This is a genomic window from Lysobacter sp. FW306-1B-D06B (genome assembly GCF_038446665.1).
Taxonomy (GTDB): domain Bacteria; phylum Pseudomonadota; class Gammaproteobacteria; order Xanthomonadales; family Xanthomonadaceae; genus Lysobacter_J.
In genome coordinates this window covers 3,399,500-3,455,350 of record NZ_CP151802.1, presented here as the reverse complement: position 1 = coordinate 3,455,350, position 55,851 = coordinate 3,399,500, and the positions used below count along the sequence as shown (strand labels likewise).

General features: G+C 68.0%; 52 protein-coding genes and 2 tRNA genes (2 of these 54 only partly in view). 32 read left to right on the top strand and 22 right to left on the bottom strand.

What is annotated here, in order from left to right; genetic code table 11:
* From AAFF32_RS16035 to AAFF32_RS16005, 7 genes are all read right to left on the bottom strand, one after another.
* Nucleotides 1-463, bottom strand: the 5' portion of a protein-coding gene (locus tag AAFF32_RS16035) for a helix-turn-helix domain-containing protein (RefSeq protein ID WP_342315735.1). 302 nt of this gene lie to the left of the window's left edge; 463 of the gene's 765 nt are visible here — the first part of the coding sequence; the start codon lies at nt 461-463; the stop codon falls past the left edge of the window.
* A 16-nt stretch (nt 464-479) separates the two neighbouring features.
* Nucleotides 480-758 (bottom strand): hypothetical protein, encoded by a 279-nt coding sequence (locus AAFF32_RS16030; protein WP_342315734.1) that lies wholly within the window; start codon nt 756-758, stop codon nt 480-482.
* A complete protein-coding gene (locus AAFF32_RS16025) occupies nt 758-1,075 on the bottom strand; it encodes a hypothetical protein (RefSeq protein WP_342315733.1) in 318 nt (105 codons plus the stop codon). Before AAFF32_RS16025 ends, AAFF32_RS16030 begins: the two co-directional genes overlap by 1 nt.
* Complete coding sequence (locus AAFF32_RS16020; protein WP_342315732.1) at nt 1,075-1,275, bottom strand: hypothetical protein; 201 nt, start codon at nt 1,273-1,275, stop codon at nt 1,075-1,077. Before AAFF32_RS16020 ends, AAFF32_RS16025 begins: the two co-directional genes overlap by 1 nt.
* An 800-nt stretch (nt 1,276-2,075) precedes the next feature.
* Nucleotides 2,076-2,282: an AlpA family phage regulatory protein gene (locus AAFF32_RS16015; protein WP_342315731.1), complete on the bottom strand. Its 207-nt coding sequence runs from the start codon at nt 2,280-2,282 to the stop codon at nt 2,076-2,078.
* A 151-nt stretch (nt 2,283-2,433) separates the two neighbouring features.
* A complete protein-coding gene (locus tag AAFF32_RS16010) occupies nt 2,434-3,639 on the bottom strand; it encodes an integrase arm-type DNA-binding domain-containing protein (RefSeq protein ID WP_342315730.1) in 1,206 nt (401 codons plus the stop codon).
* A gap of 185 nt (nt 3,640-3,824) precedes the next feature.
* A tRNA-Ala gene (locus AAFF32_RS16005) sits at nt 3,825-3,900 on the bottom strand.
* A gap of 158 nt (nt 3,901-4,058) precedes the next feature.
* On the opposite strand from AAFF32_RS16005, the gene ppk2 reads away from it, so the two are divergent.
* Entirely contained in the window at nt 4,059-4,964 is a 906-nt protein-coding gene (gene ppk2, locus AAFF32_RS16000; protein ID WP_216962246.1) for a polyphosphate kinase 2, read from the top strand.
* A 4-nt stretch (nt 4,965-4,968) separates the two neighbouring features.
* Here ppk2 and rnd read toward each other — a convergent pair whose 3' ends face one another.
* Nucleotides 4,969-6,072 (bottom strand): ribonuclease D, encoded by a 1,104-nt coding sequence (rnd, locus tag AAFF32_RS15995; RefSeq protein ID WP_342315729.1) that lies wholly within the window; start codon nt 6,070-6,072, stop codon nt 4,969-4,971.
* A 168-nt stretch (nt 6,073-6,240) separates the two neighbouring features.
* Between rnd and AAFF32_RS15990 the strand changes: the two genes are divergently transcribed.
* Nucleotides 6,241-8,043: an SUMF1/EgtB/PvdO family nonheme iron enzyme gene (locus AAFF32_RS15990; protein WP_342317291.1), complete on the top strand. Its 1,803-nt coding sequence runs from the start codon at nt 6,241-6,243 to the stop codon at nt 8,041-8,043.
* A 60-nt stretch (nt 8,044-8,103) separates the two neighbouring features.
* Nucleotides 8,104-9,048 carry a M48 family metallopeptidase gene (locus AAFF32_RS15985; protein WP_342315728.1) on the top strand — a complete coding sequence of 315 codons (945 nt, stop codon included), beginning with the start codon at nt 8,104-8,106 and terminating at the stop codon, nt 9,046-9,048.
* A 309-nt stretch (nt 9,049-9,357) separates the two neighbouring features.
* On the opposite strand, the gene phaR is transcribed toward AAFF32_RS15985, so the two are convergent.
* From phaR to gluQRS, 3 genes are all read right to left on the bottom strand, one after another.
* Entirely contained in the window at nt 9,358-9,861 is a 504-nt protein-coding gene (phaR, locus tag AAFF32_RS15980; RefSeq protein WP_216962238.1) for a polyhydroxyalkanoate synthesis repressor PhaR, read from the bottom strand.
* A 159-nt stretch (nt 9,862-10,020) separates the two neighbouring features.
* Complete coding sequence (gene phbB / locus AAFF32_RS15975; RefSeq protein ID WP_216962235.1) at nt 10,021-10,761, bottom strand: acetoacetyl-CoA reductase; 741 nt, start codon at nt 10,759-10,761, stop codon at nt 10,021-10,023.
* 93 nt (nt 10,762-10,854) lie between these two features.
* Nucleotides 10,855-11,748 carry a tRNA glutamyl-Q(34) synthetase GluQRS gene (gene gluQRS / locus AAFF32_RS15970; RefSeq protein ID WP_342315727.1) on the bottom strand — a complete coding sequence of 298 codons (894 nt, stop codon included), beginning with the start codon at nt 11,746-11,748 and terminating at the stop codon, nt 10,855-10,857.
* Between the two features lie 107 nt (nt 11,749-11,855).
* On the opposite strand from gluQRS, the gene htpX reads away from it, so the two are divergent.
* On the top strand, nt 11,856-12,764 hold the full coding sequence (gene htpX, locus AAFF32_RS15965) for a protease HtpX (RefSeq protein WP_216962232.1): 909 nt from the start codon (nt 11,856-11,858) through the stop codon (nt 12,762-12,764).
* A gap of 76 nt (nt 12,765-12,840) precedes the next feature.
* On the opposite strand, the gene AAFF32_RS15960 is transcribed toward htpX, so the two are convergent.
* On the bottom strand, nt 12,841-14,913 hold the full coding sequence (locus tag AAFF32_RS15960; protein ID WP_216962229.1) for an EAL domain-containing protein: 2,073 nt from the start codon (nt 14,911-14,913) through the stop codon (nt 12,841-12,843).
* A 161-nt stretch (nt 14,914-15,074) separates the two neighbouring features.
* A complete protein-coding gene (gene epmB / locus AAFF32_RS15955; protein WP_342315726.1) occupies nt 15,075-16,100 on the bottom strand; it encodes an EF-P beta-lysylation protein EpmB in 1,026 nt (341 codons plus the stop codon).
* Nucleotides 16,101-16,231: 131 nt separating this feature from the next.
* On the opposite strand from epmB, the gene efp reads away from it, so the two are divergent.
* The 7 genes from efp to AAFF32_RS15920 all read left to right on the top strand — a co-directional run bounded on the left by efp (nt 16,232) and on the right by AAFF32_RS15920 (nt 23,476).
* Nucleotides 16,232-16,798, top strand: a complete 567-nt coding sequence (gene efp, locus AAFF32_RS15950) for an elongation factor P (protein ID WP_216962224.1) — start codon at nt 16,232-16,234, stop codon at nt 16,796-16,798.
* 224 nt (nt 16,799-17,022) lie between these two features.
* On the top strand, nt 17,023-18,366 hold the full coding sequence (locus tag AAFF32_RS15945) for a TRZ/ATZ family hydrolase (RefSeq protein ID WP_342315725.1): 1,344 nt from the start codon (nt 17,023-17,025) through the stop codon (nt 18,364-18,366).
* Between the two features lie 58 nt (nt 18,367-18,424).
* Nucleotides 18,425-19,150 (top strand): bifunctional 2-polyprenyl-6-hydroxyphenol methylase/3-demethylubiquinol 3-O-methyltransferase UbiG, encoded by a 726-nt coding sequence (gene ubiG / locus AAFF32_RS15940; RefSeq protein ID WP_216962218.1) that lies wholly within the window; start codon nt 18,425-18,427, stop codon nt 19,148-19,150.
* Entirely contained in the window at nt 19,150-19,836 is a 687-nt protein-coding gene (locus tag AAFF32_RS15935) for a phosphoglycolate phosphatase (RefSeq protein WP_342315724.1), read from the top strand. Before ubiG ends, AAFF32_RS15935 begins: the two co-directional genes overlap by 1 nt.
* Entirely contained in the window at nt 19,833-20,537 is a 705-nt protein-coding gene (locus tag AAFF32_RS15930; RefSeq protein ID WP_342315723.1) for a phytoene/squalene synthase family protein, read from the top strand. Before AAFF32_RS15935 ends, AAFF32_RS15930 begins: the two co-directional genes overlap by 4 nt.
* 184 nt (nt 20,538-20,721) lie before the next feature.
* A complete protein-coding gene (gene folE2, locus AAFF32_RS15925; RefSeq protein WP_216962209.1) occupies nt 20,722-21,654 on the top strand; it encodes a GTP cyclohydrolase FolE2 in 933 nt (310 codons plus the stop codon).
* Nucleotides 21,655-21,763: 109 nt separating this feature from the next.
* A complete protein-coding gene (locus tag AAFF32_RS15920; RefSeq protein WP_342315722.1) occupies nt 21,764-23,476 on the top strand; it encodes a diguanylate cyclase in 1,713 nt (570 codons plus the stop codon).
* A gap of 201 nt (nt 23,477-23,677) precedes the next feature.
* On the opposite strand, the gene AAFF32_RS15915 is transcribed toward AAFF32_RS15920, so the two are convergent.
* From AAFF32_RS15915 to yidD, 3 genes are all read right to left on the bottom strand, one after another.
* The gene (locus tag AAFF32_RS15915; RefSeq protein ID WP_342317290.1) at nt 23,678-24,457 is read right to left on the bottom strand and encodes a M23 family metallopeptidase; all 780 of its coding nucleotides are present in this window, start codon (nt 24,455-24,457) and stop codon (nt 23,678-23,680) included.
* Nucleotides 24,458-24,555: 98 nt separating this feature from the next.
* Nucleotides 24,556-25,911, bottom strand: a complete 1,356-nt coding sequence (locus AAFF32_RS15910) for a dihydroorotase (RefSeq protein WP_342315721.1) — start codon at nt 25,909-25,911, stop codon at nt 24,556-24,558.
* On the bottom strand, nt 25,887-26,144 hold the full coding sequence (yidD, locus tag AAFF32_RS15905) for a membrane protein insertion efficiency factor YidD (RefSeq protein ID WP_216962197.1): 258 nt from the start codon (nt 26,142-26,144) through the stop codon (nt 25,887-25,889). The genes AAFF32_RS15910 and yidD overlap by 25 nt, the downstream gene beginning before the upstream one ends.
* A 265-nt stretch (nt 26,145-26,409) precedes the next feature.
* Here yidD and dksA point away from each other — a divergent pair, with 265 nt between their 5' ends.
* The 3 genes from dksA (at nt 26,410) to AAFF32_RS15890 (ending at nt 28,686) form a co-directional block, all read left to right on the top strand.
* The gene (gene dksA, locus AAFF32_RS15900) at nt 26,410-27,507 is read left to right on the top strand and encodes an RNA polymerase-binding protein DksA (RefSeq protein ID WP_342315720.1); all 1,098 of its coding nucleotides are present in this window, start codon (nt 26,410-26,412) and stop codon (nt 27,505-27,507) included.
* Between the two features lie 148 nt (nt 27,508-27,655).
* Nucleotides 27,656-28,114 (top strand): nucleoside deaminase, encoded by a 459-nt coding sequence (locus AAFF32_RS15895; RefSeq protein WP_342315719.1) that lies wholly within the window; start codon nt 27,656-27,658, stop codon nt 28,112-28,114.
* 245 nt (nt 28,115-28,359) lie between these two features.
* Entirely contained in the window at nt 28,360-28,686 is a 327-nt protein-coding gene (locus AAFF32_RS15890; protein ID WP_342317289.1) for a DUF2314 domain-containing protein, read from the top strand.
* Nucleotides 28,687-28,744: 58 nt separating this feature from the next.
* On the opposite strand, the gene AAFF32_RS15885 is transcribed toward AAFF32_RS15890, so the two are convergent.
* The 3 genes from AAFF32_RS15885 to cysS form a co-directional block, all read right to left on the bottom strand.
* Nucleotides 28,745-29,965, bottom strand: coding sequence for an MFS transporter (locus AAFF32_RS15885; RefSeq protein ID WP_342317288.1), 1,221 nt, complete (start codon nt 29,963-29,965; stop codon nt 28,745-28,747).
* Nucleotides 29,966-30,026: 61 nt separating this feature from the next.
* Nucleotides 30,027-30,479, bottom strand: coding sequence for a SufE family protein (locus AAFF32_RS15880; RefSeq protein WP_342315718.1), 453 nt, complete (start codon nt 30,477-30,479; stop codon nt 30,027-30,029).
* Between the two features lie 172 nt (nt 30,480-30,651).
* Entirely contained in the window at nt 30,652-32,019 is a 1,368-nt protein-coding gene (gene cysS, locus AAFF32_RS15875) for a cysteine--tRNA ligase (RefSeq protein ID WP_342315717.1), read from the bottom strand.
* Between the two features lie 226 nt (nt 32,020-32,245).
* On the opposite strand from cysS, the gene AAFF32_RS15870 reads away from it, so the two are divergent.
* The 11 genes from AAFF32_RS15870 (at nt 32,246) to AAFF32_RS15820 (ending at nt 44,434) form a co-directional block, all read left to right on the top strand.
* Nucleotides 32,246-32,659 (top strand): hypothetical protein, encoded by a 414-nt coding sequence (locus AAFF32_RS15870; RefSeq protein WP_216964166.1) that lies wholly within the window; start codon nt 32,246-32,248, stop codon nt 32,657-32,659.
* A gap of 279 nt (nt 32,660-32,938) precedes the next feature.
* Nucleotides 32,939-33,958, top strand: a complete 1,020-nt coding sequence (locus tag AAFF32_RS15865) for an N-acetylornithine carbamoyltransferase (protein ID WP_216962176.1) — start codon at nt 32,939-32,941, stop codon at nt 33,956-33,958.
* A 75-nt stretch (nt 33,959-34,033) separates the two neighbouring features.
* Nucleotides 34,034-35,278, top strand: coding sequence for an argininosuccinate synthase (locus AAFF32_RS15860; protein ID WP_216962174.1), 1,245 nt, complete (start codon nt 34,034-34,036; stop codon nt 35,276-35,278).
* A 7-nt stretch (nt 35,279-35,285) separates the two neighbouring features.
* Nucleotides 35,286-36,374: an acetylornithine deacetylase gene (locus tag AAFF32_RS15855; protein ID WP_216962171.1), complete on the top strand. Its 1,089-nt coding sequence runs from the start codon at nt 35,286-35,288 to the stop codon at nt 36,372-36,374.
* A gap of 159 nt (nt 36,375-36,533) precedes the next feature.
* A complete protein-coding gene (locus tag AAFF32_RS15850; RefSeq protein WP_342315716.1) occupies nt 36,534-37,862 on the top strand; it encodes an acetylglutamate kinase in 1,329 nt (442 codons plus the stop codon).
* Nucleotides 37,859-38,479, top strand: a complete 621-nt coding sequence (locus AAFF32_RS15845) for a GNAT family protein (RefSeq protein WP_342315715.1) — start codon at nt 37,859-37,861, stop codon at nt 38,477-38,479. The genes AAFF32_RS15850 and AAFF32_RS15845 overlap by 4 nt, the downstream gene beginning before the upstream one ends.
* Nucleotides 38,476-39,444 carry an N-acetyl-gamma-glutamyl-phosphate reductase gene (gene argC / locus AAFF32_RS15840; RefSeq protein ID WP_216962162.1) on the top strand — a complete coding sequence of 323 codons (969 nt, stop codon included), beginning with the start codon at nt 38,476-38,478 and terminating at the stop codon, nt 39,442-39,444. Before AAFF32_RS15845 ends, argC begins: the two co-directional genes overlap by 4 nt.
* Nucleotides 39,441-40,733: an argininosuccinate lyase gene (argH, locus tag AAFF32_RS15835; protein WP_342315714.1), complete on the top strand. Its 1,293-nt coding sequence runs from the start codon at nt 39,441-39,443 to the stop codon at nt 40,731-40,733. The genes argC and argH overlap by 4 nt, the downstream gene beginning before the upstream one ends.
* A gap of 91 nt (nt 40,734-40,824) precedes the next feature.
* Entirely contained in the window at nt 40,825-41,961 is a 1,137-nt protein-coding gene (locus AAFF32_RS15830; RefSeq protein ID WP_216962157.1) for a serine hydrolase domain-containing protein, read from the top strand.
* A gap of 26 nt (nt 41,962-41,987) precedes the next feature.
* Nucleotides 41,988-43,154 carry a glutamate 5-kinase gene (gene proB, locus AAFF32_RS15825; RefSeq protein WP_342315713.1) on the top strand — a complete coding sequence of 389 codons (1,167 nt, stop codon included), beginning with the start codon at nt 41,988-41,990 and terminating at the stop codon, nt 43,152-43,154.
* A complete protein-coding gene (locus tag AAFF32_RS15820; protein WP_342315712.1) occupies nt 43,151-44,434 on the top strand; it encodes a glutamate-5-semialdehyde dehydrogenase in 1,284 nt (427 codons plus the stop codon). The genes proB and AAFF32_RS15820 overlap by 4 nt, the downstream gene beginning before the upstream one ends.
* A 12-nt stretch (nt 44,435-44,446) precedes the next feature.
* Here the strand turns inward: AAFF32_RS15820 and AAFF32_RS15815 are convergent, their stop codons facing one another.
* On the bottom strand, nt 44,447-45,292 hold the full coding sequence (locus AAFF32_RS15815) for a D-hexose-6-phosphate mutarotase (RefSeq protein WP_342315711.1): 846 nt from the start codon (nt 45,290-45,292) through the stop codon (nt 44,447-44,449).
* Between the two features lie 171 nt (nt 45,293-45,463).
* A tRNA-Pro gene (locus tag AAFF32_RS15810) sits at nt 45,464-45,540 on the bottom strand.
* A 183-nt stretch (nt 45,541-45,723) separates the two neighbouring features.
* On the opposite strand from AAFF32_RS15810, the gene hisS reads away from it, so the two are divergent.
* Together hisS and AAFF32_RS15800 are read left to right on the top strand one after the other, a co-directional pair.
* Nucleotides 45,724-47,106 (top strand): histidine--tRNA ligase, encoded by a 1,383-nt coding sequence (gene hisS, locus AAFF32_RS15805; protein WP_342315710.1) that lies wholly within the window; start codon nt 45,724-45,726, stop codon nt 47,104-47,106.
* A 147-nt stretch (nt 47,107-47,253) separates the two neighbouring features.
* Nucleotides 47,254-49,140, top strand: a complete 1,887-nt coding sequence (locus AAFF32_RS15800) for an aromatic amino acid lyase (protein ID WP_216962132.1) — start codon at nt 47,254-47,256, stop codon at nt 49,138-49,140.
* 60 nt (nt 49,141-49,200) lie between these two features.
* Here AAFF32_RS15800 and AAFF32_RS15795 read toward each other — a convergent pair whose 3' ends face one another.
* A complete protein-coding gene (locus AAFF32_RS15795) occupies nt 49,201-51,033 on the bottom strand; it encodes a 7TM diverse intracellular signaling domain-containing protein (protein WP_342315709.1) in 1,833 nt (610 codons plus the stop codon).
* 249 nt (nt 51,034-51,282) lie between these two features.
* On the opposite strand from AAFF32_RS15795, the gene AAFF32_RS15790 reads away from it, so the two are divergent.
* The 5 genes in view from AAFF32_RS15790 to hisB are tightly spaced (at most 26 nt apart) and all read left to right on the top strand, a layout consistent with a single transcriptional unit that may run on beyond the window.
* Nucleotides 51,283-51,609, top strand: a complete 327-nt coding sequence (locus AAFF32_RS15790; RefSeq protein WP_216962126.1) for a YerC/YecD family TrpR-related protein — start codon at nt 51,283-51,285, stop codon at nt 51,607-51,609.
* A gap of 11 nt (nt 51,610-51,620) precedes the next feature.
* A complete protein-coding gene (gene hisG / locus AAFF32_RS15785) occupies nt 51,621-52,535 on the top strand; it encodes an ATP phosphoribosyltransferase (RefSeq protein ID WP_216962123.1) in 915 nt (304 codons plus the stop codon).
* Between the two features lie 26 nt (nt 52,536-52,561).
* Nucleotides 52,562-53,863 carry a histidinol dehydrogenase gene (gene hisD / locus AAFF32_RS15780; RefSeq protein WP_216964162.1) on the top strand — a complete coding sequence of 434 codons (1,302 nt, stop codon included), beginning with the start codon at nt 52,562-52,564 and terminating at the stop codon, nt 53,861-53,863.
* Entirely contained in the window at nt 53,860-54,960 is a 1,101-nt protein-coding gene (gene hisC / locus AAFF32_RS15775; RefSeq protein WP_342315708.1) for a histidinol-phosphate transaminase, read from the top strand. The genes hisD and hisC overlap by 4 nt, the downstream gene beginning before the upstream one ends.
* A protein-coding gene (gene hisB / locus AAFF32_RS15770; RefSeq protein ID WP_342315707.1) for a bifunctional histidinol-phosphatase/imidazoleglycerol-phosphate dehydratase HisB crosses the window boundary here: on the top strand, nt 54,957-55,851 show its 5' portion. The gene runs 185 nt beyond the window's last position; only the first 895 of its 1,080 coding nucleotides appear in the window; the start codon lies at nt 54,957-54,959; its stop codon lies off the right edge, out of view. The genes hisC and hisB overlap by 4 nt, the downstream gene beginning before the upstream one ends.

The window sequence follows — 55,851 nt, the reverse complement described above, 5'->3', positions numbered from 1 at the left end:
GGTCAGCAACATCAAGCTCCACCTTCGCGCGTGCGCTATTGCCTTTGGGTCCCTGATGGTTAGTTGATGGTTTTTTATGGTTCGTCCGAACGTCGTTCGGGGGTTCGCGAACCACGTTCGGGGGAGGAGGCGAACCACGTTCGGGGGAAGGCGAATCAGGTTCGGGATGAACCTTATGCGGGGGTGAAACAGGTTCAGGGGTGAAATTGTCCGGCGTGACCGTGTAGAGGTTTTTCCCCTTGGCTGCAGCGTTTGCTTCGATGCGGATCGCGCTGTGCTCGCGAAGCCATTTGAGCGACTTTTGAACAGCGCGATCACACAGCGACGTTCGCTCGCAAATGAAGGCGACAGAGGGCCAGCAGATGCCGTCGTTGTCGGCCTGATCCGCAAGCGAAATCAGGACGAACTTCGCTGTCTGCGGAATTCTCAGCTTCCAGCACTGGCTCAAGATTTCGTTGCTCATGGCAGGAAAAATGCCCCTATTGCAGCCGGCCAAAGGAGCCAGAATTCACCTTCACGGCTCCCATCTGTGCGCTTTCGCCCGCTGCCACAAACGGCGGGTTTTCCTTGTCCGCGCCAGCACCGTGCGCCTCCTTGATCATGGCTTCGCGCAGGCACAACATCGCGCGGCGCGCGCCATTCACGGTGACCTCGGCGGCGTAGTCGTCGGGGTGGGTGGCCAGCACGTGCAACTGACTGCGGAGTGCATCGCAGATGGGGGCAATAAGACTCGCTTCGTCGGCGGCTGCGGCGGTCATTAGGCGGCATCGAGCGAAGCCGTGTGCATCTCCTCGGTGCCCAAGGGGCGCGGCGGCCCCATGATGCCGCGGACAGCCGCGAGCCAGTGCACTACTTCCTCGAACTTGGCGTTGTCCAGCCCTTCAGCAGTCTGAATGTTGCCCGCCATGAAGTGGCGCAATACAGGCGCCAAGAGCTGGTCGAGTTGCATGCAGTGCGCGAACAGCACTTCAGTTTCGATCTGCGTGGCCGGGTGCATTGTCCAGTCACGATCCAGCATCCACTGGCCATCATCAGACTTGGTGAATGTGGCATTGGCGAAGTTGAAGACATCCATCACGCCACCTTCGCGGACTGGGAAGCGAGGCGCTGCGGCAGCGTGTCGAGGGAGTCGAGGAAGACGTAGCGACGACGCCCGATGGTTGCCGTTTCCAGCATGCCCTTGCGGGACAGATCGAACGCAACGGTGCGGGAGATGCCGCGTTGAGCGCAAGCCGAGACCAGCGGGCGGTAGGGACGGGGAACGAGATTGGTCATGTGACAGTCCTGCTTGTTGTAAGCGACCCCGAGTAGGGAGTTCCGACGTACGTATCGGAACTGTCACGTACAGTAGGCAGTAATTTGTTACCCGGGGGTTCTGTTTTCCGCGCGCGTCGGAAATCAACGTTTACCTGCAGGTAATTCTTCCCGTGCGTATTGGTTTTTCTGCTGTAAAGCCTGTTTCGTAGGCTCCGATTTCTGAAGAACAGCATCTATCCCAACTGGCACACGCCGCGCCATTGTCGGATGACCATCTCGGGTTTTGCAGCGCCAACCCGGCTAGGGCGTTGGCTGTGTAAAGACCCAGCACTTCCTGCACAGGTCAAGCCACTAACGCATACGCCTCAGCGGGTGTTTTCGTCCTCAGCGCCTGATGCGGGGCGCCGGTGGTTGTACCAGTCACCGATGGCTCGCATTGCGTGCCGCTGGGTTTCGAAGTGCGGATGACACGGTCGACCAATCCGTTCTGATGTGGGCAGTGCGGAGTGATGAATTTCTGCGTCAGGCCGTAGCTGCCCACCAGCCGGGTGTAGTTGCGGCTGGTGAAGACCAGGCGGCCGCCAGTGGTGCTGGCCTTGCCGCTGCGCGACAGGGACCAGCCAGCAACTGCTGGGCGTAGCAATCGATCATCAAGGCCCAGCCGTCGCGGCCGCCGACGAGCGCCATAGGTCCGTGGCCCAACGTTTGTCCGGGGCCTGCGCCACCGACGGCAGCGCCTGGATCCGTGGGCGCAAGCCCACGGCCCGTTTGCGCACCTGTCAGCCCTTCAGTTGGAAGACCGCTGCACCGTGCCCTGTTCACGCCGCGTCTTTCGTAGTGGTGGCTTCGATCAGGTCAAAGATGTCCTCGGTCCGCCAGGCGGTGGCGCGTTCGCCGAGCTTCACGGGCTTCGGGTAGCGACCTTCGGCTACGCCCTTCCACCAGGTCGACTTCGATACGGGGTACAGGGAAAGCACCTGCGGCAGGCGGAGGAAGCCGCAGGCGGTGGGGAGGGTTTGGTACATCATGTGCGTCACCTTTCCGGCATCAGGCCGGTTGCGCCATTGCAGGCTTGCAATGGTGGCCTTGGGCTAAGGCGACACGTAGTAAATACTCCTCGGACAATGGGGCTTGCCCCTTTTTCCGAGTCTTGATCCGGCTCGGTCGGCATGCGGGTCAACCCGCCTGCTCTAGGCCGGGCGCCTGCTCGCCCTCGCGCAACTGGTCGATGTAGTCCGCCCACGCCTGTGTCATCTTCCGGCGCTCGTGCAGATATTGGGCTTGGTTGTAGACGCCGCGCACGCCGGGCAGCTTGTGAGTGAGGGCGGCCTCGATCGCGTCGGGATTCCAGCGGCCCATCTCGTTCAGCAGGGTGCTAGCCATGTGCCTGAACCCGTGGATGGTGCTTTCGTCCTTCTCGATACCGCAACGTCGCGCCGCCACCAGGATGGCGTTGCCCGACATGTGCTTGCGCGGGTCGCGCCCACCTTGAAATACATATTCGCTGCATCCTGTAAGGGGCTGCAGATCGCGCAGGATATGCACCGCCTGCTTCGAAAGGGTCGCGATGTGCCAGCGATTTGTCTTGGTGACGAAATAGCGCCACTGACCCGCATCCAAATCCAGCTCCGCCCATTTCATCCGGGCAAGTTCGCCGGGGCGGGTAAAGATGAGAGGGGACAGGCGCAGCGCACTGCGCACGATGGGCCGGCTGGTACTACTGCCGATTTTGCGAATCACGATGGTGGCTTCACCGGGGGTAGTGGCAGCGGCGAACGGCATGGGGCGCCACGGGGTCAGTGCGCCTTTGAGTGCCCCCGTCGGGTCGCCGCCTGCGCGCTCCGTGCGGACGGCATACCGGAACACCTGCCCGCAGGTCTGCAGCGCGCGGTGCGCTGTCTCAACGGCGCCACGCTGTTCGATGCGCTCCAGATGCTTCAATAGTTCCGTGGCCGTGATTTCGGCAATCGGCCGCTTACCCATCCAAGGGAAGATGTCGCGCTCTAATCGGCGGATGACCTTGTCGGCGTGGGTGTCTGCCCACTTGGCCTTTTGCTTGGCGAACCACTCACGCGCAACTACCTCGAAGGAGGTCGCGGCGGCAGTTGCACCTGCAGCCTTGGCTGCTTTGCGGTGCTCGCCGAAGTCGATGCCGGCGGACAGCAGCTTGCGCGCAGCCTCGCGGCGCTCGCGGGCATCGGCCAGACCGGTGTCAGGATAGGTGCCGAAGGAGAGGCGCTTCTCCTTGCCGCCGAAGCGATACTTCCAGCGCCACCACTTGCCGCCGGCGGGAGAGATTTCCAGATACAGGCCGCCTCCATCGAAGAGGCGCTGGGTCCTATTGGTGGGCTTGATATTGCGGATGGTCTTGTCGGTGAGCATTTGTGGGCTTTCCTGCCCCGCTGGGGGCAACTGGTTAGGGGATGACCCCAGTTGCCCCCAAAGATGCCCCCACCAGTCCACGGATACGGATGGATTTTTCCGGATTCCATCGGACACGAAAAAGGCCGGAAGCCTCGAAATAACTAGGCTAACCGGCCTTCTTTGAACGTCCTTGGACGTCAACTTGGTGGAGCGGAGGAGGATCGAACTCCCGACCTTCGCATTGCGAACGCGACGCTCTCCCAGCTGAGCTACCGCCCCACGAGGGGCAAAGTTTAGCGGGCGATGGGATGGCGCGCTAGTCCTGGGTGTCCGGCCGGGCGGAGGCGCGATTCCGGCTCAGGCGCGGATTGATCGCGGTCAAGCGGGCGGGGCGGGGCGGGGATGACATCGCGGTCTTTCTTTCAAGGAGACCGGGCATGGCGGATTCGGCCGAGGAACTGACGCAGGACGGGATGGGCCCGTCGTCCCCCGACTCGGAGGCACCGTCGGCGGACATGCTCCCCATCCCCTCCGGCGCTCGCATGTCGCGTCGTCGCTACGAGCGCGAGAAGCGGCGTCTGCAGATCGAGCTGCTGAAGTGGCAGGTCTGGGTGAAGGAGACGGGGCAACGCGTGGTGATCCTGTTCGAAGGCCGGGACGCCGCCGGCAAGGGCGGGGCCATCAAGCGCTTCATGGAGCACCTGAATCCGCGTGGCGCCCGCGTGGTCGCGCTGGAAAAGCCCAGCGATACCGAGCGCTCGCAGTGGTATTTCCAGCGTTACGTCGAGCACCTGCCCGCCGCGGGCGAGATCGTCCTGTTCGACCGCTCCTGGTACAACCGCGCCGGCGTGGAGCGGGTGATGGGGTTCTGTTCCACCGACGAGTACCTGGAATTCATCCACCAGTGCCCGAACTTCGAGCGCATGCTGGTGCGCAGTGGCGTGCGCTTGTTCAAGTTCTGGTTCTCGGTGAGCCGCGAGGAGCAGCACCGCCGCTTCGCCCAGCGTCGCAAGGATCCGCTCAAGCAGTGGAAACTGTCGCCGGTGGACCTCGCCTCGCTCGACAAATGGTCCGAGTACACGCGGGCGAAGGAGGCGATGTTCGTCTCCACCGACACGCCCGATGCGCCGTGGACGGTGATCCGGTCCGATGACAAGAAGCGCGCACGCGTCAATGCCATGCGGCTCGTGCTGCGCACGTTCGACTACACGGCGAAGGATCTGGCTGCGATCGGCGAGCCCGATCCGGCGATCGTCGGCCCCGCCTCGCGGGTGTACGAAGAAGGCGAGCGACTGCTCTTGAACGAACAGCCGCGTCGACTGGCGGAGCTGGCGGCGATGTAGCCGCTCAGCGGGCCTGGGCGAGCAGCGGCGCCAGGTCGGGCTCCAACGCGCGGCGGCGCCAGCCGACCAGAGCGTCCGGCCACTCGCCCTGGTCCATCAGCACTTCCAGCCAGCGGCGCGAAGCCAGCACTCCGTCCGGCAGGCCCAGTTCCGCGCTGCGTGCGGCGACCGCGTCCTGCAGCTTGCGCAGTTGCTGCTTGTCGCGATTTTCTGTCTGCGCCGCTTCCGGGGCGTCGGCTTCGTCGGTGAGCGGTGTGGTCAATGCATTCCAGACGGCGTCGGCCAGGCGGCGCGGCGACTTGGGATGCGCATCGAGCATGCGTTGCAGGCCGGCGCGGTCGATGGGCGGCGTGCGCGCCAGGGCGACGGCCAGTTCGTTGTCGAGGATCCAGTTGCGCGGGCGGTCGTTGTCGCGCGCATACGCATCGCGCCAGCGCAGCAGGCGCAGCAGACGCAATTGCGCCGGACGATCGAGGAACTGCGCACTGCGCATGGATGCATGCGGCCAGCGCTCGGGCGCTTCGTTCTCGGCATTGAACACCGTGCGGGCGGCGTCTTCGGCAAGCCATTCGCGGCGGTCGAGTTCCCCCAGCCGGTGGTCCAACTGGTCGTGCATTTCGAACAGGTGGCGCACGTCATCGGCGGCGTATTCCAACTGCGACGGCGAGAGCGGGCGACGCAGCCAGTCCGATCGCGTCTCTCCCTTCTGCAGCGCGGTGCCGGTGAGCTGCTCGACCAGCTTCTGATAGCCCAGCCCGCCACCGATGCCGGTCAGCGCGGCCGCCAGCTGCGTATCGAACAGGGGCTTGGGCACGACGCCGCAGGCGTGCTTGAACGCCACCAGGTCTTCGCTGGGGCTGTGCATGACCTTGACGATCGACTCGTCGGCGAGGATCGGCGTCAGCGCTTCAAGGATTCCGGGCGCGAGCGGATCGATCAGCAGGATGTCCGGTTCCGACTCCGACGCTTCCAGCGCGATCTGCACCAGGGCCAGTTGCGGCCAGTAGGTGCGTTCGCGGATGAATTCGGTGTCCAGCCCGATGCGCGACGGCCGTGTGGCGAAGCGGGCCCGCAGTTCGGCGGGGTCGGTGATCCAGGCGGCGGGCATGTCGGGGTGCAGGACGGTCGGTCGGCGGTTGCCGGGGCGGGCGACAATAGCCTACTTTCGAGGCTCCCGGCACCGCAGCCCGTGAAGGCCGGGCCCCGTGATCCGCCCAGGAGGCGAGGAGGACGTTTGCGCGCACCGCTGTTGGCCGGCATCGCGGCAATCGCACTGATGACCGCATTGGCGGCAGGATGCTCGCGTGAAGCGTCCTCGCCTTCGTCCGACGATGCGGGCGGTGCACGCACGCCCATCGTCACGATCAGCGCGGACCAGGCGGTTTCACCGGTGCCGCCGTGGCGCATTCCGCAGGTCGAGGTGACCGACGAGAACGCCGCCGAGCTCAAGAAGAAGGCCGCCGAGGCGCTGGCGCGTGGGCGCCTTTTCGGCGGCGCGGACGACGCGATCCCGCTGTATTTCGCGCTGCGCCGGTTCGATCCGGAGGACGCCGCCGCCAACAGAGGGTTCGACAAGTCGCTGCAGCGTCTGATCGTCCGCGGCGACGAAGCGCTCGCGGGACTGGATCGCGATCCGCTTTCGCTGCGGCGTGCGCACGAGATCGCGGCCGTCGCGCGTGCCGTGGCGCCGGGGAACGTGGACATCGTCGAATACCTCGCGCGGCTGGATCGGGCGGACGACTCGCAGGAGGCCAACCGCCTCGGCGAAGAAGCGCTCAACGCCGGCCGGCTCGGCGTGGACGGCGGGCGCGACGAAGCGCTGACACATTTCCGCCAGGCGCTGGAACTGCGGCCCGGCGACATGCGCGCGATGCAGGGCATCGCCGCCGTGGAAAGCGCGCTGATCCGCCGCGCCGAGATCGCCGCCGATCGCGACGATTACGCCGGCGCCGAACGCGAACTGGCCATCGCCGCCAAGGTGCGCCCGCCGGCGCCGAGCGTCGAAGACGCGCGCGGCCGGCTGGCGATGCAGCGCATCGTGCGCGTCAACGCGTTGCGCGACGCGGGCGTGGCGGCGTTGATGCGGCAGGGCGGTATAGACGAGGCCCGGCGCCAGCTCGCCGTGCTGCTGCGCATCGCGCCGGCGGGTGACCCGGCGGCGAAGGAACTGCGCGAACGCATCGATCTGGCGACGCATTACGGCCTGTTCCGGCCCGGGCAGGTATTCACCGATGCGATGCAGGGCGGCGGCCGCGGGCCGCAACTGGTGGTGATTCCGCACGGCGCGTTCCGCATGGGGTCGGAGGAAAACGAAGGCCAGGATTCCGAACGCCCGGCGCGCAACATCCGTTTCGATCGTGGCCTGGCGATGTCGCGCACCGAGATCACCGTCGGCGAGTTCCGCCGCTTCATGCAGGCGACGAAGCATCGCGCGCGCGCCACGCGCCGCGGCTATTCCACCGCTTACGACGAGCGCAGCGGCAACCTGGTGCGTCGGGGCAACGTGGACTGGCAGTCCGACTACACGGGCCAGCCGGCCCGCGACGACATGCCGGTGATCCACGTGAGCGCGAAGGATGCGATCGCATACGCCGAGTGGCTCTCCGCACAGACGGGGCAGCGCTACCGGCTGCCGAGCGAGGCGGAATTCGAATACGCCCTGCGGGCCGGCGGTCGCGGCCGCTTTCCGTGGGGCGACGGCCCGCCGCCGGCCCGATCGGGCAACTTCACCGGCGGCGCGGATGTCTCGCCCAGCGGACGGCGCTGGCGCAACGCATTCGCGGGCTATGGCGACGGCACGTGGGGCCCCACGCGCGTGGGCAGCTACAACCCGAACGCCTGGGGCCTCCACGACCTGGCCGGCAACGTCAGCGAATGGGTCGCCGACTGTTGGCACGACAACTACCGTCGCGCTCCCCGCGATGGCGCGGCCTGGCTGAACCCGGGTTGCCGTTCAAGAGTCGTACGGGGAGGCTCCTGGGCCAGTTCGCCTGAAGAACTGCGATCGGCCTGGCGGCAGGGCAATGACGCCAACAACACGACTGCGCGGATAGGGTTCCGCGTGGTGCGGGAAATCTGAGCATCGAACCGGACCGCGACGTAGCCGCAGACTATCCAGGGACGGAACAGGAGGATGCAGATGAGGATTGACCCGTTGGGCGGGGACGCTCTTCAGCAGGGCCGGCCGCGCCGTGGATTTGGCGGTATTCGCTGGTGGATCCTGATCCTGTTCGCGGGCTACGCAGCGTGGCAGTGGTTCGGCAATGCGCGCGTGGATCCCTACACCGGCGAGAAGGCGCACTACGGCGCCACCGCCGACGAGGAAGTGCAGCTGGGCGCGCAGGCGTTCCAGCAGGTGCTCGGCGATGCGAACGCACAGGGCGCGCTGTTGCCGGCCGATGCGCAGGTGAGCCAGCAGGTCCGTCAGATCGCGCAGCGGTTGATCGAACGCGTGCCGCAGGTGACCGCCACGCTGGCGGCGCAGAACCAGCAGCAGACGCCGACCGACCACCAGGCGTTCCAGTGGGACGTGGCGGTAATCCAGTCCGAGCAGGCCAACGCGTTCTGTCTGCCGGGCGGCAAGATGGCCGTCTACACCGGGCTGCTGCCCATCGCCCAGAACGCTGATGCGATGGCGGTGGTGATGGGACACGAGATCGCCCATGCGCTGCTGCGTCACGGCAGCCAGCGCATGGCCCAGCAGAAGCTGGTGCAGATGGGGCAGATGGCCGCCGGCATGGCCATCGGCGGCATGGATCCGCAACAGCAGCAGGCGGTGATGGCAGCGCTCGGCGCGGGCGCGCAGTACGGCTTCATCCTGCCGTACGGCCGCAACCATGAGACGCAGGCGGACAAGGTCGGTCTGATGCTGGCCGCGGCGGCCTGCTACAACCCGCATGAGGCGATCCCGCTGTGGGAGCGCATGTCGCAGCTGGGGGGCGGGGAACGTCCACCGGAGTTCGCCTCGACGCATCCGGACCCGGCCAACCGCATCCAGGTACTGCAATCTCTGATGCCGCAGGCCGAGCAGTTCAGGGCGCAGTACTGCGGGGCGGGGGCGGGCGCGAGCACGGCCGCGCGGTGATGCGGCAGGTGCGGCGATGGCCGGGTGCGGCATCGCAGCGATCGCGTTCTTCAGCCTGTCATCCCGGCGAAGGCCGGGACCCAGGCTCGCGGCGCAGGGGCACTCCTTCTCCGCCAATCCATCTCGCCGTCATTCCCGCGAAGGCGGGGTCTGTTGGCCCGCCGAATGGCGGCACTATCCATGGACTTTGCAGGCTTTTCGCTTCGACCTCGCTTCGTTCACGAGCGGGTCTGGCCGAAAGGCGGCGCTGTTGCTCGGAACGCGTATGACCTGGGTCCCGGCCTTCGCCGGGATGACGGATCAGAGAGGCTAGCGCTTCTGCTCGCCGCCTGCCGGCTTCTTGGTCGGGCCCGGCGGCGGGGTGGTGCTCTGGCCGACGCTGCCGGACAGATTGCGCTGAAACTCGTTCCACATCTGAAGGTTACGTTCGGTGAGCTGGTTCATCAGCGCCCACGGGGTCTGGCCGAGGATGCCGCCCATCTGGTTGCGGAACTGCTGCTGCTGGTCGAGGAAGACCTGCATCGACCGCTCCAGGTAGCTGCCCATGAAGCCCTGCAGCGAGTCGCCGTAGAAGCGGATGATCTGGCTCAGCAGCTGCGTGGACAGGACCGGCTCGCCGTCCTGTTCGTGCTCGGCGATGATCTGGAGCAGGACCTGGCGGGTGAGGTCGTCGCCGCTGCGGGCGTCGCGCACCTCGAATTCCTCCCCGTCGACGATGAGCTGTCGAACGTCCTCGATGGTGATGTAGCTCGAAATCTCGGTGTCGTAGAGCCGTCGGTTCGGATACTTCTTGATGACGCGCATCGAGGCCATGGAGCTTCGGCTCTAAATCGTGATGCTTCGCAGCATGGCTCAGCGCGACGGGGGTTGCAACTGCCGCTTGACGGAAAGTTAACCTCGGCGATCCGCGCCGGAGCGCGTGGACGGGGTCAACGCGCCGGCAACGATAACGGCACCTGAAACGCGTCCGTGTCACCAACCCATGTGGTGGCCGCCGTTGATGTCCAGGTTCGAGCCGGTGATCCACGCCGCCTCCTCCGCGACCAGGAACGACACCGCGTAGGCGATCTCCTCCGGCGAGCCCAGGCGGCCGGTCGGAATCTCCGCGACGATCTTGGCGCGCACGTCCTCCGGCACGGCCATCACCATGTCGGTGGCCACGTAGCCGGGCGAGACGGTGTTGACGGTGATGCCGAAGCGCGCGTTCTCGCGGGCCAGCGAAATGGTGAAGCCGTGCATGCCGGCCTTGGCTGCGGCGTAGTTGGCCTGGCCGTACTGGCCCTTGAGGCCGTTGATCGAGCTGATCTGGACGATGCGGCCCCATTTGCGCTCGCGCATGCCCTCGATCACCGGGCGGGTGACGTTGAAGCAGGAATTGAGGTTGGTGCCGATCACCTCGTTCCATTGCACCGGCGTCATGCGGTGGAAGGTGGAGTCGCGGGTAATGCCGGCGTTGTTGACCAGCACCTCGATCGGGCCGAGCTGGCGTTCGATGTCCTCCACCAGCGCCTGCGCCTCGTCCGGCGAGGACACGTCGCCGCGCGCCAGCACCACGTCCACGCCGCGTTCGCGCATCTTCGCCTGCCAGGCGCGTGCCCGGTCCTCGTCACGGTAGTTGGTGGCCACGCGGTGGCCCATGCCGGCCAGGCGCTGGACGATCGAGCTGCCGATACCGCCGGTACCGCCGGTAACGAGGGCGACGCGTGATTGCATGTGGGAATCTCCATGAGTTCCCCGGCCGCCGCGCGGGCTGGGGGCGCTTCGATTCTAGTGTGACCGCGCGGTGTCCATCGTGCGCGCGACTCATTACATTTCGTGCGGTCGATCCGGCGCTTGCGAAGGGATCCGCGCGGCCTCGAAGGCCGCCACCGCGCGCGTGAGGAGGTCGTTCACGTCGAGCGCGTCGGCGAGCGCGTCGGGCGCCTGTCCCAGACGCGCCCACGCGGCGCGCAGTGTGACCAGGGGCTGCGCGGGATCGACGGGCTGGGCGGCGTCGGATTTGGACAGCTTGCGGCCGTCCGGCCCCAACACCAGCGGCAGGTGCGCATAACGCGGCGTGGGCAGACCGAGCGCGCGCTGCAGCAGGATCTGGCGCGGCGTGGAGTCGAGCAGGTCGGCGCCGCGCACGATGTCGGTGATGCCCTGTTCGGCGTCGTCCACCACCACCGCCAGCTGATACGCCCAGTAACCGTCGGCGCGCTTGAGCACGAAGTCGCCGACCTCTCGCGCCACGTCCTGTTCGACACGCCCACGGATCGCATCGTCGAACGCGACGATGCTGCCGTCGGGCACGCGCAGCCGCACCGCGGGATCCAGGCGGGGCTCACGCGCGACACATGCACGGTGGATGCCCGACACCGAGGCGAGGTCGGTGCGGCTGCAATGGCAGAAGAAGGCACGGTCCTCGAACAGCAGCTGGGCGAGGGCGGCTTCGTACAGCGACGAACGCGCGCTCTGCCACACCACCTCCTCGTCGGACACCAGGCCGAAGGCGGTCATCGCGTCGAGCTGTCGCCGCGCGGCGCCGGCGACTTCACGCGGTGGATCGAGGTCTTCCACGCGCACCAGCCAGCGTCCGCCCGCCTTGCGCGCCAGCAGCCAGCTGCCGAATGCGGCGAGCAGTGAACCAAAATGCAGATCGCCGGTCGGAGAGGGCGCAAACCGGCCGCGGTAGCCGGGCGGCGCAGGAGGAATCGTCACAACGGGCTCGTCAGGCAAAGGCGCGGATGGCGGATTTCACTTGAATTCAACGGCAGCGTGCCACATTTTTCCTGCATGGCGCGCGTGGTGCGCGCAAGGTTCCCATCATGTTCAAGCGCATCGCTCTCTTCCTGGCCACCAACCTGGCCGTCCTGGCCCTGCTCAGCATCGTCATGGCGGTGCTGCAAAACGTATTCGGCGTGCAGGTACGCGGGCAGGCGGGCCTGCTCATCATGGCGACGGTGTTCGGCTTCGGCGGCTCGCTGATCTCGCTAATGACCTCCAAGTGGATCGCCAAGCGCTCCACCGGCGCCCACGTGATCGACCAGCCGCGCAACGAGTCCGAACAGTGGCTGTTCGACACCGTGCGCCGCCAGGCCGAGGCCGCGGGCATCAAGATGCCGGAGGTCGCGATCTACGACGCGCCGGAAATCAACGCCTTCGCCACCGGCCCGAGCCGCAACAACTCGCTGGTCGCGGTGTCCACCGGTCTGCTGCGCGCGATGAACCGCGACGAAGCCGAAGCCGTACTGGGCCATGAAGTCAGCCACGTCGCCAACGGCGACATGGTGACGATGGCGCTGATCCAGGGCGTGCTCAACACGTTCGTGATCGTGCTGGCGCGCGTGGTCGGCCGCGTGATCGACAGCTACCTCAGCGGCAACCGCGAGGGCGGCCCGGGCCTGGGCTACTTCGTCATCGTGTTCGTGCTGGACATGGTGTTCGGCCTGTTCGCGAGCATGATCGCGATGTGGTTCTCGCGTCATCGCGAGTTCCGCGCCGACGCGGGCGGTGCCCGCCTGGCCGGTCGCGAGAAGATGATCGCCGCGCTGCAGCGCCTGTCGATGACCTACGGCGAGAGCACGCTGCCCAAGACCGTGCAGGCGTTCGGCATCAGCGGCGCGGTGGGCCACGGCCTGCGTCGCCTGCTGATGACCCATCCGCCGCTGGAAGAGCGCATCCAGGCGCTGCGCAATGCGCCGATGGAGCAGGTACGCGGCACCGTGGTCGGCTGATCGCGGCCGCCACGTTGTAACGAAAAAGCCCGCCGGAAGGCGGGCTTTTTCTTTTATGCACGATGGAGCCTGACGCTCAGAACTCGTAGTCCATCGCAGGCGAGGGCGGCGCCAGGAAATTGCCCTGGGCGTAATCGATGCCTGCGCCGAAAAGCGTGCTCATGCTCGCCGCGTCCTGCACGAATTCGGCGATGGTCGTCTTGCCCAGTTCGCGCGCCTTCTCGGCGATTTCGCGCACCCGCGCCTGGTGGTCGGGATTGCCGCTGAGGTCTTCCATGAAGCTGCGGTCGATCTTCAGCAGCGCCGCGTTGAAGTGCGTGAGCAGCTGGAACGAATTCAGGCCCACGCCGAACTGCTCCAGCCCCACGCGCACGCCGTACTGGGCGACCTGGGCCTGGAATTCCTGCGCCGCGCGCAGGTGCGTGAACACCTTCGATTCGGGCAGCTGCAGCACCAGCAGGTTGCCGTCGGCGCCGTGCTTGGCCAGCTTTTCCTGGATGTAGGTCTGCAGCGTGTTGTCCTGCAGCGAGGCCTGGGTGATCTTGACCAGTACCGTGGTCTGGCGGCCGGACTTCATGCGTTCGCCGATGACCGAGATCGCCTTGCCCACGACCCAGCGGTCGATTTCCCACAGCAGCCCGTGTTCCTCGGCGATCTGCAGGAAGGCCAGCGGCGGCACGAGTTCGCCGTGCTCGCCCTGCAAGCGCAGGTAGGCCTCGTACATCTCGATCGGCTCGCCGTGCAGGCCGATGAGGGGCTGGTATTCCATGACGAAGCGGTCGGCGTCGAGCGCGTCGCGAATGCGCTGCACCCAGGCTTCCACGCGCTCTTCCTCGGCGCGGTCGGCCGCGCCGGGGTCGAACAGTTCGGTGCGGTTGCCGCCCACGCCACTGGCCGACTGCAGGCACAGACTGGCCTTGCCGAGCACGGCGGTGATGCTGGCGATCTTCTCGCCGATCTGCACGCCGCCGATGCTGACGGTGGTGCTGATCGAACGGTCCGCGGTTTCCAGCACGTGGTCGGCGAAGGCGGCGCGGATCTTCTCGGCCAGGCCGAGTGTGTGGCGGTGGTCGCTGTTGGGCACGAGCACGGCGAACTGGTGTTCGCCAAAGCGCGCGGCGACGTGCTCGGCGCCCAGCGCGCCGCGCAGGCGTTCGCCCATCGCCGCAACGAGCGCATCGGCCGCGTCCAGGCCGATCTCCTGGAGCAGCCGGTTGAAATGGTCCGGCTCGATCAGCAGCAGGCCATGGTGCGTGGCGTTCTGCGCGGCGTCGGCGACGGAGTCTTCCAGCGAACGCAGGAACGTGGCGCGATTGAGCAGGCCGGTGACCTGGTCGCGCTGGCGCAGCGCTTCGACTTCGCGCGCGAGTTCCGGATCGACTTCCTGCCGGCGCAGGATGACCTGCAGGCAGCTTTCGCCTTCGTAGGTGGCGCTGGTGAATTCCATCACCGCCGGGAACGCGTTGCCGTCGAGCGCGCGCGCCTCGGTCTCGTGGCGCGGCGGGGCCTCGCCCTTGGAAATCTGCTTGAGCAGCTGCTTGAACCCTTCGACCTTCTGCGGCGCGATCAGGTCCAGCAGCGACATGCCCTCGATGTCCTCGAAGGACTCGAAGCCGAACACCTCCAGGTAGGCCTGGTTGGCGCGGATGTGCATGCCTTCGTGGATGTAGGCGATGGGCTCGCGCGAAGAGTCGATCAGCGCGTCGCAGCGGCGCTCGGTCTCGCGGATCTGCGCCTCCAGGCGGCGCTGCGAACGGCGCGCCTCCAGGTCCGCCCATTCCTGACGGACACGCACCTGAACGTGCTCGCCGCTGCGGCGCAGGACGATGCCGCGCGCGCCCAGGGTGATCATCTCCAGCAGGCGCGTGTCGTCGACGGTGTCCAGCAGCATCAGCACCGGCAGGTCCTTGCCGCTGGCGTCGACCGCCTGCATGACCTTGGTGATCGGCACCAGCGTCGCCTCGCGCGCCGCCAGGACCAGGTCCGGCGATTGGCTGGCGATGAGCGTGGCCAGGTCGTTCTCGTTTTCCGGCCGCGATGGTCGCACCGCGATGCCGCTGTTGCGCAGGCCGCTGACGATGGCCTCGGCTGCCTCGACGCTGTCGTCGATGATCAGCAGGCGCAGCGCCGTGTCTTTGCCGAAATGCATTGCGTCACCTCCCCAAGCACGAGTTATGACATGAACAGGATGTTCAGTCCATTCGTGCGCACCGGAAATCCGGGGATATGACGGTTTAGCGACCGCAGCGGCGCGAACTTGAGACCCGCGTCGCGCGCACGATGCCAAATGCGCCGGATTGGCGGTGTCGACTAGAGCGGACGTTTGCCCGGGTCGCTGGCGACCTCGCGCACGAGCTTCGGCACGAGGTAGCCCGACACGCGCGCCGCCAGCTCGCGGTGCAGGGCCAGCGCAGTCGTGTCGGGGACTTCGAAGTGCGCCGCGCCCTGCACGCGGTCGAGCTGGTGCAGGTAGTAGGGCAGCACGCCGGCCGTGTGGCCGCGTTCGCTCAGTGCGGCCAGCGCATCCACCGAATCGTTGACCCCGCGCAGCAGGACGGCCTGGTTGAGCAGCAGCGCGCCGGCGCCGCGCAGGCGTGCCAGGGCCGCGTCCACGGTGGCATCGAACTCGTTGGCGTGGTTGGCGTGCAGGACCACGGTGACCGGCCAGGGCAGGGCGGCGAGCCAGTCCACCAGCGAGTCGTCCACGCGCTCGGGCAGCACGACCGGCAGGCGCGTGTGCACGCGCAGGCGCTTGAGGTGCGGCACGGTGGTCAGCGCGTCGGTCAACTCGGCCAGCTTGGGCGTGGCCAGCGACCACGGATCGCCGCCGGACAGGATCACCTCGTCGATGGTCTCGTCGGCGCGGATCGCCGCCACCGCTTCGCGCCAGCCGGCGGCGGCGGCGGTTTCCTCGGCGTACGGGAAGTGGCGGCGGAAGCAGTAGCGACAGTGGATCGCGCACGAGCCCGTGGCGATCAGCAGGGCGCGCCCGCGGTACTTGCGGATCACGCCGTGGCCGGCCTTGGCCGCGCCGTCGCCCACCGCGTCCAGGCTGAAGCCGGGCATGGGGCGCATCTCGGCGTCCAGCGGCAGGACCTGGCGCAGGAGGGGGTCGCTCGCGTCGCCGCGTCGCATTCGGGCGACGAAGCCATGCGGTACCCGCAGCGGGAACTGGGTGGCGGCCTCGTCCGAGACGCCCAGCGCGGCCGCGTCCAGGCCGAGCATCGACAGCAGTTCACGTGGATCGCGTACGGCATCGCGCCACAGCTGTTGCCAGCGCGGTGCGGGGGCGGCGGACGTGGCGGGGTGCTGGGAAAGGGGGGCAGCAGGTATCATGACGGACCGGTTTTCCTTGCGCCGCGGCCATCCGGCCGGGCACAACAGCCCGACATTCTAGCCTCCCGCCCGCACTCACCGCATTGGGGGCGGCCGGACGACACCTATTCACCTAAGCAGGAGCTCCACTCATGGCCACCCTGGGCATGAACGACGTCAAGAACGGCCAGAAGATCCTGGTCAACAACGACCCGTGCATCATCACCGAGACCGAGTACGTCAAGCCGGGCAAGGGTCAGGCCTTCACCCGCGTGAAGTACCGCAGCATCAAGTCCGGCCGCGTGGTCGAAATGACGATGAAGGCCACCGACAGCGTCGAGCAGGCCGACGTCGTCGACACCGACATGCAGTACCTGTACTCCGACGGTGAGTACTGGCACTTCATGAACCAGGAGTCGTTCGAGCAGGTGCAGGCCGACAAGGCCGGCATGGGCGGCGCCGAGAAGTGGCTCAAGGGCGAGGAAGCCTGCGTGGTCACGCTGTGGAACGGCACCCCGATCGCCGTGCAGCCGCCGAACTTCGTCGAGCTGAAGATCACCGAGACCGACCCGGGCGTCCGTGGCGACACCTCGGGCGGCGGCGGCAAGCCGGCCACGCTGGAAACCGGCGCGGTGGTTCGCGTTCCGCTGTTCGTCGGCCAGGAAGAAATCATCAAGGTCGACACCCGCTCGGGCGAGTACGTCAGCCGAGTGAAGTGATGCATCGGCCCGCTCGCGCTCCGCGCGAGCGGCTTTGCCGATGCGTCATCCCGGCGAAAGCCGGGATCCAGGCTGTCACGCGATCCGAAGGTCATCCCTTCGCCCGCGAGTCCGCTTCCGTAATATCGGAAAGCGATCCTGGAACCATGCGAGCCGCGTCGCGGCTCGCACCCCTCCCCAACCCTCCCCTGCAGGCAGGGGAGGGCGCATAGAAGAGAGGCCGCATGACCCACGACCGCATCCCCGAAGCCTGCGACCTGTTGATCGAAGCCGGATGGGTGGTGCCCGTGGTGCCGCGCGGCGTGGTCCTGGAGGATCACGCCGTCGCCGTGCGCGACGGCGCGATCGTCGCGCTGCTGCCGATCCGCGAGGCGCGTACGCGCTTCACCGCGAAGGAAACCGTCTCGCGTCCCGACGCCGCGCTGATCCCCGGCCTGGTCAATGCGCACACGCACAACCCGATGACGCTGCTGCGCGGCGTCGCCGACGACCTGCCGCTGATGGAGTGGCTGCAGGGCCACATCTGGCCGGTCGAAGGCGCGGTGATGGGCCCGGAGTTCATCGAGGACGGCATCACCCTGGCGATCGCCGAGATGCTCCGCGGCGGCACCACATGCGCCAACGAGAACTACTTCTTCCCCGACGTGCAGGCCGCCGTCTACAAGCAGCACGGCTTCCGCGCGCGCGTCGGCCTGCCGGTGATCGACTTCCCGACCGCGTGGGCGAAGACGAGCGAGGAATACTTCGAGCGCGCCGGCGAAGTGCACGACCAGTGGCGCGACGATCCGCTGGTGGCGACCGCCTTCGCGCCGCATGCGCCGTACACCGTGTCGGACGAGAATTTCGAGCGCATCCGCATGCTCTCGGACCAGCTCGACATCCCGGTGCACCTGCACACGCACGAGACCGCGCACGAAGTGGTCGAGTCGCACGAGAAGCTCGGCCAGCGGCCGCTTGCGCGTCTGGACCGCCTGGGCCTGGTGAACGATCGCCTGATCGCCGTGCACATGACCCAGCTCACCGACGCGGAGATCGCGTTGTGCGCGCAGCGCGGCGTGAGCGTGGTGCATTGCCCGGAATCCAACCTCAAGCTCGCCTCGGGCTTCTGCCCCGTCGGCAAGCTGGTGAAGGCCGGCGTGAACGTCGCCATCGGCACCGACGGCTGCGCCAGCAACAACGACCTGGACATGTTCGGCGAGACGCGCACCGCAGCGCTGCTGGCCAAGGCCGTGGCGGAGGACGCCTCCGCGTTCGACGCCGCCACCGCGCTGCACGCCGCCACGCTCGGCGGCGCGCGCGCGCTGGGCTTCGAGTCGAGCATCGGTTCGATCGAGCCGGGCAAGCAGGCCGACCTGGTCTGCGTCGACCTGGGCCAGTTGGAAACGCAGCCGCTGCACCATGTCGTCTCGCAGCTGATCTACGCCACGGGCCGCCACCAGGTCAGCGATGTATGGATCGCCGGCCGCGCGAAGCTGCGCGAGCGCATGCTCGTCGACATGGACGCGGCCGCGCTCGTCGCCAACGCGCGGCAGTGGCGCGAGCGGGTCGCGGCGATCCGGCTGACCTGACCTTTCGATTCCATCCGTTGCGGCCGTCATCCCCGGATGACGCTTGCGGAGACTTTGCATGACGACTCAATCCTCGACCGACAGCAACTTCAGCCAGTCCGAACTCGACAAGTTCGGCGCGCTCGCGCAGCGCTGGTGGGACCCGGAAGGCCCGCAGAAGGCGCTGCACGCCCTCAATCCCGCGCGACTGGGCTACGTGGCGCAGCGCACGCCATTGCGCGGTGCGCGCGTGCTCGACGTGGGCTGTGGCGCGGGCCTGCTCAGCGAAGCGATGGCGCGCGAGGGCGCCAGCGTCACCGCGCTCGACCTGGCACCGGAACTGGTGAAGGTCGCGCGCCTGCACGGCTTGGAATCGGGTGTGAAGGTCGACTACCGCCTGCAGTCGGTCGAATCGCTCGCCGACGAGATGGCCGGGCAATTCGATGCTGTCACCTGCATGGAAATGCTCGAGCACGTGCCCGATCCCGGCTCGATCATTCGCGCCTGCACGATGCTGCTGCGGCCGGGCGGCAAGCTGTTCCTGTCCACGCTCAACCGCACGCCGGCCGCGTTCGCGCTGGCGATCGTCGGCGCCGAATACGTCGCGCGCCTGCTGCCGCGCGGAACGCACCAGTACCGCGACTTCATCAAACCGCACGAACTGGGCGCCTGGCTGCGTGACGCCGGCCTGTCGCTGGAAGACGTGAGCGGCCTGATGTACGAGCCCTGGCGCAACAGCGCCCGCGTGATCTCGCGCACCGACGTGAACTACCTGGCCTGCGCGGCCAAGCCGGACGTGGCGTGATGGCGGTGGTGGAGGCGGTGAAGTTTCCCAAGGCGGTGCTGTTCGACCTGGACGGCACGCTGCTGGACAGCGCGCCGGACATGGTCGCGGCGATCGACGCGATGCGCGCGCGCCGCAACCAGCCGCCGATGGCGCTGACCGAGCTGCGCCCGCACGTGTCCAAGGGCGGGCGCGCGATGGTCGCGGCGGCCTTCCCCGAGGTTCCGGAGGATGAGCGTCAGCACTGGCTTCCCGAATTCCTGGACAGCTACGAGCAGGCGCTGGGACGTCATAGCGTTCTGTTCGACGGCGTCGACGCGATGCTCGCGGCCCTGGAACAGTCCGGTTGCATCTGGGGCATCGTCACCAACAAGCCCGAATACCTCGCGCGCCAGGTCATCCCCGTGCTGGGCTGGGAAACGCGCTGCGCGGTGCTGATCGGCGGCGACACGCTCAGCGAGCGCAAGCCGCATCCGTTGCCGCTGCTCGTCGCGGCCGAACGCATCGGCGTGGCGCCGGAAGACTGCGTGTATGTCGGCGACGATGAGCGCGATATCGTCGCCGCGCGCGCCGCCGGGATGCCGTCCGTGGTCGCGCTGTGGGGCTATCGCCTCGACGGGGACGATCCGAGCGCCTGGCAGGGCGACGTGATGATCGAAACGCCTTCGGAGCTGCTGCGTCCCGACGCCTGGCCGGTCACCCGATGACGGCACCCGACCGCGACGAGGCGCTCGACAGCTTCCTCGACAAATGGCGCGCGCGCTGGCCGGAGTGGGGCGTGGCGCAGGTCTTCGTGCCGCTGCATCAGCGCGACACGGCACTGGCCTGGGCCGCACTGCTGCAGGAACTGACGGATGCGGCCTGGGGCGGCGATGACGCCCGCCCGGGCGAGGCGAAGCTGGCGTGGTGGATGGAAGAGCTGCAGGGCTGGTCGCGCGGCGTCCGTCGGCATCCGCTGGGCATCGCGCTGCAGAAGCTGCCGGCGCCCTGGCAGGTGCTCGCGGCGGCCGTCCCGTCGTTGCGCGAAACCCGCGAGCGCCCGCGCGATCGCGACGACGCCTTCGCCATGTTGAAGTCGTTCGCGCAGGCCGCGGGCGAGGTCGAGGCGTCGCTGTTCAGCGGGACCGCGGACGGCCTGGCGCTCGTGCAGGCCGGCCTGCTGCATGCACGGCTGGCGCACACCGGCGAGTCGGCCGCCCCGCTGAGCGTGCTGGCCCGGTCCGGCGAGGGCGCGATGGCGCACGCCTGGGGAGACGAACTGTCCAGGCACTGGCCGAACGCCACCGCCACCCGGCCGCGACGCCTGTGGGCCGCGCTGGCCCGCCAGCGTCTGCGTCGCGGTGACGCCGCCACGCCGCTGCCGCCCTGGTCGGCCCTGTGGACCGCCTGGCACGGCGCACGCGGGTAAGGCAGGTCGCTTGCGCGGCATGAGTCCCGTAGCGATCCGCCAGGAATGGCAGCCTCGACTATCGTCCCGATAGGCGCCAGCGCGCGCCGGAACTGACTGTTGCAGCCCCTCCGCCGGCCGCCGCCGGAGCGGCCGCTACAATGGCCCCCGCTGCGCTCCCCGCGCCGACCCCACTTCAAACGCCGTGACCACGACCTCGACCACTCCGCGCCGTCTCCCCGATGTCGCTTTCGACGCCGCCGCCGCGGCGCGACCGCTCGACTGGGTCGGCATGTCCAACATCGCGCTTCCGCTGCGCGTCACAGGTTCCGACGGCGAGACGATCACCGTCGCCGCATCGGTCGACGTCGCGGTGGACCTGAAGGACGCCAACGCGCGTGGCATCCACATGTCGCGCATGTACCTGCAATTGCAGGATGCCTTCGCCAGCGAGACCGTCACGCCGGCCGGCCTGCGCCGCGTGTTGCAGACGCTGGTGGAGAAGCAGGGCGGTATTTCCAGCGCGGCGCGTCTGGTGTTGCGCTACGAACAACTGCTGTTGCGTCGCGCGCTGGCCAGCGCCAATGCGGGCTGGAAGCGCTATCCGGTGGAAATCGAGGCGACGCTGCGCGAGGGGCACCTGCATCTTGCGCTGCGTTTCAGCGTCGAATACTCCAGCACCTGTCCGGCCTCTGCTGCGTTGTCGCGCCAGCTCAACGCCGAGCGCTTCTCCGAAGATTTCGCCGCCGCGCGCCCGCTTTCGACGGCGGTGGTGAGCGAGTGGCTGTCTTCCGAGCGCGGGCTGGCCGCCACGCCGCACGCGCAGCGCAGCCGCGCCGACGTGCGCGTGGAACTGCGCCCGGCCTTCGACGAACTCCCGCTTGCGGCGTTGATCGACTCCCTCGAGGCGGCGCTGGCCACCCCGGTGCAGACGGCCGTGAAGCGCGAGGACGAACAGGCCTTCGCCCGCCTCAACGCCGAGAACCTGATGTTCTGCGAGGACGCCGCCCGCCGGGTGGCGGCCGCGCTGTCGGCCGATCCGAGGATCGAGCGTTTCGACGCACAGGTGGCCCATTTCGAGAGCCTGCACGCCCACGACGCCGTGGCGCGGGTCACGGGGCAGGGCACCTCGGCCTGACCGCCGGCCGGCGTCGGGCCGCCCTTCGTCGGGCGTTTTCGCGACGCAGTTCTCACTACGCTATGCTCCCTGACCTAGCTCGGGGACCAGACGGGTCATGGGGAAACCCTTGCGTCGGTGGTGGCAGGCTGCTTTGGCCGGGTTCGGCATGCTCGTGGCGACGTCCGCGTCGGCGCAGCTGTTCGACATGTCCCGGCTCGACGGCGATCCTGTGCCGGCCCAGGTCGTCTCCGGCGGGCACCAGAGCGAATTCGCCCGCGTCGAAGGCCAGGCCATCCACGAGACCAGCAGCCGTCCGCGCTGGTGGCGGCTGACCGCACGCCAGTCTGTGTCGCCGGCCGAATCGCCGAACCTGGTCCTGCGCTTCCCCTATCTCAACCACGTCGAAGTCTGGCGGCCCGGCGAAGTCCTGCCGGTGCGCCGCGGCCTGGTCGGCAGCGACGCCGATCCCGACTTCTCGACCCGCGCATTGGTGATCCCGCTGCCGCAGGGGCTGGCCACCGGCGAATCGATCTACCTGCGCGTGCAGGCCCTGACCCCGTCGCCGATGGCGGTGGACGTGGAGCCGCTGACGGTGGTGCATCGCCAGGACCTGCGGCACGTCGCCCTGCGCACGTTCGTGCTGGGGACGCTGGTCGTCCTGGCGCTGCTGGCCGTGGGCTTCTGGGTGGGAATCGGCGAACGCAGCTATGCGTATCTGTTCCTGACGCTGGCGTCGCAGGCGCTGTACCTGGCCTGTGTCGGCGGCGAGGTGCGCGCGCTGCCGTGGCTGGCCGACCTGGTCGGCGCGGATCCGCGCGTGGGCCGCATGTTCGGTCTGCTCGGCGTGCTGGCGAGCAACAGCTTCGTCGCGCTCTACCTCAACCTCCCGGAACGCCATCCACGTTTCATGCGCGTGCTGCACGGCTGCAACGCGGTGCTGCTGGTGCTGCTGCTGGCCAACCTGGGCAGCGCGGCGGGTTGGCTGGGGTGGCTGGCGAATGCGGTCTTCCTGGTGTCGGCGGTGACGACCTTCGTCGCCAGCATCGCCGGCGCGTGGAGCCGGCAGCGCGAGGCGTATTTCATGGTGCTGTCGTGGGCGCCGATGATCGCGCTCGTCATGCTGCGCATGGGCGAACTGCTTGGCGGTTGGCGCAATCCGGAGTGGATGGAGTACGCGTTCCCGATCGGCCTGGCGATGGGCGGCCTGGTGCTGACCATCGGCCTGACCGACCACATGCACCAGATGCGCCGCGATCGCGACCACGCCAGCCGACTGGCGACCTACGACGTGCTCACCGGCGCGCTCACGCGTTCGGCGATCAACGAGCGCCTGGAGGCGCTTGCCGACGCCGCGCATCGCGGGCGGCGTCCGCTGTCGGTGGTGTTCTTCGACATCGATTTCTTCAAGCGGATCAACGATGCGCACGGTCACCGCGTCGGCGATCAGACGCTGCGCATTGTCGCGCTGCGCACGCGCAACCGCTTGCGTACCTACGACCTGTTCGGGCGTTACGGCGGCGACGAAGTCCTGGTGGTGCTGCCCGACACGCAGTTGCGCGAGGCGCTGTGCGTGGCCGAGAACCTGCGCGCGGCGGTGAACTGCCGGCCACTGTCGATCGACAACCGTTTGTTCAGCACGACTTTGAGTCTGGGCGTCGCCGAGCTGCACCACGGCGAAAGCGTGGAAAAGCTGCTCGAACGCGCCGATGCCGCGCTGTATGCCAGCAAGGCCGCCGGCCGCGACCGCGTCACCGGCTACACGGCCTCGCGCCTGCGCACCACGGCGGCGACGCCGGTGGCGAACACGGCCAATGCGCATGACACCAGTACGGTGATGTGACGCCCGGGTTGCGGCCAAGCCGCTCGCTTTACCTCCGGTGACGTACCGTCATTCCAGCGAAAGCTGGAATCCATCTTGATCTTGCGCTGCACGCATCAAGCAAACTGGATTCCAGCTTTCGCTGGAATGACGGTGGGCAGAAGGCCGAACTGGCAGGTGAGCGGACGCGCAGACAGATTCCGCACGCCATCTAGCGAGCGTTTACTTCGTCCGCTCCAGCACCAGCAACGGATCCACGCGCACATCGAACCAGTTCATCCCCCAATGCAGATGCGGCCCCGTCGCGCGGCCCGTCGCGCCAACGGCGCCGATCACCTGCCCCTGCGTCACACGATCGCCCACCTTCACGTCGATGCGCGACAGGTGCAGAAAATTCGAGCTCACGCCGTGCCCGTGGTCGAGCAGCAGCGTGCCGCCGGTGAGGTAGAGGTCGGGCCCGACGAACGTCACCACGCCCGCAGCCGGCGCCAGCACCGGCGTGCCCGTCGGCGCGGCGATGTCCATCCCCGAATGCGGTGACTTCGGCACGCCGTTGTAGACGCGCTGGTTGCCGAAGCGGCCGCTGATGCGGCCCTTTACCGGCCAGACGAAGGGCTGCGCGAAGTCCGCGCGATCGTCGTCCCGGTTACGCGCGGCGATGACCTGCGCCTGTTCGCGTTCGATGCGGGCGGCGATCTCCGGCGGCGGCTCGACCGTCTTGGGCGGTACGCCGCGCACATTCTCGATCGGCCAGTCGCGCGGCGTCACGGCGATGCGTGCCGACTGCGTTCGCCCGTCGGAGGTGGTGACGTCCACGCTCACCGGTCCCGCTTCGTCCCGTCCGATGCCGAACACGACCGTGCCGTAGTTCGTCGGCCGCAGCGTGCGCGTTCCGTAACGCACGCTCGCATCCGCCGGCACTTTGCCGAACACCAGCGCGCCCTGCTGCACCGAAGCGGGAAAGACCACGCGCGTATCCACGCTGGCACCGCTCGCGGCCATGGCCGGTGCGATGTTCGCGGCTGCGGCGGCCACGGGCGTGGATGCACAGCCTGCCAGCGCCGTCGCCAACAGCGACAGCGCGATCACGAAGCCACGTCTCATCGATCGAAGGCCAGGCGCTGGCCCTGCGGCTGGCCCACCAGCTGGCGGCCGTCCCACGCGAGCATGCCGTTGACCCAGGTCGAAGCGATGCGGGAACGGAACGTCGTGCCTTCGAACGGCGACCAGCCGCACTTGGACAGCACGTCCTCGCGCTGCACGGTGAACGGCGTGTCGTCGATCAGCACCAGGTCGGCTGCGTAGCCTTCGCGCAGGAAGCCGCGTCCGATCACGTCGAACAGCTGCGCCGGCGCGTGCGCGAACTTCTGCACCACCTGCGCGGTGGTCAGTCGTCCTTCGTGCACCAGTTCGAGCGCGGCGTTCAGTGCGTACTGCACCAGCGGCAGGCCGCTGGGCGCGCCGGTGTACGGCCGCGCCTTTTCTTCCAGCGTGTGCGGCGCGTGGTCGGTGGCGAGCACGTCCAGCACGTCATCGGCCAGCGCCTGGATGATCGCCTCGCGATCGCTGGCGTCCTTGATCGCCGGATTGCACTTGATCAGGTGCCCCAGGCGCGCATAGTCGGCGCGATCGAAGCGCGTGAAGTGGATGCAGGTTTCGGCGGTGATGCGCTTGCGGCTGCCGTCGGCGCGCACCAGCGGGCCACGCTCGAACAACGCCAGTTCGTCGGCGGTGCTGATGTGCAGCACGTGCAGGCGCGAGTCGTGCTTGCGCGCCAGCGACAGCGCCAGCTGCGTGGACTTCATGCATGCCTCGCGCGAACGGATGTCCGGGTGGCACGCGGCCGGGATGTCGTCGCCGTACTTCGCCTTGTAGCGGGCGAGTTCGACGTCGATCATCGGCGTGTCTTCGCAGTGCGTGATGATCGGCGTGGGCGCGTCGCGGAAGATGCCGTCGAGGATCTCCGGGTTGTCCACCAGCATGTTGCCCGTGGAGGCGCCCATGAAGACCTTGATGCCCGGCGCGCTGCGCGGGTCCAGCGACTGGATGGCGGCCAGGTTGTCGTTGCTGGCGCCCATGTAGAAGCCGTAGTTGCCCCAGGCGCGGCCGGCGGCGCGCCGGTACTTGTCCTCCAGCGCCGCCGCGTCGAGCGTGGGCGGGCTGGTGTTGGGCATGTCCATGAACGTGGTCAGGCCGCCGGCGACGGCCGCGGCCGATTCGGTCGCCATGTCCGCTTTGTATTCCATGCCCGGTTCGCGGAAATGCACCTGGTCGTCGATCATGCCCGGCAGCAGGCGACGGCCGGCGGCGTCGATCACCGTTTCGTTGGCGCGCGCCGACAGGCCGCTGCCGATCTGCGCGATCTGGCCGTCCTCGAAGCGCAGGTCGCCGTCGAATTCGCGGCCTTCGTTGACCAGGCGGGCGTTGACGATCAGCGTCGAAGGGGTCGATGGCATGAGTGTTTCCCGGATGAAGGTTCCGGCACGGGATCGATCCCGCCCGGGTGAAGGGGATGGCAACGCAGGATCCGGCGCAACGCAAGCCAGCCGCCCTTGAACGCGCCGAAACGGGCGATGGCCTGCATGGCGTATTCCGAACAGGTCGGGTGGAAGCGGCAGCGCGGACCAAGCAGCGGACTGATCCAGCGCTTGTAGCCGCGCAGCACGACGATGAGGAGACGGTCGATCACGGTTCCTTAATGCGGACAGGCACTTGAATATGCGGTTGCCGCAGGTGCCGGGGCAGGGTATAACAGCGCGCTTTCCCGTCACAAGGCTCCAGTTTCCGGTCGATCCGAACAGGACGGCCGCACTTCGCGGAACCGGCACGATCCTGGCGTCCGAGAAGAGTTCCGGCACTTGCATGCCGTAACGCAAAGTGGGGCATGCTGTGCTGCACACCGCCTTCGGACCTGCCGTCCGGAGGTCCTCAGGGAACAGAAGGACACGTCGCTCGTGGCAGTGAAAAAAACCGCGAAGAAGGCCGCCAAGGCCATCAAGAAGACCGTCAAGCCGGCCGCCAAGAAGGCCGCGTCCAGCAAACCCGCAGCAAAGAAGACCGCGGCGAAGAAGCCGGCCGCCAAGAAGGTGGTCAGCAAGAAGCCCGAAGCCAAGAAGGCGGCCCCAGCCAAAAAGGCGGCACCGGTGAAGAAGCCGGTCGCCAAGAAGGCGGCTGCCACCAAGAAGGCGCCGGCCAAGGCCGCCGCTGCCAAGAAGCCGGTGGTCGCCAAGAAGGCGGCCCCCGCGAGCAAGCCGGTCGCCAAGCAGGCTCCGGCGCCCGTAAAGAAGGCCGCCCCGGTGAAGACCACGCCGGTGAAGGCCGTTTCCCCCAAGGAAGGCAAGCCCACGGCCGCAAAGCCGGAGAGCAAGCCTGTCGTCAAGAAACCCGCAGCCGTATCGGCCCCCGCCACCCCGGCGGCGCAACCGGTCGCCAGCAAGCCAGAAGTTGCCAAGAATCCAGTGACACAGCCCGTATCCAACAAGGCGCCTGCACCCAAGGCGGCGGCCGCCAGCACCCCCGCGACCAAGACCGCTCCGCGCCCGGCCGGCAAGGTGGCCGTGGCCGTCGTCGCCAAGCCGCAGGCCCCCGCGCCGAAAGGCAAGGTCAAAGTCGTGCCGTACTCCACCGATGAAGCCACTGGGCGCCCCATCGTTCCGAAGGGCTACAAGCCCGCGGTCGATGAGGAATACATGAACCCGCTCCAGCTCGAGTACTTCCGCCAGCGCCTGCTTCACTGGCGCGCGGATCTGGTCGAGGAATCCAAGCAGACGATCGAGAACCTCAAGGACGAAGTCCGCGACGTCGGCGACGAGGCCGAGCGCGCCACCCGCGAGACCGAAAACTCGCTGGAGCTGCGCACCCGCGACCGCTACCGCAAGCTGATCAGCAAGATCGACAGCACGCTCAAGCGCGTGGATTCGGGCGACTACGGCTACTGCGTCGACACCGGCGAGGAAATCGGCCTGGAGCGCCTGGAAGCGCGCCTCACCGCCGAGCGCACCATCGACGCGCAGGAGCGTTGGGAACACCTGCAGAAGCAGATGGGCGACTGATCCACGCGATCGGTCCGCTCCACACGGAAAGCCCGGCCTCGCGCCGGGCTTTTTCGTTTCCGTTCGCGGGTTCTCGCCAAGCGCAGTCCATGCGGGCCGTTGGCCGCGGGCGCATGCTTGACGCTGCGATCCAGCAGAGGTACGCGTCATGGCAGAACCCGTCGACTTCATGCGCGAGGCCATCGCCCTTGCACGCGCCAACATCGCCGCCGGTGGGCGTCCGTTCGGCGCGGTCGTGGTGCGCGACGGCGAAGTTCTCGCGCGAGCCGTCAATCGCATCCACGAGACGAACGATCCGTCCGCGCACGCGGAGCTGCTCGCCATTCGCGAGGCTGCGCAAGGCCTGGGCACGCCGCGCCTGGACGGTGCCGTGGTGTATGCAAGCGGTCACCCGTGTCCGATGTGCCTGGCGTTGATGCACCTGTGCGGTGTGACGCGCGCGTACTATGCGTATTCGAACGAGGACGGCGAGCCGTTCGGTCTGTCGACGGCCACCGTGTACGGGCAGATGGCGCTGCCGCCGTCGCAACAGGCGCTGCATGTGCAAGCGCTACGCCCGGAACGCGAGGGCGGCCTGTACGAGGCGTGGCGCGACGCGCATGGCTGATTCACGGTGGTGCGTTTTCCCTGCAAAGCAAGCCCGCCTAATCAGTACGAACAATGACCATGATCTGCGCATTCCTGTCACGATGTCCGAAGTATGCCTTCGTGCTGATGGCGGCAATCCTGGTGTCCGCTTGCGATTCCGGGGACGTTTCAGTTCCCGCATCCCATCAGAAATGGGGTGTTGCAGAAGACGATCACCAGTGGCATCAAGCCGCCGCGGACGCCAATCGGTCGTACCCATAGTTTATCGAGCGACTTCGGAAACCAGACGGAGCCACGGGTTTTTCCGTGAAAGTTCTGCTGACAGTCAGGGGGAAGAAGGAGTATCTCTGGCTGAATCCTGTTCGGCTGGATGGCGCGGGCTTGCGCGGTACGATCAACAATCGGCCGGTGGCATTGGCAAGCTCAATGTATGGGCAGAGTATCGAGATCCGCTCTGATGATGTGGTGGATTGGATGTATCAAGTCGGCGGCAAGACCATAGGGGCTCGCACAGCCTGCGCCAGCCTGGCGAAGGTCGATCCGGAAGCTCGGCGTGCGTACATTTCCAAGTACGGCCTGCAATGCGAGTAGCCACAAGCCGTGAGTCGCCAGTGAGCGCTCACGATGTCAGCCCCAGCGCCATCGTCGGCTAGTGCAAATCGCGCAAATCGAGCCGGCGCAGCTTCGGCGCCAACTTCGCCGTCACGCCCACCACCGCCAGCGTCATGCAGCCGCCGAAGATCACCGACGGCACCAGGCCCAGCAGTTTCGCCGCGACGCCGGACTCGAACGCGCCCAGCTCGTTCGACGAGCCGATGAAGATGCCGTTGATCGACGACACGCGTCCGCGCATGTGGTCGGGCGTGGCCAGCTGCAGGATCGTCGAACGCAGCACCACCGACACGCCGTCGCACATGCCCGAGAACATCAGCATCAACGCCGACAGCCACAGGTGGCGCGACAGGGCAAAGCCGATGATGCACAACCCGAAGCCCGCCACTGCGACCAGCAGGATGCGCCCCGCGTTGCGTTGCAGCGGCCGTCGCGCGAGGTAGATGCCCATCAGCACGGCGCCGACGGCGGGCGAGGCGCGCAGCAGGCCCAGGGCTTCGGGGCCGTAATGCAGGATTTCGCTGATGAAGGCCGGCAGCAGCGCGACCGCGCCGCCGAACAGCACGGAAAACATGTCCAGCGCCTGCGCGCCCAGCACGACTTGCGCGCTGAAGACGAAACGCAGGCCCTCGCCGATGCTTTTGAACACCGGCGCACGCTCGGCCGGCATCGGCGGTTCGGTCACGCGCAGCGAGATCACCGCGATCGCCGCCGCGGCCGCGAAGGCCGCCGCCACCAGGTAAGCGGACGTCTTGCCGCCCCACGCCACCAGCAGACCGCCGGCGGCGGGGCCGAGCACCAGGCCGGTCTGCATCACCACGCTGCTCACGCCGGCACCGCGCGCGAACTGCTCGCGCTTGAGCACGCGCGCGAACAGCGACATGTACACCGGCGCCAGGAACGCGCGCACCACGCCATTGACCGCGATCGCCGCGTAGATCGTCAGCGTGCCGAACCAGGACGTGCCCGCCGGCAGCACGCCGCCGGCCACGCCGGCCAGCGTCAGCGTCGTCAGCAGCAACCCCAGGCACGCCGCCATGCCGAGCTTGCGTCGCGGCAGGTGGTCCACGGCGTAGCCGGCGAACAGCGCGAAGCAGAAATACGGGATGACTTCCGCCAGGCCGATCAGGCCGAGCGCGAAGGCGTCGCGGGTGAGCTCATAGACGTGCCAGCCCACCGTCACCGCGACGATCTGGTAGGACAGCATCGCCAGCAGGCGATACGTCAGCAGGCCGGTGAAACCGCGATTGCGCAGCAGCTCGCCGACGCCCGTCGTGGCGGGCGGTTCGGCCTGGGTGGCTTCGCTCACCGGCGCGGGCTCACAGCGCCTGGCGCGCGCGTTCGCGGATGAATGCCAGCAGTGCGGCCAGGCCGTTGCTGCGCGTGGGCGAGAGGTGCTTGGCCAGGCCGATCTCGGCGATGTAGTCGGCGTCGGTGTCCACGATCTCCTGCGCACTGCGTCCGGAGTAGACGCGCAGGGCGAGGTAGATCAGGCCCGAGACGATGGCCGAATCGCTGATGGCGTGGAAATCCAGGCGATCGCGGTCGCCGTCGGCGACGATCCACACCATCGACTGGCAGCCGTGCAGGCGGTGTTCCTCGCTCTTCCACTCCGCCGGCAGGTCCGGCAGCTTCCGACCGAGGTCGATCAGGTACTGGTAGCGCTCGGACCAGTCGCCGAAGAAGGCGAACTCCTCGCGGATCGCTTCCTGCGCCTCGCGCGGGCTGGCTTCGGTCGGAAACGGGCTGGTGGGGGCGGCGATGGCGTTCATTGCGGTGTGATTTTACGCGCGCTGCGGCAACGGCCGGTGAGGTGCAGGCTTGCGGGACTTGGCTATTGGGCTGGGCGCGACGGCGCCGAGCTCGCCGCGATGCGGCTTCGCGACCCCTCCCCAACCCTCCCCTGCAAGCAGGGGAGGGAGCAGGGCGCTGGGAGGGCGAGCGCTACGCCCGCTTCCAGCGCACGCCCTGGGGCGTGTCTTCCAGCAGGATGCCCTCGGCCGCGAGCTGGTCGCGGATCGCATCGGCGCGAGCGAAGTCGCGCGCCTTCTTCGCCGCGACGCGCTCGTCGATCAGCGCCTGGATGCGCCCGTCGTCGTCGTTGCTCGCACCACGTGCGAACCACGCCGCCGGATCCTGCTGCAGCAGGCCGAGCGCCAGGCCGGCGCCGAGCAGCTCGCCCTTGAGGCGCTGCTTGTCTTCCATCGACTCGGCCTTGCGCGCCTCACCGGCGATGCGGGCGATCTCGGCCAGCACCTGCGGCGTGTTGAGGTCGTCGTCCAGCATGGCCTCGACGGCGGCCGGGATCGCCGCATCGGCCGGCACGTCGGCCAGGTCGCGCAGCGTGCCGTAAAGGCGGTCCAGCGTGCGGATGCTCTGCTCGATCAGCGCGTCCGACCACTCCAGCGGCTGGCGGTAATGCGCCGAGAGCAGGGCCAGGCGCAGGGCCTCGGGCGGGTACTCGCGCACCAGGTCGTGCACGCGCTGGATGTTGCCCACCGACTTGGCCATCTTGGCGCCGCCGAAGTTCAGCATGCCGTTGTGCAGCCAGAAGCGGGCGAAGGGCTTGCCGCCGTGGGCGCACTCGCTCTGCGCGATCTCGTTCTCGTGGTGCGGGAACTGCAGGTCCACGCCGCCGGCGTGGATGTCGATGGTTTCGCCCAGGTGGGCGGCGGCCATCGCCGAGCATTCGATGTGCCAGCCCGGGCGGCCGCGGCCCCAGGGCGAATCCCAGCCGGGGAGGTCGTCGGTGGAGGGCTTCCAGAGCACGAAGTCGCCCGCATCGCGCTTGTACGGCGCCACGTCGATGCGCGCGCCGGCGATCAGTTCCTCGGTGTCGCGACGGGACAATTTGCCGTAGTCGGCGAAACTTCCGACCGAAAACAGCGCGTGGCCCTCGGCCGCATAGGCATGGCCGGAGGCGATCAGGCGCTGGATCATCTCGATGATCTGGCCGATGTGGGCGGTGGCTTCCGGCTCGAGGTCCGGCGCCTTCACGCCCAGCGCCGCCATGTCTTCGCGGTAGGCGGTGGCGAAGCGAGTGGTGATCTGCGTGATCGGCACGCCCTGTTCGCGGGCGGCGTTGTTGATCTTGTCGTCGACGTCGGTGATGTTGCGGGCATAGGCCAGTGCGCCGTAACGTCGGCGCAGCAGCTCGGCCAGCACGCCGAAGACCACCGGTCCGCGGGCATTGCCGATGTGCACGAAGTTGTAGACCGTGGGCCCGCAGACATACATGGTCGGGCGGGCGGGATCGAGTGGCACGAACGGCTCGACCCGTCGCGTCAGGCTGTTGAAGAGGTGCAGGCTCATGGAGTTACCGCCGGAAGTGCCGGCCATTCTAGCGGCAGTGCCGTCCGCTGCGGTCCGACCGGTCCGGGCGGAGCCGGGACGGAAAGCTAAAGGCGGGGTTCAGACCACGCCCGTCGTATCCGCTTACAATTTCTGAACATTTTCCGACCCTGCGAGAGTGATGGCCCGTCGAGTCCCGTTCCCGTCCGCCTTGTCCCGGTCCTTTGCCGGGTTCGTCGCGGCGGTCCTGTGGGCCGGCTCGGCGCAGGCGCAGCAGCAGCCGGCGACGCAGAACACGGTCATCCAGGCGGAGAACGTCCGCTTCGACTACGCCCAGGTCCTGCGCGTGACGCCGGTCTACCAGACCCTGCGCGCCAGCTCGGTCGAAGAGAAGTGCGAGAGCGAGGACAAGGGCGATTCGCGCCTGTCGCGGGTGGTCGGCGCCGTCAAGGAAGCCCTGACGCGCGAGGAGAAGGAAAAACAGGCCGCCGAGTGTCGGCCCGTGTCCGTCGACCGCGAGTTCCGCCGACCCATCGCCTACGACGTGGACTACACCTACAAGGGCGCCAAGTACCGCTCGCGCCTGCCCGAAGACCCCGGAAATCGCCTGCGTATCCGCGTTTCCGTGACGCCGGTCGTGCAGCCGCCGCGCAGCCGCTGACGCAGCGCGTCGATCCCTGACTTGCACCCGCGCCGGGTGCATGCGAGCATTCGCACCCTCGATGAACGCCCACTACGCCGACGCCGACGTGCTGACCTCTGCCTACATGGCGGCGGGGATGACCTCGCGCGCGCGCCGACCGTACCCCTGCCAATCCGCTGGGTAACGGTCACTACGCGCTTTCGCAACAGGCGAAGTGACACACGAAAAGCCCAGCCTACGCGCTGGGCTTTTTTGCTTTTCGGCCCAGCGAACCACCTTCCCACCGGAACGCAGTCGATGACCCACAAGCATTTCCTCAATACCCAGGACTGGTCGCGCGCCGACCTCGACGCACTGCTCGTGCAGGCCGCGCAGTTCAAGCGCAGCAAGCTCGGCGACCAGCTCAAGGGCAAGTCGATCGCGCTGGTCTTCTTCAATCCGTCCATGCGCACGCGCACCAGCTTCGAGCTGGGCGCGTTCCAGATGGGCGGCCACGCCGTCGTGCTGCAGCCGGGCAAGGACGCATGGCCGATCGAGTTCAACCTCGGCACCGTGATGGACGGCGACACCGAAGAACACATCGCCGAAGTGGCGCGCGTGCTCGGCCGCTACGTCGACCTCATCGGCGTGCGCGCGTTCCCGAAGTTCGTCGACTGGCAGTACGACCGCCAGGACATCGTGCTCAACAGCTTCGCCAAGTACTCGCCGGTGCCGGTGATCAACATGGAGACGATCACCCACCCGTGCCAGGAGCTGGCGCACATCCTCGCGCTGCAGGAGCACTTCGGCACCAGCGACCTGCGCGGCAAGAAGTACGTGCTGACCTGGACCTACCACCCCAAGCCGCTCAACACCGCGGTGGCGAATTCGGCGCTGACCATCGCCACGCGCATGGGCATGGACGTGACGCTGCTGTGCCCGACGCCGCAGTACATCCTCGATGAGCGCTACATCGGCTGGGCCGAGCAGAACGTCGCCGAGAGCGGCGGTTCGTTCGCCGTCAGCCACGACATCGAAAGCGCGTACCGCGGCGCGGATGTCGTCTACGCCAAGAGTTGGGGCGCGCTGCCGTTCTTCGGAAACTGGGAGCCGGAAAAGCCCATTCGCGAGCAGTACAAGCACTTCATCGTCGACGAAGCCAAGATGGCGCTGACCAACAACGGCGTCTTCAGCCACTGCCTGCCGCTGCGCCGCAACGTGAAGGCGACCGACGCGGTGATGGACTCGCCGCAGTGCATCGCCATCGACGAAGCCGAGAACCGCCTGCATGTGCAGAAGGCCATCATGGCCGCGCTGGTGCGCGGCCGGGATTCGTGATTCGGGATTGGGGATTCGCAAGAGCGAACACCGTCCACCTCTTTCCACTTTGAACTCCTTTCCAGAGATCCCCCAATGTCCCAGCAAAGCGCTTCCACGAATCCCGAATCCCGAATCCCGAATCCCGGCTCCAAGGACATCGTCCTCGCCTTCTCCGGCGGCCTCGACACCAGCTTCTGCGTCCCGTACCTGAAGGAGCGCGGCTGGAACGTCCACACCGTGTTCGCCGACACCGGCGGCGTCGATGCCGAGGAGCGCGCCTTCATCGAAGCGCGTGCCGCCGAACTCGGCGTCGCTTCGCACGTCACGGTCGATGGCGGACCGGCGATCTGGGACGGCTTCGTCAAGCCGTTCGTGTGGGCGGGCGAGGGTTACCAGTCGCAGTACCCGCTGCTGGTGTCCGACCGTTACCTCATCGTCGATGCCGCGCTCAAGCGCTGCGACGAACTGGGCACGAAGGCCATCGCGCACGGCTGCACCGGCATGGGCAACGACCAGGTGCGCTTCGACCTGGCGGTGAAGGCGCTGGGCGATTACGAGATCGTGGCGCCGATCCGCGAGATCCAGAAGGAACACACCGAAGTCCGCGCCTACGAGCAGAAGTACCTGGAAGACCGCGGCTTCGGCGTGCGCGCCAAGCAGAAGGCGTACACGATCAACGAGAACCTGCTCGGCCTGACCATGTCCGGCGGCGAGATCGACCGTTGGCAGGCGCCCGGCGAAGGTGCCGTGGGCTGGTGCAAGCCGCGCGCCGAATGGCCGACGCAGCCGCTGCGCGTGAAGATCGGCTTCGTCAACGGCGAAGCGGTGACGCTCGATGGCCAGAAGATCGAAGGCCACACGATGCTGGCCAAGCTCAATGGCCTGTTCGGCCAGTACGGCGTGGGTCGCGGTCTCTACACCGGCGACACGACGATCGGCCTGAAGGGCCGCATCATCTTCGAAGCCCCGGGCCTGACCGCGCTGCTCGCCGCGCACCGCGCGCTGGAAGAAGCCGTGCTGAGCAAGCAGCAGAACCGCTTCAAGCCCGACGTCGCGCGCAAGTGGGTGGAGCTGGTGTACGAAGGCTTCTTCCACGATCCGCTCAAGACCGACCTGGAAGCGTTCCTGCAGTCGAGCCAGTCCACCGTCAACGGCGAAGTCACGCTGGAGACGAATGGCGGCACGGTCACGGCGGTCGCCATCGAGTCGAAGCACATCCTCAACGCCAAGGGCGCGACCTACGCGCAGGCGGCCGACTGGGGCGTGGCCGAGGCCGAAGGCTTCATCAAGCTGTTCGGCATGAGCAGCACGCTGTGGGCCGAGGTCAACCGGAAGTAACCCGGACATGCTCGCCAAGACCCTCAAGCATCTCGAAGCGCTGGTGTCGTACGACACCCGCAATCCGCCGCGCGACATCGGCACGGGCGGCATCTTCGACTACCTGCGCTCGCAGCTCGACGGCTTCCGCATCGACGTCATCGACCATGGCGACGGTGCGGTGTCGATGCTCGCCGTGCGCGGCAACCCGACTCGTCTGTTCAACGTGCACCTGGACACCGTGCCGTCGTCCGAAGCGTGGAGCGCCGATCCGCACGTGCTGCGCGTCACCGCCGATCGCGCGATCGGCCTGGGCGCGTGCGATATCAAGGGCGCCGCCGCCGGCCTGCTCACCGCCGCATCGGTGACGCAGGGCGATGCCGCGTTCCTGTTCTCCACCGACGAGGAGGCCAACGATGCGCGCTGCATCGCGGCCTTCCTCGCCAGCGGGCACGCGTTCCGGGATGTGATCGTCGCCGAACCGACGATGTGCGAAGCCGTGCTCGCGCACCGCGGCATCAGCTCGGTGCTGATGAAGTTCCGCGGCATCGCCGGCCATGCCTCGGGTGCGAATGCGATGCACGCCAGCGCACTGCACCAGGCGATCCGCTGGGGCGGGCATGCGCTGGACTATGTCGAAAGCCAGGCGCACCAGCGTTTCGGCGGGCTGACCGGCCTGCGCTTCAACATCGGCCGCGTCGAAGGCGGCATCAAGGCGAACATGATTGCGCCCAGCGCCGAGCTGCGTTTCGGTTTCCGCCCGCTGCCGTCGATGTCCATCGACGCGCTGCACGAGCGCTTCGGCACGCTGGTCGAGGCCGGCGCGGTGGAGCGTTACGAGGAAACCTTCCGCGGGCCGTCGCTGCCGTCGGGCGATATCGCCGATGCGGAAAACCGCCGCCTCGAAGCCCGCGATCTTGCCGACGCGCTGGGCCTGCCGATCGGCAACGCGGTGGATTTCTGGACGGAGGCGTCGTTGTTCTCCGCGGCCGGCATGACCGCGATGGTGTACGGCCCGGGCGATATCGCCCAGGCGCACACCGCCGACGAATGGGTCGCGCTGGAGCAACTGAACCGCTACACCGAATCGGTAACCCGCATCCTCGAAACTGCCTGATCTCCGCACAACCGTAAGCCAGCTGTTGGAGCCCCCTTGAGTCAAGGGGGCGGCCTCGCCGAAGGCGAGGCGGGGATATGGCACTAGACCCTGAGGGGGCCGCGAGGCGGCCTCCGCCGGCCCGAAGCAGATGCAACAACGCACTTCTTACGCTCAAAGATGAACGACACTCGCGACATCCAAACCCGCCAGACCATCGTGCGCCTGCTTTCGAGCATGGCCAGCGCAAAGGAAATCTCGCAGTACCTCAAGCGCTTTTCGCAGCTGGACGCCAAGCGCTTCGCCGTGGTCAAGGTCGGCGGCGCGGTGCTGCGCGATGATCTGGAAGCACTGACGTCCTCGCTCGCGTTTCTGCAGGACGTCGGCCTGACGCCCATCGTTATCCACGGCGCCGGCCCGCAGCTGGACGAGGAGCTTTCCGCTGCCGGCATCGTCAAGCAGACCGTCAACGGCCTGCGCGTGACTTCGCCGGAAGCGCTCGCCATCGTGCGCCGCGTGTTCCAGTCGCAGAACCTCAAGCTGGTCGAAGCGTTGCAGGCGTTCGATGCGCGTGCCACCTCGATCGTGTCCGGCGTGTTCGAAGCCGATTACCTCGACCGCGACACCTACGGGCTCGTCGGCGAAGTGAAGCGCGTCAACCTCGCGCCGATCGAGGCCAGCCTGCGCGCGGGCTCGATCCCGGTGATCGCAAGCCTGGGCGAAACCGCCGGCGGCCAGATCCTCAACGTCAACGCCGACTTCGCCGCCAATGAGCTGGTGCAGAAGCTGCAGCCGTACAAGATCGTCTTCCTGACCGGCACCGGCGGCCTGCTCGACGACAACGGCCGCGTGATCGATTCGATCAACCTGTCGACCGAGTACGACCACCTCATGTCGCAGCCGTGGATCAACGGCGGCATGCGCGTGAAGATCGAGCAGATCAAGGACCTGCTCGACAAGCTGCCGCTGACGTCTTCGGTGTCCATCACCAAGCCATCGGAGCTGGCGAAGGAGCTGTTCACGCACAAGGGCTCCGGCACGCTGGTGCGCCGCGGCGAGCGCGTTCTGCAGGTGATGCAGTGGAACGAGCTGGACCTGGAGCGTCTGCGCGGGCTGATCGAATCCGCCTTCGGCCGCCGCCTGCTGCCGGACTACTTCGAGTGCACGACGCTGCATCGCGCCTACGTCAGCGAGAACTACCGCGCCGCCGTGATCCTCACGGCCGAGGACGCCGGAACGTACCTCGACAAGTTCGCCGTGCTCGACGAAGCGCAGGGTGAAGGCCTCGGACGCGCCGTCTGGCAGGTGATGCGCGAGCAGAATCCGCGCCTGTTCTGGCGTTCGCGCCATGGCAATCCGGTCAATCCGTTCTACTACGCCGAGTCCGACGGCTGCCTCAAGCAGGAGAAGTGGAAGGTCTTCTGGTACGGCATGGACGGCTTCGGCGAAATCGCACGTTGCGTGGAGCACTGCGCGACGCGCGTTCCCACACTGGCGGACCCGACATGAGCGACGTAGCGTTCCTCGACCCGGTGGTCCTGGAAGGCCGCCACGTGCGCCTGGAACCGATGGAGGCCGCGCATGCGCCCGAACTCGCCCAGGCCGCGCGCGACGGCGAGCTGTGGACGTTGTGGTTCACCAGCGTTCCGTCGCCCGACAGCATCGACGCCCATGTCGCGACGATGCTCGAACGCCGGCACAAGGGCACCTTCCTGCCGTTCGTCGTGCGCCTGCGCGAGACCGGCGAGGTCGTCGGCCAGACCACGTTCTGCAACGTCGACCACGAGCACCGTCGTGTCGAGATCGGCTACACCTGGTACTCGCGGCGCGTGCAGCGCACGGCGGTGAACACCGAAGCCAAACGATTGCTGCTGGGCCACGCGTTCGAAGCCTGGAAGTGCATCGCGGTGGAGTTCCGCACCAACTGGTTCAACGAGCGCTCGCGTGCCGCCATCGCGCGCCTGGGCGCCAAGCAGGACGGTGTGCTGCGCAACCACATGCGCATGCCCGACGGTTCCTTCCGCGACACCGTGGTGTTCTCCATCATCGAATCCGAATGGCCGGCCGTGAAGCGCAATCTCGAGCACCGGCTGCAGCAGCACGAACAAGGGAGTGAGCTGACGTGAAGAAGACCGTTGGCATCGTCGGCGCGCGCGGCTACGTCGGCGCCGAACTCATCCGGCTGATCGCCGGCCATCCGAACTTCGAATTGTCGTTCGTGTCCTCGCGGGAACTCGTCGGCCAGCGCGTGGCCGACCATTTCGAAGGCGTGGCCGGAATCGATCCGGAACTTCGCTACACCGCGCCGGCGCACGAGGAATTGCCGGGGCTGGGCGCGGACGCGGTGGTGCTCGCGCTGCCCAACGGCAAGGCGGCGGCCTGCGTGGCGGCGTTCGACGCGGCGGGGATGGACCCGGTGATCGTCGATCTGTCGGCCGATTATCGTTTCGACGACGGCTGGTACTACGGCCTGCCGGAACTCACCCGCGCGAAGTACGACGGCCAGCGCCGCATCAGCAACCCGGGCTGCTACGCGACCGCGATGCAGCTGGCGGTGGCGCCGATGCTCGATGCGCTGTCCGGGCCGGTGCAGTGCTTCGGCGTGTCCGGCTATTCCGGCGCCGGCACGTCGCCGTCGGACAAGAACGATCCGGACAAGCTGCGCGACAACCTCATGCCCTACGCGCTGACCAATCACGTCCATGAGCGCGAGGTCACGCGCCAGCTTGGGCACGAAGTGCAATTCCTGCCGCACGTCGCGCCGCATTTCCGTGGTTTGACGATCACCGCCAACCTGCCGCTGTCGCGCGTGTTCGAACGCGACGAGGTGATGGCGCGTTATCGCGAACGCTACGCGGGCGAGCCGATGGTGGAGGTGCTGGACGAGGCGCCGTGGGTGAGCCGCATCGCCGGCCGCCATCACGTCGAGCTGGGCGGTTTCACGCTCGCGCCGGACGGCAAGCGGCTGGTCGTGGTCGCCACCGAGGACAACCTCCTCAAGGGCGCGGCGACGCAGGCGTTGCAGAACCTCAACCTGGCCTTCGGGCTGGACGAACGCGCGGGCATTCCCGCGATGGAGCAGGCGGCATGAGCGGATTGTTGTGGCAGAAGCCGGGCGTGAAGGTGGATGCGCGCATCCAGCATTTCCTCGCCGGCGACGACGTGATCCTCGACCGCGAGTTCTTCATGTTCGACATCGAGGCCAGCCGCGCGCACGCGCAGGGACTGCAGCAGATCGGCATCCTCACGGCCGGGGAACTCGCCGGCCTGGAGCATGAGCTGAGCGTGCTCGCCGCCGATTTCAGCGCCGGTGCGTTCGTGCTGGACGATCAGTACGAGGACGGCCATTCCGCGATCGAAGCGCGCCTGGTCGAACGCCTCGGCGATGCCGGCAAGAAGATCCACACCGGCCGCAGCCGCAACGATCAGATCCTCGTCGCCACGCGCCTGTGGCTCAAGGACCGCCTCGCGCGCCTGTACGCCACCTGCCGCGAGAGCGCCGAGGTCGCGCTCGCCCGCGCCGAGGCCGAGCAGTCGATCGCGCTCCCCGGTTACACGCATCTGCAGCGCGCCGTCGTGTCCTCGCTGGGCATGTGGTGGGCCGCGTGGGCGGAAGGTTTCATCGACGATGCGCAGCGCGCCGCGCAGACGTTGGCCTGGGTGGATGCGAACCCGCTTGGCAGCGCTGCCGGCTACGGCGTGAACCTGCCGCTGGCGCGCGACCACACCACGCAGGCGCTTGGCTTCGGCCGGCTGCAGGTGTCCGCCGCCTACGCGCAGCTGTCGCGCGGCAAGTTCGAGATGGCGGCGATCGAGGCGTTGTCCTCCGCGCTGCTCGACCTGCGCCGACTGGCCTGGGACCTGAGCCTGTTCACCAGCGCGGAGTTCGGTTTCGTCGCACTGCCCGCGCAATACACCACGGGCAGCTCGATCATGCCCAACAAGCGCAACCCGGACGTGATCGAACTCATGCGCGCCAGCTACTCCGCCGCCGCCTCCGCGCGCACGGAGATCGAACAGCTGCTCTCGCTGCCCTCGGGCTATCACCGCGATCTTCAGTTCTCCAAGGGCGCGATCTTCCACGCCTTCGGCCGTGGCCTGGATGCGCTGGAGCTGCTCCCGGACCTGCTGCGCAACCTGGAGTGGAAGACCGAGCGCATGCGTGAAGCGCTGGATCCGTCGATGTACGCCACCGACCTGGCCGTCGACATGGCGCGCCAGGGCCTGCCGTTCCGCGAGGCCTACCGCCAGGCGGCGGACCCGGCACGCTGGGCGCAGGGCGATCCGGAGGCCAGCCTGAAGGCGCGCGTCTCGCCGGGTGCGTCGGCGGATCTGCGCCTGGACGCGTTGAAGTCGCGCCTGTCCGCGTTGGCCTTGTAACCTCCGGCACAGGCCACGCGCGGGGGTGCGGGCTTCAATGCAGTCGCAGTTCCGGCATCTCACGGTTCCAACCATGATGAAGGGGAACACCATGCGAGGTTGCTTCATCGCACTGCTGACGTCCGCGCCGCTGCTTGCTTTCGCGCACGGGATTCCGACTCCCGGCGCGATCGATGCCCAAGTCGCGCGCGTGATGCGCGAGACGGGCGCGAAAGGGCTCGCCATCGCCGTGATCGACGAGGGCCGGCCGGTGCACGTCGCCGCGCACGGCGTGCGCAACGAGGCGGGCGAACCGTTGCAGACGGACACGATCATGTACGGCGCATCGCTCACCAAGGCGGTGTTCGCCTACACGGTGATGCGGCAGGTGGAGCAGGGCCGCTTCGGCCTGGACACGTCCTTCGCCGAGCTGCTGCCCAAGCCGTTGCCCGAGTACCACTCCAGCGACATCGCCAATCGCTACGCCGACTGGACCGCGCTGGACGAGCGCTGGCGCCGGCTGACACCGCGCATCGCGCTGACGCACGCCACGGGGTTCGCCAATTTCGGATTCCTCGAACCCGACGAGAAGCTGCACTTCCACTTCGATCCGGGCGCGCGCTACGCCTATTCGGGCGACGGGCTGAACACGCTGCAGTTCGTGATGGAGACGGGGCAGGGCATCGACGTCGGCGCGCAGGCCGCGAAGATCTTCGACGAGTTCGGCATGACGCGCACGAGCCTGGTCTGGCGCGCGGATTTCGCCGGCAACCTCGCCGACGGCTGGGATGCGAATGGCAAGGTCGAGCCGCACGACGAGCGCTCCAAGGTGCGGGCCGCTGGTTCGATGGACACCACGATCGCGGACTTCGCGAAGTTCGCGGCGGCGTTCGTGCGCGGCGATGGGCTCTCGCGCGAAGGGCGGGCCGAGATGGTCCGTCCGCAGCGGCCGATCACGACGAAGTCGCAATTCCCGTCATTGCAGCCGGAACTCCCTGTAAACCTGCGACGCAAGGACCTCGCGGCCGGGCTGGGCGTGGTGGTCTTCGATGGGCCGCAGGGTCCTGGCTTCTTCAAGGGTGGGCACAACGACACCACGGGCAACACCTGGGTGTGCGTCGAGCGGCACCAGCGCTGCGTGGTGATCCTGTCGAACGATGTGCGCAGCGAGAAGGGGTTTGCGGGCCTTGTGCGCTTCGTGCTCGGCCAGACCGGTGTGCCTTACGAATGGGAATACGGAACGCAGTAAGCTCCATGCATGCGGGAGATGAACGGATGAGTGCAGGCGATTTCAATGCGCAGCCGCTGCCGGACTGGCGCCGCGCCGTGCTCAAGGTCGGCAGCAGCCTGCTTGCAGGCGACGTCGGTGCCGGCAATGCGAGCGGCCTGGACCCACGCCATGCCGTCGCGCTCGCGCACTTCATCGAACAGTCCCGCGCGCGGCAGCGCGAGGTCGTGCTGGTGTCGTCCGGCGCGGTCGCGGCGGGACGACATCGCGTCGGTGCCGGTGGCGACGGCCTGGTGCTGCGGCAGGCGTTGGCCTCGCTTGGGCAGGCGTCGCTGGTGACGTTCTGGCAGCAACTGGTCGATCGGCCCGTCGCGCAGGTGCTGCTCACCCACGACGACTTGCGCAATCGTCGCCGCTACCTCAACGCTCGCGCTACCTTGCGCGAACTGCTGCGGCTGGGCGCGTTGCCCGTCATCAACGAGAACGATGCCGTCGCTGTCGACGAACTCAAGCTCGGCGACAACGACAACCTCGCCGCCGCGGTGGCATCGCTGGTCGACGCGGACCTGCTGCTCATCGCCACCGATATCGGCGGCCTGTACAGCGCGCACCCGCGCGATCCGTCGGCGCGACCGGTGGAGCGGGTAGAGAAGATCACGCCCGAACTGCTCGAAGCCGCCAGCGGCGGCGCCGGAATGCTCGGAACCGGCGGCATGCGCACCAAACTGGAAGCCGCGGCGAAGGCGGGTGCGGCGGGCATCGCCACCGCGCTGTTCTGCGGGCGCGAAGCGGACGTGGTGCGGGCGCTGGAGCACGATCGCCTGCACGGCACGCTGGTGGCCGCGCAGGGTGATCGGCTGCGTGCGCGCAAGCAGTGGCTGCGGCATGCGCCCGCGTCGGGACGCCTGCAGGTGGATGCGGGCGCGTTCGCGGCGCTGCATCGGCAGGGCGCGTCGCTGCTGCCGGGCGGCGTCGTTTCGGTGGAAGGGGATTTCCGCCGTGGCGATGCGGTGGAGATAGTGACGGGCACCGAGTCCGCGGTGTTCGCGCGCGGGCTGGCCCAATACAGCGCCAGCGAGATCCGCCGCATCGCACGCCACCACAGCAATGAAATCGAAGGCCTGCTCGGCTTCCGCTACGGCGAATCGGTGGTGCATCGCGACGACCTGGTGCTGCTCGACGCCGCACCCGCGCACACGGAGACCATGCCATGAGCGGCTACGTCCGCCACCTGGCCGAACGCGCACGCGAAGCGGCGACCCACATCGCCCGGCTCGACGGGGACGCGCGCCGTCGCCTGATCGAACGCATGGCCGAAACGCTTTCGCACCGGCGTGCCGACGTGCTCGCCGCGAATGCCGAAGACATGGAGCGCGGTCGCGCCGGCGGCCTGGGGGTCGCGGTGCTCGACCGCCTCGCCCTGGATGACGCCCGAATCGACGCGATCGCGAACGGGTTGCGAGAGGTTGCGGCGCAGGCCGATCCGCTCGGGCAGGTCACACGGCGTGAAGTATTGCCCAATGGCCTGGTGATCGAGCGCCAGCGCATTCCGCTGGGCCTGATCGCGATGATCTACGAGGCGCGCCCGAACGTGACCGCGGACGCCGCCGCGCTGTGCCTGAAGGCCGGCAACGCGGTGCTGCTGCGTGGCGGCTCGGAGGCCCGCGCCAGCAATGCCGCCATCGCCGCCTGCCTGCATGCCGCATTGCGCGAGGAAGGGCTGCCGGAGGCGGCGGTGTCGTTGGTGTCCGATCCCGCGCGCGAGCACGTGCTGGAACTGCTGCAACTGTCCGACCTCATCGACCTGGCCATCCCGCGTGGTGGCGAGAGCCTGATCCGCTTCGTCGCCGAGCACGCACGCGTGCCGGTCATCAAGCACTACAAGGGCGTGTGCCATCTGTACGTCGATCGCGCGGCCGACGTGGCGTGTGCGCTGGACCTGCTGGTGGACGGCAAGGCCTCGCGCCCGGGCGTGTGCAACGCGCTGGAGACGCTGCTCGTGCATCGCGACATCGCCGGGCGCTTCCTGCCCGAAGCGATACGGCGCCTGTCCGATTCAGGCGTCGAAGTACGCGGCTGCGAGCGGACGCGGGCGATCGTGCCGCAAGCCAAGGCGGTGACGGACGCCGACTACGACGCGGAGTACCTCGACCTCATCATCGCGGTGCGCGTGGTGGACGACCTCGACGACGCGCTGGCGCACATCGCGCGCCACGGTTCGGACCACACCGAGGTGATCGCCACGGAGGATGCGGCGGCGGCCGATGCCTTCGTGCGCGGCACGCGCAGCTCGGCCGTGATGGTCAACGCGTCCTCGCGTTTCAACGACGGCGGGCAGTTGGGCCTGGGCGCGGAGATCGGCATCTCCACCACGCGGCTGCACGCCTACGGTCCGATGGGCGCGGAATCGCTCACCATCGAGCGCTTCGTGGTGCGGGGGGACGGGCAGGTGCGGCATGCCGGATCGCGCGAAACGCACCCGCGCGCCGACTGAGCCGACGCGGACTCACACGCGCAGTCGCTGCGAACCCTGCCAGCGTTCGCCCGGCGCCAGCGTGATCGGCTCGATCACCGTCGCCGCCTCGACGCAGACGAACCTCAGGTGCTCGGCGGCGCCCAGATCGCCCATCGAAGCGGCCAGCGTCGCGCCGGGGTTCCAGACAACCGCGTCGTGGAAACCTTCGCTGTCGATATGCAATGCCGTGTCGCCGTCCTGCAGGAGCAGGCGCGGCGGCGCGGCGGCGTAGATCCGGTCGAGTTCGCCCTCGAACTGCACCGGCGCGCCTGAGGCGGGCATCGCCATGCCCTTGCGGGCGCTGTCCTCGTAACCGACGGCTTCCAGCCCGTGCAGCGCGGTCGCGGCCAGCCGGCCGACACGCAGGTACGTATGCAGCGCGGCGGTGAAGGCGAAGGGCGAGGCGTCACGATTGAGGATCTCCAGCCCCACCTCCAAGGCGCCTGGCGACAGCGCGACCTGCAATCGCGCGCGGAAACGCGACGGCCACTGCGCGAGCGTGTGCTCGTTGTCCTGGAGTTCGAGCACGGCGACTTCGCGGCCCGCGTCGGTTGCCTGGATGCCGACGAAGTCCCATTCCAGCAGCCGCGCGAAACCGTGCTTGGGCAGCGGCCCGCGTCCGGCGAACTGCGGAAAGATCACCGGAATGCCGCCGCGTATCGCCACACCGGGCCCATGGCTGGCGCGCGGGCTCAGGTAAAGGCATTCGCGTGCCGGCGCCGGCTTCCATGACAGCACCTGTGCGCCCTGCAGTGCGAGCTCCGCGCTGGCGTCGCCAAGACGCAGGCGCAGACCGGGGCGGTCGTGGAGTTCGAAGGATTCGACGGTGAGGGACATGGCGCGGGGCCGGATTGGACTGCAGGCATCATGCCCGAGTTCGCAGAGCGGCCTTCGTGCCCAACCGGGCGCCCGTGGCAAGCGGTGTTCGCGCGATGGCGGGGCCGGAAACGAAAAACGCCGGCATTGGCCGGCGCTTTCTGGTTCAGCTACCGCACGTTTGTGCGGAGTTGGTCGGGGAGACAGGATTTGAACCTGCGACTTCTACGTCCCGAACGTAGCGCTCTACCAGGCTGAGCTACACCCCGACTGCTGAGCCGCAAATTCTAGTCAGTTCGACGGGGGCGAGGCAAGGGGTCGGATGCAATTTCCTTCAGCGATCGTGCGGCGACTGGGGGAAATCCGGGGGCAGCCGCTAAACTGTCGACGTTTTCTCCTCGCACCGCCCCCTTCCGGCCGCCCCAGGCGGCCCGATGTCACTGGAGTTCCGCTTGATCAAGCCGCGCACCCCGCCCGGGGTCATGGAGCTGCTGCCTCCTGACCAGATCGCCTTCCAGCGCATGCTGGACACGATCCGCCGCAATTTCGAACGCTTCGGCTTCCTGCCGGTGGAAACGCCGGTGATGGAGCTGTCGGAGGTGCTGCTGACCAAGTCGGGCGGCGAGACCGAACGACAGGTGTATTTCGTCCAATCGACCGGCGCGCTGGAGAAGCAGGGCGACGGCATGCCCGAGCTGGCGCTGCGCTTCGACCTGACCGTGCCGCTGGCGCGCTATGTCGCCGAGCACGAGCACGAACTCGCATTCCCGTTCCGCCGCTACCAGATGCAGCGCGTGTACCGCGGCGAGCGTGCCCAGCGCGGCCGCTTCCGCGAGTTCTACCAGTGCGACATCGACGTGATCGGCAAGGACGCGCTGAGCGTGCGTTTCGATGCCGAGCTGCCGGCAGTGATCCACGCGGTGTTCTCCGAACTGGACATCGGCGCGTTCACCATCCAGCTCAACAACCGCAAGCTGATGCGCGGCTTCTTCGAAGCGCAGGGCGTGGCCGACGGCGAGCTGCAGGCGCTGGTGCTGCGCGAGGTCGACAAGCTCGACAAGCGCGGCGAGGACTACGTGCGCGAAACGCTGACCGGCGAGGGCTTCAACCTGCCGGCCGAAGGCGTGGAGAAGATCCTGGATTTCGTGAAGGTGCGCTCCACCTCGCACGCCGACGCGATCGCCAAGCTCGACGCGCTGGGCGAAGGCAGCGACGCGCTGCGCGAAGGCGTGGCCGAGCTGCGCGAAGTGTTTGAACTCGTGCGCGCGCTCGGCGTGCCGGAAACGCACTACGCGCTCAACTTCTCCATCGCGCGCGGCCTGGACTACTACACCGGCACCGTCTACGAGACCACGCTCAACGACTACCCGCAGATCGGTTCGATCTGCTCGGGCGGCCGTTACGAGAACCTCGCCAGCCACTACACCAAGTCGAAGCTGCCCGGCGTGGGCATCTCGATCGGCCTGACGCGCCTGTTCTGGCAGCTGCGCGAGGCCGGCCTGCTCGGCAGCGCTTCGGGCAGCACGGTGCAGGCGATGGTCGCGCTGATGGACGGCGATTCGCTGCCCGACGCGCTGGACATCGCGCGCCGCCTGCGCGCGGCCGGCATCAACACCGAGATGCAGATGGAAGCGCGCAAGATCGGCAAGCAGTTCCAGTACGCCTCGCGCGCCGGCATCCGCTTCGTCGTGCTGACCGGCGAGGACGAGCGCGCACGCGGCGTCGTCGCGGTGAAGGACCTGCTGCGCGAGGAGCAGTTCGAAGTCGCGCGCGAGGAACTGGCGAGCACGCTGCGCGTGGAACTGGAGCAGGCGCAGGCGCTGGCTGGCCGGTGAGCTTTTTCTCCTCCCCCTGCCTGCGGGGGGAGGTCGGGAGGAAGTAGCAAGACGCGTTGCGCCGAGCGCTTGCACGAGCCACTTCACCCCAGCGCGACTCTCCTCTGCATTCGCAGGGGAGGGAGCTGCAATCACAACGGAATAACCATGAAACCGATCCGACTCGATGGCCGTTCCCTTACTCGAGCACAACTGGTCGATGTCGCTTACGGCGCGCACGTCGAACTCTCGCCCGACCAGCTTCCCGCGGTAACGCGCGCCGCCGAGTTCCTGGCCGAACAGGTCAGGCGCGAGGAGCCCATCTACGGCGTGTCCACCGGCTTCGGCAGCAATGCCGACCGCCTGCTCGGAAACCATCGCCTTCGCGATGAGCTCCCCGGCGCCACGCGTTCGAAGGAGACGCTGCACGAGGAGCTGCAGCGCAACCTCATCGTCACGCATGCAGTGTGCGTGGGCGAACCGTTCGCGCCGGAAATCGTGCGCGCGATGCTGTGCATCCGCATCAACACGCTGATGCGCGGGCACTCGGGCATCCGCGTGGAGACGCTGCGCGCACTCACCTCGATGCTCAACGCCGGCATCGTGCCGGTGGTGCCGCAGCTGGGCTCGGTCGGTGCATCCGGCGACCTGGCGCCGCTGTCGCACCTGGCGATCGTGCTGCTCGGTGGCGGCGAAGCGTTCTACGAAGGCCGGCGCATGCCGGGCGGCGAAGCGCTCGAGCTCGCGGGCCTGGCGCCGATCACGCTGTCGTACAAGGAAGGCCTGGCGCTGAACAACGGCACGGCGCAGATGCTGGCCTGCGGCGTGCTCGCGCTGGACCGGCTGGAAGACCTGCTCGACACCGCCGATCTCGCCGCGGCGATGACCATCGACGCTTTCGCCGGCCGCCTGGGCGCGTTCGCCGAAGAAGTGCACGCACTGCGCCCGCATCCGGGCCAGGTGCACAGCGCGGCCAACCTGCGCATCCTGCTGGACGGCTCCACGCTGGCCGACATTCCGTACCACCTGGTGCCGAAGTTCCGCGCCTGGCAACCGGGCAGCTGGGATTCGGAGCAGGCGCAGTCGCTGCGCTTCGACATCGGCTGGGATTGGGTGCCGATGTCGCAGCGCCACGGTCGCGAGAAGTTCTACGAGCGCTTCCGTCCGTTCCGCGGCGGCAAGAAGCACCAGCCGCAGGACAGTTACTCGCTGCGCTGCATCCCGCAGGTGCACGGCGCGGTGCGCGACGCGATCGCGCAGGCCGCGCGCGTGCTCGACATCGAACTCAATGCGCTGACCGACAACCCCATCGTCTTCCCCGATGCGAAGGCGAAGTTCGTCGAGCAGCAGGTGATTTCCGCCGGTCATTTCCACGGCATGCCGCTGGCGCTGGCGATGAGCTACGTGAAGGCGGCGATCCCGGTGCTGGCGAGCATTTCCGAGCGCCGCCTCAACAAGCTGGTCGATCCGGCGACGAACGACGGCCTGCCGGGCTTCCTGATCGGCAACGAGGACTCCACCGAGTCCGGCCACATGATCGTGCAGTACACGGCGGCGGCGATCGTCAACGATCTGGCCAGCCGCGCGCATCCGGCGTCGGTGTATTCGATTCCGACCAGCGCCAATGCCGAGGACCACGTGTCGATGGGCGCGAACGAAGCGCGTCACGTGCTGGCGATGGCCGACGATCTGGGCAAGGTGATCGCGCTGGAGCTGTACACCGCGGCGCAGGCGCTGGATCTTCGCCGCGACATGATCAATGCGGCGCGCGACCTGGCAGGCCGCGCGGATGCGGCGGCGCTGGCGGCGAAGGTGTCGGGCGGTCCGACGCCGGGAACGCTGGAGTACGACGCGTTCCTGGACGAGGTGGAAGCGCTGCGCGCGGAGCTGGCGTCGGCGGAGGAGTTCCACCCCGGTCGCGCGGTCGCGTTGGCGCATGCGGCGATCCGCGAAGCGATTCCGTTCCTCGACCGCGATCGCGCGCTCGACGGCGAAGTCGCCACGGCGGTGCGTCTGGTGCGCGAGGGAACGATCCTGGGCGCGGCGCGGGGCTGATTCGCCGCGCCTTTACCGTCATCCCGGCGAAGGCCGGGATGACGTGACGCATCCCTCACCTCACGCCGGCTCCTCCTGCGACGTCCGCACGCAGTCGCGACCGTCGGCCTTGGCCCGATAGAGCGCCTGGTCGGCCAACTGCAGCAGCGGGTCGATGCCGGCGACGGCCAGCGTTATCGCGTGGACGCCGATGCTCGCCGTTACGTTGATTTCGTGCGTGCCGCTGCGGAACGGCGCTTCGCGCAGATGCTGGCGCAGGTCTTCGGCCACCTGCGTGGCGGCGGCGAGGTTCAGGCCCGGCAGCACGACGACGAACTCCTCTCCGCCAAAGCGCGCCAGCAATGCGTCCTGGTGCGGGCGCAAGGCGTGGCCCAGCGTGCGTGCGGCCCAGCGCAGGCATTCGTCGCCGACCAGATGGCCGTGGCGATCGTTGATGAGCTTGAAGTTGTCCAGGTCGATCATCAGCAGCGACAGCGGGCGGCGATGCTCGCGCGCCTGGCGCAGCAGCGCGTCGAAACGGTCACGGAAATGGCTGCGGTTGTGGAGCCCGGTGAGGGCATCGCGCTGGCTGGATTCGCGCAGCCGTGCGTGGGCGTCCTCCAGCTGCACCAGCGCGCTGCGCAACTCCGCGGTGCGCTGTTCGACCTTGTGCTCCAGTTGATCCTTGGCCTCGCGCACGATGCGTTCGTTCTCGTTGCGTAGTTGCGCGTAGCGGTGGCCCAGCGCGACGGACAGCAACAGCATCTCCAGCGCCGAGCCGATCTGCACGCCGTACTCGGTGAGGAAGTTCTTCGGCGTCAGGCCGAACGCGACACCGACGAACAGTCCCGTTCCCAGCAGGAACATCGCCCACGCCAGCAGGAACAACTTGGCGGGCGCATAGCCGCGGCGCACCACGGCGATCGACACCACCGCGATCCAGGCGATGCTGATCAGCACCGCGGCAGACGCCAGCGGCGTGGAGATGTGATACGGCAGCCAGGTGGAGGCGATGCCCAACAGCGCGAAGAACGCGATCAGCACCAGCCCGACGCGATCCCCGCGCGGCCAGCGTTCGCGCAAGCCCAGGAAGATACGCGCGAACTGCTGCATGCCGATCTGCGCCAGGCAGATCGACAGCGGCACCATGCGGTCGCTCAGCCATGAGCTGTTCGGCCACAGGTATTCGAAGCCCAGCCCGTTGAGCGTGAACAGCACCAGCCCGAACGCGGACAGGTGGAACAGGTACCAGAAGTAGCTGGCGTCGCGCAGGCTCAGCCACAGCGCCATGTTGTAGAAGAACAACGCCAGCAGGATGCCGTAGTACGCACCGATCACGAACTGCGCATCGCGCGAGAGTTCGGCGAAGGCCACCGGCGTGAACAACGACAGCGGCACCTGCATCGAGCTTTCGCTCTGAACACGCACGAACAGATCCACGGGTTCGCCGCGAGGCAGCGTCACCCAGAAGTTGGGGTGTCGATAACGGATGCTGCGGGCGCTGAAGGGCAGGTGGTCGCCGCCGGCCTGGAACGCGGTGCGGCCATCGGGATACCGCGCATAGACGTCGATGCGATCGCTGAGCGCGTAGCTCTGCACGAGCAGCCAGCGCGTCTCGGCGTTGTCGCGGTTGACGACGCGCGCGTGGAACCAGAACGCGCCGTCCTGGAAGCCGAAGGCGGTTCGACCGTCGGGCAACGGCGCGAAGCGGCCTTCGTCCAGCCATCGCTGCGCGGAGGCGAAGTCGCCATCGCCCTGCGTGTCGTGGACATAGCGCATCGCCGGGGCGAGTGGCACCTCGGTGCGGTCATGGCGCAGTTCGATCAATCCCGCTGGCGGAGCGGCCAGTGCCGGAAACAGCAGCAGGCACAGGCCTGCAAGGCACAGCCGGACCCAACGTGGCGCACGTCCCATCTCATCCCCTTGCCAGTCACCGAAACGTCGGTCACCGGTCCTGGCCGCAGCTGGCGGTCCCGCGGGGTAGGCGGGGGCGAGCCTCAACCGTCCCGGGCTTCGCTGCGCCGGTGACGCCATCGTCACTATCGCTATAGACGGCGTGAACGCCGCGTTCAGGCCGCGCTGCCGGAAACAGGTCCGGAGGGTTGACGCGGCTCGCTGCCGGAAGGTCTAATGTATTAACGCGTTAATACATTGACCCCGGATATGAAGCGTCGACCCCTCGAAAGCGAGCGCAGCGAGGAAAACCTGGCCTTCCTGGCCTCCGCGCTGCTGACCCTGCGCACGGTGGAGGAGGTCCAGGCCTTCCTGGAGGACCTGTGCACGCCGGCCGAGCTGGAGGCGATGGGCGACCGCTGGCGCGTCGTCCCGCTGCTCCAAGACAGCGTCCCGTACCGCGAGATCCACGACCGCACCCAGGTCAGCGTCACCACCATCGGCCGCGTCGCCCGCACGCTGGAGCGCGGCGCGGGCGGCTACGGCATCGCCGCCGGCCGCCTGGCCGTACCACCCGCCGCCACGAACGCCGGCTGATCGAGACCCCCATGAGCCCGTCCCCCAACACGCCGGCGCGCGACCGCCTGCGCATCGCGATCCAGAAATCCGGCCGTCTCGCCGATCCGGCGCGCGCCCTGCTGACCTCCTGCGGCCTGAGCTGGCGCGAGAGCCGCGACCGCCTGTTCTGCTACGGCGAATCGCTGCCCGTCGACCTGCTGCTGGTGCGCGACGACGACATTCCCGGCCTGATCGCCGAGGGCGTGTGCGACCTGGGCATCGTCGGCCGCAACGTGCTGCTCGAACAGGGTTCCGATCGCGCAGGCAACGGCGCCGCGCCGTCGTTCCGCGAATTGCGTGCCCTGGGTTTCGGCGGCTGCCGCCTCGCGCTCGCCGTGCCCGACGCATGGGACTGGCAGGGGCCGGAACAACTGGCGGGCAAGCGCATTGCGACCAGCTATCCGGGCCTGCTGTCGAAGTGGCTGGCCGAGCAGAACATCGACGCGAAGGTGGTGCTGTTGTCGGGCTCGGTCGAAATCGCCCCGCGGCTGGGGCAGGCGGACGCGATCTGCGATCTGGTGTCCAGCGGCGCGACGCTCGCGGCCAACCAGCTCAAGCCGGTGACGACGCTGCTGGAAAGCGAAGCCGTGCTCGCCGGTCCCGCCGAAACCCTGGACGCCACGCGCGGCGAACTCGCCGACCTGCTGCTGCGCCGGCTCGACGGCGCGCTGCGCATCCGCCACAGCAAGCTGTTGCTGTTCCAGGCGCCGCGCCGTGTGCTGCCCGACTTGCTGCCGCTGCTCCCCGATGCAGAAGCACCGACCGTGATGCGCCTGGACGACGGCGACGACCTCGCGCTGCAGGCGCTGTGCCACGGCGCGGTGACCTGGCAGCGGCTGGAGGAACTCAAGCGCGCCGGCGCGCGCGGCCTGATGGTGCTGCCGGTGGAGGGCATGCTGGCATGAACGCCGTCGCCACCACCGAAACCGTAATGCGCCGCGTCGACTGGCGCCAGCTCGATGAGCGCACGCAGGCCCAGCTGCTGCGCCGTCCCGCCCAGCTCACTTCGACCACCACGGCCAGCGCGGTCTCCGCGATCATCGAGGAAGTGCGCGACCGCGGCGACGCCGCGCTGCGCGCCTTCGGTGCACGATTCGACGGCATCGAACTGGACGAGTTCGCCGTCGGCGAAGACGAATTCCGCGCGGCCGACGCCGCCCTTTCCGACGCACTTCGCCAGGCCATCGACGAAGCCGCCGAACGCATCGCCATCTTCCACCGCGCCGGCATGACCGCGCCGTACACCGTCGACACCGCGCCGGGCGTGCGCTGCGAACGCGTGCTGCGCCCGATCCAGCGCGTCGGCCTGTACGTCCCCGCCGGTTCCGCGCCGTTGCCGTCCACCGCGCTGATGCTCGGCGTGCCGGCGCAGTTGGCCGGATGTCCGGAGATCGTGCTGTGCACGCCGCCGCGTCGCGACGGCAGCGCCGATCCGGCCGTGCTCTACGCCGCGCGGCGATGCGGCATCGCGCGCGTGTTCAAGGTGGGCGGCGCGCAGGCCATTGCCGCGCTCGCCTACGGCACGGCCACGCTGCCGCGCTGCGACAAGCTGTTCGGGCCGGGCAACGCCTACGTGACCGAAGCCAAGCGCCAGGTCGCGATGGACCAGGACGGCGCGGCCATCGACATGCCGGCCGGCCCGTCCGAAGTCCTGGTGATCGCCGATGCCGGCGCGAACCCGGCGTTCGTCGCCGCGGACCTGCTCTCGCAGGCCGAGCACGGCCCCGACTCGCAGGTGCTGCTGCTGTGCGACGACGATGCGCTGCTCGATGCGGTGGCCGACCAGGTGGCGCTGCAGTTGCAGGCGCTGCCGCGCGCGGATATCGCGCGGCGTGCGTTGCAGTCGTCCAGTGCGATCCGCGTGGACTCCATCGAACAGGCGCTCCAGATCAGCAACCGCTACGCGCCCGAGCACCTCATCCTCGCCCTGCGCGACGCACGCGCATGGCTGCCGCGCGTCACCGCAGCCGGCTCGGTGTTCCTCGGCGACTGGGCGCCCGAAGCACTGGGCGACTATTGCAGCGGCACCAATCACGTTCTGCCCACCAGCGGCGCGGCGCGCTTCGCCGGTGGCATCAACGTGGCCAGCTTCCAGGTGGCGATCACGGTGCAGGAAGTGCAGCCGCGCGGCATCGAAGCGATCGGCCCCTGCGCCGTCGAACTGGCGCGTGCGGAAGGACTCGACGCGCACCTTCGCGCGGTCGCACTGCGCCTCGAGGCGGTGGCACCGTGAACGCCATCGTCGACACCGCATCGCCGAGCCCGCTCGTGCTGGTGCGCGAGGACCTGCGCGATTTCGCCGGTTACCGATCCGCGCGCAGCGACCGGATGCGGGGCGACGTCTGGCTCAACGCCAACGAATCGCCGTGGCCGAATCTCTCCGACCGCGACGGCGTGCTGCGCCGCTATCCCGATCCGCAGCCGCAGGTGTTGTGCGACGCACTCGCGACGCTCTACGGCTGCGCGCCGGAGCAACTGCTCGTGGGTCGCGGCAGCGACGAATGCATCGATGTGCTGGTGCGCGCCATATGCCGCCCCGGCGGCGATGCGATCATCGTCAACACGCCGACCTTCGGCATGTATGCCGTCAACGCGCGCCTGCACGGAACGCGCATCGTCGACATTCCGTTGCGCGAGCGCGACGGCGAATGGCGCTGCGATTTCAACGCCGTGACCGAGGCCGCGCTGACGCAAGGCGTGCGGCTGGTGTTCCTGTGCTCGCCCGGAAATCCGACCGGCGCGTTGCTGCCCCAGGGTGAAATCATCGCGCTCGCGCAGCGGCTGCAGTCACGCGCGCTGGTCGTGGTCGACGAGGCCTACATCGAGTTCGCCGACGCGCCCTCGGCGACGCGTCTCATCGACACCCAGCGCAACATCGTCGTCCTGCGCACCTTGTCGAAGGCGCACGCGCTGGCCGGTGCCCGCATCGGCAGCGTCATTGCCGACGCGCAGCTCATCGAGGTGCTGCGCCGCTGCCAGGCGCCGTATCCGTTGCCTGCCGCATGCGTAGACGAGGCCCTGCGCGCGCTTGCCCCGCACGCCGCCTTGCAGACGCGCACGCGCATCGCCCAGGTGCGCGGCGAGCGCGACAGGCTGGTGCAACAGCTGGCTGGATCGCCGGGCATTCGTCGCGCCTATCCATCGCATGGCAACTTCGTGCTGGTGCGTTTCGACGACGCGCAGGCCGCGCTCGAGCGCCTGCTCGCGGCCGGCGTGGTCGTGCGCGACATGCGCGCGACGCCCGGCCTGGAAGATGCGCTGCGCATCAGTCTGGGCACGCCGGAACAGAACGCCCTCGTGGCTTCGATCCTGCACGGAGGCACCGCATGAGCGCCACGCCCATCCTGTTCGTCGACCGCGACGGCACGCTCATCGAGGAGCCGGGCGATTTCCAGATCGACCGCTTCGACAAGCTGCGCTTCGTCGCGGGCGTCATCCCGGCGATGCTGCGCCTGCGCGACGCCGGCTACGAGTTCGTGATGGTCACCAACCAGGACGGCCTGGGCAGCGACGCCTTCCCGCAGGCGGACTTCGACGGGCCGCACGCGCTGATGATGCAGGTCTTCGAAAGCCAGGGCATCGTCTTCCGCGACGTGCTCATCGACCGCAGCCTGCCGGCGGAGAACGCGCCCACGCGCAAGCCCGGCATCGGCATGGCCCTGCCGTTGCTGCGCGATCGCGGCATCGACTGGTCGCGCTCGGCCATGGTCGGCGATCGCGAAACCGACACCGCCTTCGCCCGCAACCTCGGCATCCGCGCGTTCCAGCTGCGCACGGAACAGTTCGGCGGCGAGTGGGACTGGCGCGGCATCGCGCATGCGCTGGCCGACGCGCCGCGCACCGCGCGCGTCACGCGCAACACGCGCGAGACGCGCATCGACGTCGCGCTGGACCTGGACCGCGTTGCCGACCCGAAGGTGACCACCGGACTGGGTTTCTTCGATCACATGCTCGAACAGCTCGGCAAGCACGGCGGTTTTGCGCTGGAACTGCGCTGCGAAGGCGATCTGCACATCGACGAGCACCACACCGTCGAGGACAGCGCGCTCGCATTCGGGCAGGCGCTGCGTGAAGCCCTGGGCGACAAGCGCGGCATCGGTCGCTACGGCTTCACGCTGCCGATGGACGAATCGCTGGCCAGCGCGGCGCTGGATTTCTCGGGGCGCCCGTACTTCGTGTTCGAAGGCGACTTCGCCCGTGACCGCGTCGGCGGCCTGCCGA

What these genes read in the sequence shown, in the direction of transcription:
- AAFF32_RS16030 (WP_342315734.1), bottom strand. Translation starts at nt 758, where the DNA reads ATGACCGCCGCAGCCGCCGACGAAGCGAGTCTTATTGCCCCCATCTGC.
- AAFF32_RS16025 (WP_342315733.1), bottom strand. Translation starts at nt 1,075, where the DNA reads ATGGATGTCTTCAACTTCGCCAATGCCACATTCACCAAGTCTGATGAT.
- AAFF32_RS16020 (WP_342315732.1), bottom strand. Translation starts at nt 1,275, where the DNA reads ATGACCAATCTCGTTCCCCGTCCCTACCGCCCGCTGGTCTCGGCTTGC.
- AAFF32_RS16015 (WP_342315731.1), bottom strand. Translation starts at nt 2,282, where the DNA reads ATGTACCAAACCCTCCCCACCGCCTGCGGCTTCCTCCGCCTGCCGCAG.
- AAFF32_RS16010 (WP_342315730.1), bottom strand. Translation starts at nt 3,639, where the DNA reads ATGCTCACCGACAAGACCATCCGCAATATCAAGCCCACCAATAGGACC.
- ppk2 (WP_216962246.1), top strand. Translation starts at nt 4,059, where the DNA reads ATGGCGGATTCGGCCGAGGAACTGACGCAGGACGGGATGGGCCCGTCG.
- rnd (WP_342315729.1), bottom strand. Translation starts at nt 6,072, where the DNA reads ATGCCCGCCGCCTGGATCACCGACCCCGCCGAACTGCGGGCCCGCTTC.
- AAFF32_RS15990 (WP_342317291.1), top strand. Translation starts at nt 6,241, where the DNA reads ATGACCGCATTGGCGGCAGGATGCTCGCGTGAAGCGTCCTCGCCTTCG.
- AAFF32_RS15985 (WP_342315728.1), top strand. Translation starts at nt 8,104, where the DNA reads ATGAGGATTGACCCGTTGGGCGGGGACGCTCTTCAGCAGGGCCGGCCG.
- phaR (WP_216962238.1), bottom strand. Translation starts at nt 9,861, where the DNA reads ATGGCCTCGATGCGCGTCATCAAGAAGTATCCGAACCGACGGCTCTAC.
- phbB (WP_216962235.1), bottom strand. Translation starts at nt 10,761, where the DNA reads ATGCAATCACGCGTCGCCCTCGTTACCGGCGGTACCGGCGGTATCGGC.
- htpX (WP_216962232.1), top strand. Translation starts at nt 11,856, where the DNA reads ATGTTCAAGCGCATCGCTCTCTTCCTGGCCACCAACCTGGCCGTCCTG.
- AAFF32_RS15960 (WP_216962229.1), bottom strand. Translation starts at nt 14,913, where the DNA reads ATGCATTTCGGCAAAGACACGGCGCTGCGCCTGCTGATCATCGACGAC.
- epmB (WP_342315726.1), bottom strand. Translation starts at nt 16,100, where the DNA reads ATGATACCTGCTGCCCCCCTTTCCCAGCACCCCGCCACGTCCGCCGCC.
- efp (WP_216962224.1), top strand. Translation starts at nt 16,232, where the DNA reads ATGGCCACCCTGGGCATGAACGACGTCAAGAACGGCCAGAAGATCCTG.
- AAFF32_RS15945 (WP_342315725.1), top strand. Translation starts at nt 17,023, where the DNA reads ATGACCCACGACCGCATCCCCGAAGCCTGCGACCTGTTGATCGAAGCC.
- ubiG (WP_216962218.1), top strand. Translation starts at nt 18,425, where the DNA reads ATGACGACTCAATCCTCGACCGACAGCAACTTCAGCCAGTCCGAACTC.
- AAFF32_RS15935 (WP_342315724.1), top strand. Translation starts at nt 19,150, where the DNA reads ATGGCGGTGGTGGAGGCGGTGAAGTTTCCCAAGGCGGTGCTGTTCGAC.
- AAFF32_RS15930 (WP_342315723.1), top strand. Translation starts at nt 19,833, where the DNA reads ATGACGGCACCCGACCGCGACGAGGCGCTCGACAGCTTCCTCGACAAA.
- AAFF32_RS15915 (WP_342317290.1), bottom strand. Translation starts at nt 24,457, where the DNA reads ATGGCCGCGAGCGGTGCCAGCGTGGATACGCGCGTGGTCTTTCCCGCT.
- AAFF32_RS15910 (WP_342315721.1), bottom strand. Translation starts at nt 25,911, where the DNA reads ATGCCATCGACCCCTTCGACGCTGATCGTCAACGCCCGCCTGGTCAAC.
- AAFF32_RS15895 (WP_342315719.1), top strand. Translation starts at nt 27,656, where the DNA reads ATGGCAGAACCCGTCGACTTCATGCGCGAGGCCATCGCCCTTGCACGC.
- AAFF32_RS15880 (WP_342315718.1), bottom strand. Translation starts at nt 30,479, where the DNA reads ATGAACGCCATCGCCGCCCCCACCAGCCCGTTTCCGACCGAAGCCAGC.
- cysS (WP_342315717.1), bottom strand. Translation starts at nt 32,019, where the DNA reads ATGAGCCTGCACCTCTTCAACAGCCTGACGCGACGGGTCGAGCCGTTC.
- AAFF32_RS15865 (WP_216962176.1), top strand. Translation starts at nt 32,939, where the DNA reads ATGACCCACAAGCATTTCCTCAATACCCAGGACTGGTCGCGCGCCGAC.
- AAFF32_RS15860 (WP_216962174.1), top strand. Translation starts at nt 34,034, where the DNA reads ATGTCCCAGCAAAGCGCTTCCACGAATCCCGAATCCCGAATCCCGAAT.
- AAFF32_RS15855 (WP_216962171.1), top strand. Translation starts at nt 35,286, where the DNA reads ATGCTCGCCAAGACCCTCAAGCATCTCGAAGCGCTGGTGTCGTACGAC.
- AAFF32_RS15850 (WP_342315716.1), top strand. Translation starts at nt 36,534, where the DNA reads ATGAACGACACTCGCGACATCCAAACCCGCCAGACCATCGTGCGCCTG.
- AAFF32_RS15845 (WP_342315715.1), top strand. Translation starts at nt 37,859, where the DNA reads ATGAGCGACGTAGCGTTCCTCGACCCGGTGGTCCTGGAAGGCCGCCAC.
- argH (WP_342315714.1), top strand. Translation starts at nt 39,441, where the DNA reads ATGAGCGGATTGTTGTGGCAGAAGCCGGGCGTGAAGGTGGATGCGCGC.
- AAFF32_RS15830 (WP_216962157.1), top strand. Translation starts at nt 40,825, where the DNA reads ATGCGAGGTTGCTTCATCGCACTGCTGACGTCCGCGCCGCTGCTTGCT.
- proB (WP_342315713.1), top strand. Translation starts at nt 41,988, where the DNA reads ATGAGTGCAGGCGATTTCAATGCGCAGCCGCTGCCGGACTGGCGCCGC.
- AAFF32_RS15820 (WP_342315712.1), top strand. Translation starts at nt 43,151, where the DNA reads ATGAGCGGCTACGTCCGCCACCTGGCCGAACGCGCACGCGAAGCGGCG.
- AAFF32_RS15815 (WP_342315711.1), bottom strand. Translation starts at nt 45,292, where the DNA reads ATGTCCCTCACCGTCGAATCCTTCGAACTCCACGACCGCCCCGGTCTG.
- AAFF32_RS15800 (WP_216962132.1), top strand. Translation starts at nt 47,254, where the DNA reads ATGAAACCGATCCGACTCGATGGCCGTTCCCTTACTCGAGCACAACTG.
- AAFF32_RS15795 (WP_342315709.1), bottom strand. Translation starts at nt 51,033, where the DNA reads ATGGGACGTGCGCCACGTTGGGTCCGGCTGTGCCTTGCAGGCCTGTGC.
- AAFF32_RS15790 (WP_216962126.1), top strand. Translation starts at nt 51,283, where the DNA reads ATGAAGCGTCGACCCCTCGAAAGCGAGCGCAGCGAGGAAAACCTGGCC.
- hisG (WP_216962123.1), top strand. Translation starts at nt 51,621, where the DNA reads ATGAGCCCGTCCCCCAACACGCCGGCGCGCGACCGCCTGCGCATCGCG.
- hisD (WP_216964162.1), top strand. Translation starts at nt 52,562, where the DNA reads ATGCGCCGCGTCGACTGGCGCCAGCTCGATGAGCGCACGCAGGCCCAG.